Consider the following 56,761-nt stretch of genomic DNA (forward strand, 5'->3'; position numbering starts at 1 on the left):
ATTGGAACGTTAAAAGACTTACTTACTGACTAATCACGTGGCAAATCCTTATCACTCCTGTACATCCCTCCATTCGGTTTTTGAAGATCAATTTTTACAGGTTTGCGGCCCGATGCCCGGTCAGCCTGGCCCGCCATCCTGTAGCTCACAATTGCTCGACACTTGAATTCCTTTTCGTCCTCCAGCCCTGCGCTTTCCAAAGGCGTTGCCAACCAAGGCTCGAACAGGTTTGCCGGCAGTTCCGTCTCGAAACCATCGAGGTCTTCGTTGCGCAACAAGAACGTTGCAAGGAGACGCTTGTCGACCAGAACCGGATCCTTTGCAGGATCACCGTTTGATTGGTCGGTAGGATTTCGACGGACTTCGAAGAACACTTCCACTGATTCACCCGCGAACCACAGCCCACGGTTTCCAGGCACCTTGATCTTGATCCCGTTCCACGGGCGTTGGAGACTGCCGATCCAGCCCCACAGGTTTTCTGCTGGAAATGTCACCGGTCGCAGCGCAGCTTGTGCCTGGCGCAAGTCGACAGTGAAGTCTGTTGGGCCAGAACGCTGTGGCCGTCCGCCTTGCACGACGAGATAATCCACGGTGCAAGGGAAAACGCGGCCATCGCCGTCCTTGAAGATCTCCGCTTGGGATACCGGGATACTGACGGGCCACGTCGTAGTTTGTTCAATGGTGACAACGGGCAGTGGCCGACCGTTCCAGAAGGCATGCAACTGATCGAAGGGCTGCAGTTCCGGAATGCGCCGTATCTCCACCGTGACATGATTGCTCGTGGCTTCAGTCCGATTGATCACCCCATCCGAAGCCAATGGCACCACAGGAAGCGGAAGATTGAAGAACGCGCCCAGTTGCAAGTTGATTTCCAGTGCATACGAAAACCACCCACGGTTGCCTGCGCGGTCGATTAGCGAGTAGTAAAGGAATTCCCGGCCATTGGCTCGGCGGCGCAAGGCCGCAGCCGGGATCGAAATTTCCAGGAAATCGTCAAAAGTTTCGCGCACCGTCACAACCGGTACGATCGGCTCCACCGGTTGCGCAGCGGTCGGCTCCATGCACAACTCCGCCTGGTCCTCAAGGTGAAAACCGTCCCACCGCGGAACTTTAACGACCAGCTCATTGTTATTGTTCGCCAGGTACTGATCATCAATTATAGGAGCGGGATTTTTCAGTACCGGCCTTTGCCCGGATTGACCTTCATGTGGCGCAGTCTTGTCCAGAAAGACTTCAACCGACTCAGACTTCGAAACGTTTCCGTCCTGAGTGACCCATACCTTGTAAAAAAGTCTGAACACCCCTTCGCTTCGCAAGAAGCGCTCAGGGATCGCAAACTCACGCTCAAATAAAAGTGGGAAAAGCTGCGTGGGGTCTTCCGGCATTTCCACTGTGCGATCTGGGACAACCTGATTCTGTACCCCGATCCCCAACCCTGAAATCATCCAGATCTGGAACGTCAAGGTTGCCCCAGGAAAGTAATTGTCCCTGTAGTGATCCCACGCATGCGGAATTACGACGTTCAAGGCTTGGGATTGAAACTTACGAGGTATCGTGAAGATACCTTCTTCGTCCGCCATCAACGGAAGCGCGTCCACAACCGTGAGCGCTGGGGATATGGGGGGGAGTTCACTCTCGACCAACGGCGCTTTCGAGGGTACGGACACTGTCATTTGAGAGGCCTCTGCGTAGATTCAACCAAACGATAATTTGGCTTGAATCTACGCCAGCGGCACTCAGGACATAACTAGCAGAATTAACAGGTCCGGTTTCTTACAGCACGGGCAACGACCAATCGATCGGCGCCATCCCATGCTGCTGGAGGAAGCCATTGGCACGGCTGAAATGCCCGCAGCCGAAGAACCCGCGATAGGCCGACAACGGAGACGGATGGACCGACTTGAGCACCAAGTGGCGGGTGCCGTCGATCAATTTCTGCTTGCTCTGGGCATGGGCGCCCCACAGCAGGAACACCACGTTCGGGCACTGCTCGCTGACCACCTGGATGACGCGGTCGGTGAAGAACTCCCAACCTTTCTTCGCGTGGGAGGCGGCGTTGGCACGCTGCACGGTCATGGTGGTGTTGAGCAGCAGCACGCCCTGCTCGGCCCAGCTCTGCAGGTAGCCGTGGTTGGGGATGGGCAGGTTCAGGTCGCGCTGCAGCTCCTTGTAGATGTTCACCAACGACGGTGGCGCGGGCACCCCGGGCTGCACCGAGAAGCACAGGCCATGGGCCTGGCCGGGGCCGTGGTACGGGTCCTGGCCGAGGATCACCACCTTGACCTGGTCCAACGGCGTGGAGTTCAGCGCATTGAAGATCAGCGGCCCAGGCGGGTAGATCTCCTTGCCGGCGGCGTACTCCTGGCGCAGGAACTCACGCAGCTGGTGCATGTAGGGCTGGTCGAACTCGGCGCGCAACGCGGCTTTCCAACTGGGTTCGAGCTTGATGCGATCATCGTCGGTCATGGGGGTATCCAATAGCAAAGTGGCGCGACACTAGGAAAGCCGCGCCGGCTTGTCAATCGATCCGACCGGCGACCGGCAGCTTCGTGCCAGGCAGCCATACTGGTGGGATGACCTGCGCGAGGTAGCCCATGTCCATTCACTGCGAGGTACTCACGGGGGCCGACGGCGCCCGTCTTGGCATCGCCACCCTGGATGCACCCAAGACGCTCAACGCCCTGACCCTGCCGATGATCGAGATGCTCGACGAGCAATTGCATGCCTGGGCCGACGACCCCGGCATCGTCTGCGTGCTGCTGCGCGGCAACGGGCCCAAGGCCTTTTGCGCCGGGGGCGATGTGCGGGCGCTGGTGCAGGCCTGCCGTGAACACCCCGGCAGCGTGCCGCCACTGGCGGCCGCGTTTTTCGCCAGCGAGTACCGCCTGGACCATCGCCTGCACACCTATCCCAAGCCGCTGCTGTGCTGGGGCCATGGCCATGTGCTGGGCGGCGGCATGGGGCTGTTGCAAGGCGCTTCGGTGCGTATCGTCACCCCCAGCAGCCGCCTGGCCATGCCCGAGATCAGCATCGGCCTGTACCCGGATGTCGGTGCCGGTTGGTTCCTCGCCCGCCTGCCCGGCAAGCTTGGCCTGTTCCTGGGGCTGACCGGCGCCCCGCTCAATGCCCGCGACGCCCTGGACCTGGGCCTGGCCGGCCGTTTTCTTGGCGAACACCAGCAGGACGCCTTGATCGAGGAGCTGCTGCAGTTGAACTGGCAGGAGCAGACCGCCCTGCAGCTCAACAGCCTGCTCAAGGCCGAGCAGCACCGCGCCTGGGCCGAGCTGCCCGAAGGCCAGTGGCTGGCGCGCCGGGCAGTGATCGATGAGGCCCTCGACGTAGCCGACCCGGTGGCAGCCTGGCGTGCCCTGGCAGGGTTGGCCAGGCACCCCGACCCGCTGTTGGCGGCGGCGGGCCAGCGCCTGCATGACGGTTGCCCGCTGACCGCGCACCTGGTGTGGGAGCAGATTCGCCGGGCCCGGCAGCTATCGCTGGCGCAGGTGCTGCAGATGGAATACGGCATGAGCCTGAACTGCTGCCGTTATCCGGAGTTCAGCGAGGGCGTGCGGGCGCGCTTGCTGGACAAGGACGACACCCCGCACTGGCATTGGCCGGATGTGGCACAAGTGCCAGCGGCGGCGGTGGAGGCGCATTTTGCCAATGTGTGGGAAGGTCGGCATCCACTGGCGGACCTGGGCTGAGCGCAAGCAAGGCTGGCTCCTGCGGGACCAGGCCAGTCGCACGCCCCGTAGGAGCCGGCTTGCCGGCGAACATCGGCGCAGCCGGTGCCATCCACCGCGGCGCTTGCTTCGCCAGCAAGGCTGGCTCCTACGGGCCAGGCCGGTCGCACGCCTCGTAGGAGCCGGCTTGCCGGCGAACACCGGCGTAGCCGCTGCCATCCTGCTCGGCACCGTTTTCGCCAGCGGCCCTCAACGCTGCCAGTTGTGGTTGCCTCGCGGATTACCCTGGCGGTTCGAATGCCAACGATCCCCGCGACCATCACGCCGCTCATGGCGGTAATCGTTGCGGTTGCGGTCCCCCCCGTAGTCATAGCGTTGACGGTTGCCGTAGTCGTACCGTGGGTTGCCGTGCCAGCGCGGCTGCAGGCCGGGCGCCGGGTACGGTCGGTGGTAACGCGGTGCGGGCTGGTAGTAGTAACGCGGCTGCGGCGCCACGTAGTAGCGGTCCTGGCGATAATAACCGGGGTACACGTAGCGATCGCTGGTGTAGTAGTCGCTGCGGTAATAGCCACCGCTCTGGTAATAAGGGACGCAAGCGGATGTCAGCAGCCCCAACAGGACAATGAGCAGGATTCGTCGGTACATGGCGGCCTCCTGGACCGCGAGGGTGCCCAGCACAGCGGCGCTGGCGGGCGTCGACGGCAATGCGTTCATCGACACAGGATCAGACAACACCACCGGGGTTCGGTGCGTTTTCTGCAACAAATTGAAACAGCTCGCCCTGCCCAGGCGCGCCCCTGTATCCCGCTCCGATATACTGGCCAGCCTGACACCCGGAATCGATCATGCCCGACCCTCGCCATTGCCCTGCCTGCGGCGCCCCCAACCGGTGCGGCCTGGCCGACCCTCGCAGCGCCGCCCAAGGTTGCTGGTGCTTCGGCGTGAGCATCGACCCGGCAATCATCCAGGCCCTGCCTGCCCATTTGCGCGACCAAGCCTGCCTGTGCCCGCGCTGCGCGCAGGTGGAGGCGCAACTCAAGGCGGACTCGCCACCGCCGATCCGCTAGAGCCAAGACCCGCCACCATGCGCCTCGACCGATTCCTCGGCAACCTGCCCTGCTACAACCGCCAGCAAGTACGCCTGCTGCTGATCCAGCGCCGTGCGCGCGTGGACGGCGAGGTGGTGACCGACCCGCTGCACCCGGTGCGTGAATTCAGCCGCGTCGAGGTGGACGAACAGGTGCACCAGGCAGGCCGCCCGGCGCGCTACCTGATGCTGCACAAGCCCGCCGGGTGTGTCAGCGCCACCCAGGATCCGCAACACCGCACGGTGCTCGATCTGCTGCCCGAAGAGCTGCGCGCAGACCTGCACATCGCCGGGCGCCTGGACTACAACACCACCGGGCTGATGATCCTGACCAACGACGGCCAGTGGTCACGACGCCTGACCCAGCCCCGCACGAAGTTGCCGAAGGTCTATCGAGTGCGCACCGAGGACGAGATCGGCGCGCATTACATCGACAAGTTCCGCGAGGGGTTCTACTTCGCCTTCGAGGACCTCACCACCCAGCCTGCCCAGCTGGACATCCTCGCCCCGCGCGAGGGCAGGCTGGCGATCGTCGAAGGGCGTTATCACCAGGTGAAGCGGATGTTCGGGTATTTCCAGAACAAGGTGGTGGGCTTGCACCGCGAGCGCATGGGGCCGATCGAGCTCGACCCAACCTTGGCCCCAGGTGAGTTCAGGGCCTTGAATCCAGCAGAAATCGCCGCTGTTTGATCCACATCGCCCTGTAGGAGCCAGCCTTGCTGGCGAACCAGGCACCGCTGTGGATGGCACCGGCCTTGCCGGTGTTCGCCGGCACGCCGGCGCCTGGGTGGGCAAGACCACTCAGGCGCTCCCTGGCAAAAGATCCTCTGAACGGCACTTGCGCGATCGCGCCGCCGCTGCTTGACTGCTAACTCGTCGGTCTGCATGTGACCATAAAGTCACACCCGTAGTCCAAGACGCCCTTGCCGGCCACCCGGGGTCTCGATGCCCTGGGGCACGGCAATCGCCCGCCACAACAATCACCGTCGACAAACGCGTCAAGGATCGACACCAGGGCCCACCGGTTTCTCTTCCAGGCAAATGCCTACCTGTCATAAAGAACGTGCACCCTAGGTGACGCGAATACCCTTTTTGCGCCAGGAGTCGATGACATGAGGCCAGAAATCGCTGTACTTGATATCCAAGGGCAGTACCGGGTTTACACGGAGTTGCATCGCGCCCATGGCGCCGAGAAGACCATCATCCTGATCAATGGCTCGCTGGCCACCACGGCGTCGTTCGCACAGACCGTGCGCAACCTGCACCCGCAGTTCAACGTGGTGCTGTACGACCAGCCGTACGCCGGCAAGTCCAAGCCGCACAACCGCCAGGAGCGCCTGCTCAGCAAGGAGACCGAGGCGCACATCCTGCTCGAGTTGATCGAGCACTTCCGTGCCGACCACGTGATGTCGTTCTCCTGGGGCGGCGCCTGCACCCTGCTGGCGCTGGCGCACCAGCCACGCCTGGTGCAGAAGGCCATCGTCAGCTCGTTCTCGCCGGTGATCAACGAACCGATGCGCGACTACCTGGAGCGTGGCTGCCAGTACCTGGCCGCCTGCGATCGCTACCAGGTCGGCAACCTGGTCAACGACACCATCGGCAAGCACCTGCCATCGCTGTTCAAGCGCTTCAACTACCGGCATGTCAGCAGCCTGGACAGCCATGAGTACGCGCAGATGCACTTCCACATCAACCAGGTGCTCGACCACGACCTGGCGCGGGCATTGAAGGCGGCGCGCAACATCGACATCCCGGTGCTGTTCATCAACGGCGAGCGTGACGAGTACACCACGGTCGAGGATGCCCGCCAGTTCAGCCAGCATGTCGAGCGCAGCCAGTTCAGCGTCATCCGCGATGCCGGGCACTTCCTCGACATGGAGCACAAGGCCGCCTGCGAGGCCACCCGCAGCGCCATGCTCGGCTTCCTCAAGCCGGTCGTGCGCGAACCCCGCCAACGCTACACACCGGTACAGGGGCAGCATGCACTGGCAATCTGAGCGCATCGGCGACCTGTAGCCCTCCCTCACCCGCAGGCTACGGGCCGCCGACAGGCTTTTTTATAACCTTGGGCTTCTAATTGGAGGGGGGTTATGGTAAAAAGTCGAGCGCCGAAGCGGGTATAGTTTAGTGGCAAAACGAAAGCTTCCCAAGCTTTAGTTGAGGGTTCGATTCCCTCTACCCGCTCCACTTTCGCCCTGGATACCCGCTGTATCCATCGCGCCTCTGGCAACACCCCGAATCCACGCACAAGGCCCGACTGGCGACACGCCAGCCGGGCCTTGTGCATTGTGCGATCAGAACGGCTTGGTCGGCAGGTACTTGCCATCCAGGGTGATCACCGCCCGCGAACCGCCTTCCGGGTCCTCGACCTTCTTCACCTCCAGCTTGAAGTTGATGGCGCTGATGATGCCGTCGCCGAACTTCTCATGCACCAGCACCTTCAGGGTGGTGCCGTACACCTGCAGCATCTCGTAGAAGCGGTAGATGGTCGGATCGGTGGGCACGCGGTTGTCGATGCTGCCGCGCAGCGGAATGGCCTGCAGCAAGGCCACCGCGTCGGCATCGAGGCCCAGCGTATCGGCGACTGCCTGGGCCGCGTCTCGCGGCAAGGCGTGCTGGCCAAGCAGCGCGGCGGTGACGAAGGCTTCGGACAGGCCGGTCCCCTCGCTGATCTGGGCGAACGACAGGTCCTTGCGGGCCTTGGCCAAGAGGATGACGTCGGTCAGGGCAAGACGGGCGTTCTGGCTGACTTGGGACTGGATCATGGCATTGCTCCTAGGGTGGGATGAATCGGTTTCAAACCGCACGTGGCAGTTGCGGGGCAAGGGCGCGCACCTCGGGGTGATGCGCCAGGGACACAAAGCGCCCGCTGGCGCCATCGAAAGTGTCGATGCGGCCACTGGCGATGTCGTAGACCCAGCCATGCAGCGCCAGCCGCCCCTGCTCCAGGGCCAGGCGTACCGAGGGGTGGGTCTGCAGGTTGGTCAATTGGGCGATCACGTTCTCGCGCACCATCGACTCGACCTTGGCCGCCGCGCTGGCATGGCGCCGGGCATCGTTGACCACCCGGGCCGACTCGGCGTAACGCAGCCAGCCGGCCACGGCGGGCATGTGCTCGAGGCAAGCGCAGTTGGCGATAGCGCTCATGGCGCCGCAGTCCGAATGGCCGCAAATGACGATGTCGCTGACCTGCAGCGCGGCGACTGCGTATTCCACCGAGGCCGACACGCCGCCCGGCTCCGGCCCGTACGAGGGCACGATGTTGCCGGCGTTGCGGATGACGAACAGCTCGCCCGGTTCGCGCTGGGTGACCAGCTCCGGCACCAGCCGGCTGTCCGAGCAGGAGATGAACAGGGCCCGCGGCTGTTGCCCGCTGGCCAGGTCGCGGAACAGCCCGGCGCGTTCGGGGAACGCGTCGCGCTGGAACTTCAGGAAGCCGTCGATGATGTCCTGCATGGTGCAAACCTCTAGCTCGCGTGGCGATGGAGCAGAGGTTAGACAGCGGTTACCATAAGGTAAAAGTCTCATTTATGATGAAGCGCATCGGATTATCTTATGCAGGCAAACCATGCTCGCCCGTCATGTCCATTACTTCCTGGCCGTTGCCGAACACCACAGCTTCACCCGCGCCGCTGCCGCGCTGCATGTCTCGCAACCGGCGTTGTCGCAGCAGGTTCGGCAACTGGAAGACAGCCTCGGCGCGCAGCTGTTCGACCGCTCCGGGCGCAGCACCCGCCTGACCGATGCCGGCGAGGTCTACCTGCGCCACGCCCGCGCCGCGCTGCAGGCGCTGCAACAGGGACAGCGCGCCCTGCACGATGTGGCCGACCTGAGCGAAGGCCTGTTGCGCCTGGCAGTGACGCCGACCTTCACCGCCTACCTGGTCGGGCCGCTGGTCGAAGCCTTCCACTGCCGCTACCCGAATATCCGCCTGCGCGTGCGCGAACTGCCTCAGGAACAGATGGAAGCCCTGCTGCTGGCCGATGAACTGGATGTCGGCATCGCCTTCGAACCCGTACATGCCCAGGACATCGAGGCCCGCCCGCTGCTGGTGGAGACCTTGGCGTTGGTGGTCGGTGACGGGCACCCCTTGGCCGGGCAGGCGGCGATCGATGCGCCGGCACTCGGGGAGCAATCGCTGATTCTGCTCGGCAGCGAATTCGCCACCCGCGAGCAGATCGACCGCTACTGCCGCCAGCACGCCATCGCCCCGCGCATCCTGATGGAGGCCAACGCCATCAGTGCCGTGCTCGAGGTGGTGCGTCGCACATCGCTGTCGACCCTGCTACCGGCCGCCATCGCCGCCGACACCGATGGCCTCAGCGCCCTGGCCCTGCTGCCCTGGCCTCTTGAACGCACCGCCGCGCTGCTGCAACGCCGGGGTGGCTACCAGAGCGCCGCCGCGCGTGCGTTCATCGAGGTGGCGCACGAGCTGGCCGGCAAACCGTAGGCGCCCGCCTTGCTGGAAAAGCAGGGCGCCTACACCGCAGCATCGCCGGACGCCGTTCATTGACCTGGCCCATGGCCATGTTCCATGGCCTGCGCCAGAATCGACTGGCACGCGCAGCGGCTGGCGGCGCATATACATTTCGTACAGACACTAAGCTTCCCGAAACATTTCCAAAGGACGGCGCATGTTTCTTTCCCGCTGGCTACCGGGCCTTGCCAACCTGTTGCACTACCGTCGCGAGTGGTTGCATGCCGACCTGCAGGCCGGGCTGTCGGTGGCCGCGATCCAGATCCCCATCGCCATCGCCTATGCGCAGATCGTCGGCCTGCCGCCACAATACGGCCTGTACGCCTGCGTGCTGCCGATGATGGTCTACGCCCTGATCGGCAGTTCGCGCCAGTTGATGGTCGGCCCCGATGCCGCCACCTGCGCCATGATCGGCGGCGCCGTGGCGCCCCTGGCCCTGGGCGACCCGCAGCGCATCGCCGAGCTGTCGGTGATCGTCACCGTGCTGGTAGGGGCGATGCTGATCGGCGCCGGGGTGGCGCGGGCCGGGTTCATCGCCAGCTTCTTCTCACGCCCGATCCTGATCGGCTACCTCAATGGCATCGGCCTGAGCCTGATCGCCGGGCAGTTGTCGAAGGTGGTGGGGTTCAAGATCGAAGGCGATGGTTTCATCCTCAGCCTGATCAACTTCTTCCAGCGCCTGGGCGAGATCCACTGGCTGAGCCTGGCCATCGGCCTGGCCGGGCTGGGCCTGCTGATCTGGCTGCCACGGCGCTACCCGCGCTTGCCGGCGGCACTGGTGACCGTGGTGGTGTTCACTGCCCTGGCCGGGCTGTTCGGCCTGGATCGCTTCGGTGTGGCGATCCTCGGCCCGGTGCCGGCCGGCATCCCCGAGCTGGCCTGGCCGCAAAGCAACCTGGCGGAAACCAAGAGCCTGCTGCGCGACGCCCTGGGTATCGCCACCATCAGTTTCTGCAGCGCCATGCTCACCGCCCGCAGCTTCGCCGCCCGCCATGGCTATGCGATCAACGCCAACCATGAGTTCGTCGCCCTGGGCGTGAGCAACCTGGCCGCCGGTATCTCCCAGGGCTTCGCCATCAGCGGCGCCGACTCGCGCACCGCGGTCAACGACATGGTCGGTGGCAAGAGCCAACTGGTGGGCATCATCGCCGCGCTGGTGATCGCCTTGATCCTGCTGTTCTTCACCGCGCCCATGGCCTGGATCCCCCAGGCGGCGCTGGGCGCCGTGCTGCTGATGGCTGGCTGGGGGCTGATCGACGTCAAGTCGCTAAGAAGCATCCGCAGCCTCAGCCGCTTCGAGTTCTGGCTGTGCCTGCTGACTACCGTCGGCGTGCTCGGCCTGGGCGTGCTGCCGGGCATCGTGTTCGCCGTGACCCTGGCCATCCTGCGCCTGCTGTACAGCATCTACCAGCCCACCGACGCGGTGCTCGGCTGGATGCCGGGCGTCGAGGGCCAGGTCGACGTGCGCCAGCACAAGGACGCGCGCACCGTGCCGGGGCTGCTGGTGTACCGCTTCGACGACGCGATCCTGTTCTTCAACGCCGACTACTTCAAGATGCGCCTGCTCGACGCCGTGCAGGGCAGCGAGCAGACCCAGGTGGTGCTGTTCGACGCCGAGGCGGTGACCAGCATCGATGTCAGTGGCATCGCCGCCCTGCGCGAGGTACGCGACACCCTCGCCGCCCAGGGCATCCATTTCGCCATCGCCCGTGCCCGCGGCACCTTCCTGCGCATGCTGGTGCGCTCGGGCATGGCCCGGGAGATGGAGGACAAGCTGCTGTTCGGCTCGGTGCGCGCGGGGATCCGGGCGTATCGGGTATGGCGCAACAGGAGTCGCCAGGCGCTGAAACAACAGTAAGGGAAAGGGGCTACGCCGTCTGTCGATGTTCAGGTAGCGACCCTAGGTGATTGGGACCAGGGGCGTGCCAGCCAGGGCGTTGCTGCGGCCCCCCACAACACCCCCCGCCTCATCAAGGCACCTGCCTCCTATGGAACGCACGCCTGCGCCACGGTCTGGGTACCCGGGCCGAGCAAGCTGATCAACCCGCAAGGCAGGCTGCCGCGCCATTGCAGATAGTCATGCCCCGCCGGGAACTCCACCTGCTCGACAGGGTAACCCTTGGCCAACAGCACATCGCGCAGGTGGCGGTTGGTATCGACGATCTTCGGCCCTTCGAACAACCCGGATTGCAGATAGAACCGCAGCGGCTGGCGTGGGGCCTTGACGTACTCGCGGGTCAACCAGCCGGGTTCCCCACCAGTCAGCGGCCACCAGTACGAGCCGGACATGCTCAGCACATTGCCGAACAGTTCCGGGTGCCTGAGCCCCAGGTAGGCCGATGCCAGGCCGCCGTAGCTGGAGCCGGCCACCACCGTGCGCGCAGCCGGCGCCGACAGGCCCTGGCCAGCGGCCCAGGGTATCAGTTCCTCGGCCATGAAGCGGGCGAACAGCGGGTTGGGCGGCAGCTCCCGCTCACGGCTGGCACCGCTGGGGTTGGCAATGATGATCGCCGCCGTGGGCGGTACCAGGCCATCGGCGATCAGGTTGTCGAGCATCGTCGGCGTCGGCACCTGGCGGGTGTAGGCATGGGCATCGAACAGCACCAGCAGTGCCTGGTCGGCCTTGCCCGCGCGCCAGCCGGCCGGGCGGTAGAGGTAGATATCCCGCTCATTGCCCAATAGCGTGCTGGCCAGGCGCATGCGCTCGACGCTGCCGCGCGGCACGTCGGCGCGGCGCTGTACCCACGGCTGCGGCGCGGCATCCGGCAGCTCCAGGCGCGAGCGCGACAACCATGGATCGCCGCTGGCGTCGGCGAAGCGGTGCGGGTTGAGCGGGTCGCGGCGGGTAGTGGCGAGAATCATCCGGCGGTCGTCGGAGGCCGGTACATCGGGCGCCATCTGGTAGCTCAGGCGGCTGGCCGCCGGTACCTCGAAGCTGCGATACCAGACATCGCTGCGGCCCAGGCGCAGCAGCGCTTCATGGCTGCCGGTGGGGGCGCCGAACACCCGCACGTTGTCCCGCGCACCACGCCAGAGGAAGGTCACCAGGCGCTGCCCAGGTTGCCCAGGCAGCGCCTCGACCATGGGCGTGCCGGCCTCGGCCCGTGCCTTCCAGAATGCCTCGGTGCTTGCGCCTGCCGCCAGTTGTTGCACCAGTGCCCGCATGGCCGGGCTGCGCAACGGCTCGTCTGGCCGGCGCTGTTCGGCCTGCGCCAGCACTTGCTCCAGGCGCAAGGCGAAGCGCGCATTCGGGCGGCTTGGCAGCGGCTCGGCACGCACGGCGAAATCGCCTGCCTGCTCGGCGACGAACAGGAAATCCCGAGGCTGGTCCAGGCCATCGATCAACAGGCGCACAGGACGCCCCTGGGCATCGAGCAAGCGCAGGCTGATATCGCCGTCCACCTTGCCGCGCACCAGATCACCGGCCTGCAGAGGCAATTGCCAGACCGGCCGACTGGCACCACCGACCTGGCCGTGGACCGCTTGCCCGACCACCAGGGCCGGCCCTTCGACGGCCAGGGCCGACGCCGACACCCAGGTCGCCAGGGCCAGCAGGCCGGTCCATTGCTTGATGCGTCGCATGTTCACCTCAGAAGTCGATGCTGGCGGAAAGTTTCAGGGTGCGTGGCTCGCTGACGGTGGCATAACCGTCGTTGAACACCCCAGCCCAATAGGCGCGGTTCTCGACGTTCTCCAGGCTGGCGCGCAGGGTCACGTCCTTGCTCAGCACGCGGGTGGCATAGCGCGCGCCAAGGTCGTAACGGGTCCACTGCGGGATCTTCAGCTCGTTGGCGGAGTCGAGGTACTGGGAACTGCTGTGAATGCCCAGCGCGGTCAGGGTCAGGCCCTGGACCCAGGGCAGGTCCCACTCGGCCCCCAGGTTGGCCGACCAGGCCGGCACGCCACGGGCAGTGTTGCCGTCCATCGCGCCACCGGCGGTCTTGCTCAATTGCGCCCGGGTGTAGGTCACGCCGCCGAGCAGGCGCACGCTGGGGACCAGTTCGCCGAACATCGTCCACTCCACGCCCCGGTTACGCTGCTCGCCGTCGTCGGTGTAACGGTTGCTGGGCTTGTCGTAGATCATGCTCGGCTTGTCGATCTGGAACAGCGCCAGGGTGTGGGTGAAATCGCCCAGGTCCCACTTCACCCCGGCCTCCATCTGCTTGGCGACATAGGGCGCGAACTGCTCGTTGTAGTTGGCCGCCTTCACGTCGGTGACCATGCCGCCCTGGGTCAAGCCCTCGATGTAGTTGGCATACAGCGACACGGGCGCGTCCCAGGGCTTGAGCACGATGCCCAGGGCCGGGGTCAGCTTGCGCTCGTCATAGGATGGGTTGCTCATCTTCTGCCGCACCCGCTGCGCGCGCACGCCCAAGGTCAGCAGCACGCGCTCGTCGAGAAAGCCCAGGGTGTCGGCCACGGCAACGCTCGACAGGGTGTTGTCGCCGGTCTTTTGGCTGCTGCCAGGGTCGGCGGCGATGATCGCCTTGCCGGGGTGATAGATGTTGGTGGTGTAGCCCTTGCCGGTGACAGTGGGCGCGCGGCCGATGTCCTGGTGCAGCAAGGTGGTGCTGAGCACCAGCTGGTGGCTGACCGGGCCGGTCATGAAGTTGCCGCGCAGGCCGGCCTCGGTGGACAGGCTGTGGGTGTAGCCGGCCTGGTTGTAGGTTTCGCCGCTGGCGCTGCCATCGGCCTTGGTCACCACCACCCGGGTCCCGTTGAGGAAACCGGCATAGCGGGTACGCGCGCCACCGACGCTGGCATAGGCGCTCCAGCTGTCGTCCAGCTGATACTCGCCACGCACCACCACGGCCTTGCTGATCTGCTTGGCATGGATGCCTTCGAGGATGTTGGTGTCCGGCTTCGGAGCCCGGGTGACCTGCTTGAGCTTGGAAAACCCAGCCATCATCGGGCTGCCGTTGTCGAGTTTCTCGTGGCTTTCGTAGGCGTCCAGCTCGAGCTTGAAGTCATCGCCGCGGTAGTCCAGCCCCAAGGAGGCCAGGGTACGGTCCTTGGACTGTTCGTTCACGCCGGTGTCACCACTGCCGTACACGCCGTTGAAGCGCACGCCGAAACGGCCATCGGCGAAACGCCGGCCAATATCGACATGCTCGGCCACATAGCCGTCCGACACATAGCTGCTGGTCAGCCGGGTCAGCGGCGCTTCGCCGGCGCGCTTGGGCACCAGGTTGACCACCCCACCCACGCCACCGTTGGGCGCCATGCCGTTGAGCAGGGCGCCAGGGCCCTTGAGTACCTCGACCCGCTCGAGGAACTCGGTCGGTACGTGGCCATCGGGGGCCAGGCCGTACAGGCCACCCAGCGCCAGTTCGGTGGAATCGAGGGCATAGCCGCGGATCATGAAGTTCTCGTAGGCATGCCCTTCGCCAGTGCTGAAGCGGATCGACGGATCGTTGCGCAATACCGCGCCGACCGTGCCGCTTTGCTGGTTCTCGATGGTCTTGGCGGTGTAGGCGGTGACGCTGAAGGGGGTGTCCATCAGGTCGCGGTTGCCCAGCATGCCGATCCGCGCGCCGCGGGCCACCTGGCCGCCGCTGTAGCTCTCGGGCAGGTCGCTGTTGAAGCCCGAGGCATTGACCGTGGTCGCGCCCAGGGTCAGCGCGCCGTCATCGCCGGGGCCGCGCAGGATGATCACGCCGCTCTCTTCCACCGCCACCAGTTCGGTGCCGGCCAACAGTTGGCGCAGGGCCTGCAACACCGTGTAGCGGCCGTGCAGGGCCGGCGCGCTGCGTCCGGCCAGCAAGCGGCTGTCGGCAGCGATCGCCACCCCCGATTCATGGGCCAGGGCATGCACCGTGGCTTCCAGCGACTGGCCCGGCAGGTCGAGGCTCAGCGCCTGGCTGTCGGCCAGCGCCAGGCTGCTGCCACCCAGGGCGCAGGCCAGGGCCAGGCGCCGCAGGGGGCCGGGGAAACGGGGGGTGAACGACGACATGATCAGTCCTTGCCAGAGGTGGGTTCACAGCTGAAGACGCGGCAGCGGCGGTTTACCCCTCAAAAGAAACTTAACGCTACCGCTTCGATTCGAGATTGCCGGGGGGCCGGCATGTCCAAGCCGAGCGGCCGACTCACTGGCGCACCAGCCGCTGCTGCCCTTGCCGCGCCACCAGCCGCACCGGCAGGATGGCCGGCAACGCCGCGAGCAGCACCTGCGGCTGGTCACTGGGGAAACTCCCCGTCAGGCGCAGACCGGCCACGTCGGGGTCGACCTGAACCCTGGGCGTGACATAGGCGTTGAGCTCGCCGATCACCTCGATCAGCGGCTGGTCGGTGAACGACCACCAGCCACGTTGCCAGTGCGCCAGGTCCGGGCCGTACGCCCCGCCGACGCGCAGGCTGCCCAGGCGCCCATCGCCGTCCAGGCAGATCCGCTCGCCGGCCTGCAGCTGCTGTTCGCCGCCTTGCAGGTCACGCACCCGTACCCGCCCCCGGGCCACAGCCACCTGCACCCGGCCGCCGCGGTCGCTGACCGTGAAGGCGGTGCCGAGCACTTCCACCCAACCAAGGCGCGTGCTGACCAGGAACGAGCGCCAACGCTCGTGGGCAACATCGAAGTAGACATTGCCGTGCAGCAACAGCACCTGGCGCTGGCCAGTGTCGAAACGCACCCGCAGGTTGCTTTCGGCCGCCACCCGCAACTGGCTGCCATCGGGCAATGCCAAGGTTTGCGGCGCTTGCCCGTGGGCGGTCTGCAGGTCTTGCTGGTAGGCAGCACCGCGCTGGACCATCCAACCCAGCCAACCACCGGCGGCCAGCAGCAAAGCCAGGGCGCCGCCCTGGCGCAGCACGCGCCGACGCGCCGGATCGAACCCCTGCGGCTGCAGCGCACCGCGCAATTGCGGGGCCAGACGGTGAACCAGCTGCCAGCGCTGCTCGGCTTCCTGCCAGGCCCGTTCATGCTCGGGGCTTTTACCGCGCCAGCGCTGGGCCAGCCCCTGGGTCTTGCGCACACGCTCGGGATCATCGCCATGCAGCGCCGCCAGGTAGGCCAGCGCCTGCTGCACCCTGCGCGGCGCCACCGGTTCAGTCATGACGCGCCGCCAAACGCAGTTCGGACAAGTCGAACACCGCCCGGGCGATATGCAGCTCCACCGATTTGGCCGACAACCCCAGCGCCGCGCACACCTCACGATGGCTATGGCCATGCAGGCGCACACGCACGAACACCTCGCGGCGCAGGCGCGGCATGCGCTCGATGCGCGCAATCAGGTGCTGCAACTGCTCGCGGGCGATCATGATCGCTTCCACGCTCGGGCTGAACGGCTCGGCGCGCAGCAACCAGTCCTCCAGTGCCGCCAGCTCGCTGCTGCGCCGCCGATACTGGTCGATGCACAGGTTGCGCGCCGCCTGGAACAGCAAGGCACGGGCGTTGATCACCGGGGCGTTGAGCGCATGGGCATAAGCCTGGGCGAAGCTCGACTGGGCGATGTCGGCGGCGTCGTCAGGGTTGCGCAGACGGCCGCCGAGGTAGCGCCGCAGGTCGCTGTAGTGAGCCAGGAGATCATCGACGATGGCCTGGAACGCCGGCTGGGCGTTCCAGGGGGTGGAAAGGCTGGTCATTGCGGTGACTGTGCGAGGCCTTTAATAGGAATTCCTATCATTCTCACACATGTCGTCGAGCCATCGCCAGCGGCTCAGTAGCCCAGCTTGCGCAGCAACTGCCCTTCGTTCTGTGGTACGGGCCGGCCATAGAAGCGCATCAGTTCGCCGGCGCGGTTGGTGAAGATGCCGTCCACACCGGCCTTCATCGCCTTGTCGTAATCCACTGCAGCGTCGAGGGTGTACACATGCACCAGCAGCCCTTTGGCGTGGCTGGCCTGGTTCATCCAGGGCTGGATCAGGTCGGAATAACTCTGCTCGCCCAGGTGGGTACGTACCGCCGAAGGGCCGGTGCCGATGGCGCCGTCGGCCTTGGCGTAGTCCAGCCAGCGCTCGAACTCGGCACGGTCCTTGGGTTGCTGACGGGCGTAGAAGGCCGCCTTGTCCTGCTCGCCAGACTCGCTGAAGTCCTGCCCGGAAGCCGGTTCGATACTGCCCTTGGCCACCCACAGCAGGAGAATCTTCGGTACCTGCGGCATAGCTTCGTGCAGCAACTTGAGGCTGTTGCGGTCGAAGGTCTGCAGTATCACCCGGCCCGGCTTGTCCAGCCAGCCACGGGCTTCGAGGCGTTTTTTCAGGTCTTGTTCGATGCCGGGGAACTGCGCCGGCTCCTTGGTTTCGATGTACAACCCAGGGTGTCGCGCGGGGTTGCCTTCGGCGATATCGATCACCTCGTCCAGGGTGAGGATGCGCTGCTGCTTGAAGGTTGCCCGGGCCCGCTCGGGATAGGCCTTGTTGAACCAGCTGCCGGCGTCCAGCGCCTTGAGCTCGGCCAGGGTGAAGGCGCTGACCGGGCTGGCCTTGCGCTCGGGGTAACGTTCGGCGACGTCGCTGGTACGCGCCAGCACGTCGTCGTGGACCACCACCAGCACGCCGTCGCGGGTGCGCTGCAAGTCCATTTCCAGGTAGTCGGCGCCCAGTTCGCGGGCCAGCAGGTAGGCCGGGGTGGTGGATTCTGGCGCATCGAAGGAAGCGCCCCGGTGGGCGATCACCGCCGGGCGGGCAATACCCTGGGCGGTGGCGAGTGCCTGGCCGTCGGCGGCCTGGGCAGTGGAGGTCGCCAACAAGGTGGCCAGCAGGAGGGTTTTGTACATTCAGGTAGTCCTTTGCAAATCGGGACCGCCCCTTGCGAGGGGGCGGCAGGGTCAACGGTGCAGTCCTTGAGCGCGCAAGCCTCGCACACTCTGCATGACATGCTAAAGTCCCCGGCGTTTTCCGCCTCACCCAACGGACCACCCATGCCCGCACTCGACGCCCACCTGCCCACCTGGACCGACCTCAACCAGCGCCACCCCAGCACTGCCCTGCTCCTGGGCAACGGTGCCAGCCGCGCGCTGTGGAAGCCATTCGGCTACTTCTCGCTGTACGAGCAAGCCCAGCAGGTCCGGCACAAGGGCCTGGGGGTGAGTGACCAGGCGCTGTTCAAAGCCGTGGGCAGCGAGTTGTTCGAACCGTTGCTCAGCCACCTGAACATCACGGCACGGACCAACGCGGCGCTGGCGATCAACGCCACCGCACCGCTCAACCGCTACTACTCGATCAAGGAAGCGCTGATCCACGCGGTGCGCGCCGTGCACCTGCCCTGGCCGCTGTTCGATGCCACGGCCCGCGCGACGATCAACCAGGCCCTGCGTCAGTTTCGCAACGTCTACACCAGCAACTACGACCTGATCCTGCCCTGGGCCGTGGCAGAGCATCCGCACGGTTTCGCCAACCTGTTCGATGAACAGGGCTTCTTCGACGTGCGCCGTACCGCGAGCGAAGGCACGCGCATCCTCCACCTGCATGGCGGCATGCACCTGTTGAAATTGCCCGATGGCAGTACCCGCCAGCGCAGCGCCGAACAAGCCGAGCTGCTCGAAGGCTTCGCCGTGAACATTCCCGGCGAAGTCCCGTTGTTCATCAACGAAGGCCCCAGCGACGACAAGCTGCGTGCGATCCGCGGCTCCGACTACCTGGCCTGGAGCCTGGGCGAACTGGCCCGCGAGGCTGGCGGGCTGTGCCTGTTCGGCCAGCACCTGGACGCCAGCGACCAGCACCTGCTCGACGCCATCCGCCAGGCACGGCCGCGGCACCTGGCGATCGCCATACGGCCGCTGAGCGAGGCGTCGGTGGTCAACCAGAAGCAGCACTTCATCGAGCGTTTCGGCGATCTTCAGTCTCTGCCGCTGCATTTCTTCGACGCCTCCAGCCATCCCCTGGGCCTGCCGCAACTGGCGATCCCGGTGCCAGCCGATTTCAACCGGCGGCGTTGAGCCAGGCACTTTGCTAATGTAAATAATTATCGATAAGATCCGCACCCTTTCCCCACGGTCTGCCCCGGAAAGCGTGCATGCAGCGCCCAAAACCCGACCCTGTCGCCCACGGTTTCTACGCCGACATCCTGCATTTCCTGCGCAAGCGCATGGACAATGCCAGCGATGCCGCGGACATGACCCAGGATGTGTTCGCCCAATGGCTGGGCTACCGTGACCGCGCCAAGGTCGAGCAACCCCGGGCCTTCCTGTTCCAGGTGGCGCGCAACCTGCTCAGCGACCACTGGCGCCGGCAAAAGGTGCGCCATGCGGCGCTGGCCGACGAGCCCCTGGCCGATGCACAGGCACCAGCCGCCAACGACCCGCTGGACCATGCCCAGCAACAGCAGCGGCTGAATCAATTGCGCCAAGTGCTCGACGAGCTCTCGCCGCGGCGGCGCGAAGCCCTTATGCTGCACCGTTTCGAGGGCCTGACCCAGGCCCAGATCGCCGCGCGCATGAACATATCCGTCAGCATGGTCGAAAAGCACATCGCCGCCGCCCTGCTGCAATGCAAGCAACGCCTGGACAGTGACACCGGCACGGAGCAGTCCCCATGACCCCCACCGACGCGCTCGACCCGCAGCCGATCGACGCCCAGGCGGCGAGCTGGTTCAGCCGCAACCGCAACAACCCGACGCGGGACGAGCGCAAGGCGTTCAGCCAGTGGATGCAGACGACAGAACACGCCCATGCCTACCGCCAGTTCGAGCAACTGTGGGACGACCTGGCCGCGCTCAAGCAGGCCAGTCGGCCGGTCGCCCTGCCCGTGCGCCGGGCGCCTCGCTGGCGGCCGGCCCTGGCAACCGCGGCGGCGCTGCTGTGCGCCCTGCTGGTTGGCAACCTGGGGGCCGGCAGCGCCACCTTCGAGCAGCGCATCGCCGCAAGCCCGAGCCTGCGCACCTTGCAACTGCCAGATGGCAGCGTGCTGTACGTCAACGCCCAGACTCGCCTACGCCTGGCGTTCGATGCCGAGCGCCGGTTGATCCACCTCGACCATGGCCAGCTGTACATCGAAGTCGCCGCCGACAAGGAACGCCCGTTGTTCGTCGATGCCGGCAGTGGCCGCGTGCGCGTGGTCGGCACCGGCTTCGACCTGCGCCGTGGCGAGCGCGAGCTGGTGGTCGGCGTCGCCCATGGCCAGGTGGCCTTCGAAACCCCCGGTGAGCGCCACCCACCGGTGCTGCTCGGCGCCCAGCAGGGCGCCACCTACGACCTCGCCCGCGGCACCCTGACCCGCCACGACCTGGGCGAGCAGGCGGTGGCCGACTGGCGCGAAGGGCACGTGAGCTTTCGCAATCGCGAACTGGCCAGCCTGATCGACGAGGTCGGCCTGTACCGCCAGCACCCCGTACTGCTGGCCGACCCGGCGCTGGGTCGCTACAAGGTGTCCGGCAACCTCGACGTGCAGGACCCCGATGCCCTGCTCAATGCCCTGCCGGCCCTGCTGCCAGTCAAGACCACGCTGCTGGCCGACGGACGCTTGCGCATCGAACGGCGCTGAGGCGCTAGCGCGATAATTTTGAGAATTTTTATCATTCGCAGGTGAGGTTTTTTCGCAAGCACGCGTCTTCCTCCCCGCCTGCCCTGTGATGGCGGGCATGTTCCGGCCTTTTGCCGTTTGGGGGAAACCATGTTGTCGCTGCACTGCCTGCCTCTCCGACCCACCCTGCTCGCCCTGTGCCTGTCCGTGAGCCTGGCCGCCGAAGCCGCGCCGGTACCACTCGACCTGCCGGCCCAATCGCTGGCCCGCTCGCTAAGCCAGCTGGCCCAGCAGGCCAAGGTGCAACTGCTGTTCGACGAGGCCCTGCTCGGCAGCGCCCAGGCACCAGCGCTCAAGGGCGACTACGAGGCCGAGGCGGCCATCGGCCGCCTGCTGGTGGGCAGCCGCTTCAACGTGGTGCGCATGGGCAATACCTATGTGGTACGCCTGCGCGACGACGACCCGGTCGCCGACAACAGCCTGCAACTTGGCGCCGTGAGCATCGTCGGTGACGGCCAGCAGGTCGACCCCAGCAACGTCGGCCGCTCGACCCTCAACCAGGAGCAGATCGACCGTTACCAGCCAAGCAACATCCCCAGCGTACTGGCCACCCTGCCCGGGGTGAACATGGGCGGCTCGGCCAAGCCTGGCGGGCAGACCATCAACATCTGGGGCATGGGCGATGCCGAAGACGTGCCGATGACCGTCGACGGCGCTCCCAAGAGCGGCTTCGAGCGCTACCAGCAAGGCACCATCTTCATCGAGCCGGAGCTGATCAAGTACATCGAGGTCGAGAAAGGCCCGCACTCGGTCAAGACCGGCAATGGCGGCCTCGGCGGCAGCGTGCACATGGAAACCAAGGACGCCACCGACCTGCTGCAAGAGGGCCGCAACAGTGGCGCCATGCTCAAGTACGGCTACGCCAGCAACGATCACCAGCAGGTCTACAGCTCGGCGGTGTTTGGCCGTAGCGACGACGGGCGCATCGATGGCCTGGCCTATTTCACCAAACGTGACGGTGGCGACCTGAAGATGGCCGACAAGCTGCCTGACCCCACCAACAGCTGGCCGATCAACCCGCAGCGCCTGCCCAACAGCGCCCTGGACCTGGAAGGCGCGCTGCTCAAGGCCAACATCCACTTCACCGACGAGCACAGCCTGGGCTTTTCCTGGTCGCGCTCGCAAAGCGAACGCTGGGCCACGTTCGCCTCCACCGCCTACTCGGTACCGCCGTCGGCGGCGAACATCCAGAAGTACGGCTACGCCGACGCCCTCAAGCGCTTCCTGGCCAACCGCACGACCGTCGATACCACCTGGTCGACCACCTACAAGTACCAGCCGATCGAAAACCCCTGGCTCGACCTGCAAGTGAAGTACTCCGAGTCCGATACCCGGCAAACCGACCAACGCAACGCCAACGCGGTGCTGCAGCCGTCCACCGGCGGGCGGCGCATGGATACCGAGTACCAGGACCGCATGCTCGAGGTGACCAACACCAGCACCTTCCTCACCGGGCCACTGGAGCATGCCCTGACCGCCGGCGTGCAAGTGCGTCGGCATGATCGCGACACGCAGATGTGGATGCCCGGCAAGTCCTACGAAATACCCCGCTACAACTACGGTCACTACCAGCCCTACTTCATGCCCGCCGGCAAGGTCGACAGCCAGGGCTACTACCTGCAGGACGCCATCACCCTGGGCGACCTGACCATCACCCCATCGTTGCGCTACGACCACGTCACCAACGAAGGCAAGCCCAACCAGGCGCCGTACTACAACAACCCGGCCGCCGGCCACGACTACAGCGCCAAGACCTACACCGGCTGGTCGCCGCGCCTGTCGCTGTTCTGGAAGATGACCGAACAGACCGTGCTGTTCGCCGACTACAGCAAGACCTGGCGCGCCCCGGTGCTGGACGAGCAGTTCGAAGTGCAAGGCATCGGCAGCCGCACCGCCACCAGCCGCAACCTCGACCCGGAACGCATCACTGGCCTGCGCGCCGGCAGCATCAGCACCTTTGCCGATGTGTTCACCCAGGGCGACAGCGCGCAGATTCGCACCACGCTGTTTCGCAACAAGGTCAGCGACGAGATCTTCAAGGCCACCGGTATCGGCTGCCAACAACAGATGGTTACCGGTGGCAGCATCGACAAGACCTGTGGCAAGGGCCTGATGGGCAACTACCGCAACATCGGCGACGTGGTGTACAAGGGCTTCGAGATCGAGACCTTCTACGACTCCACCTACCTGTTCGGCGCCGTCTCCTACGCCTGGATGGAAGGCCGTCACCAAGGCGCGTACACCAACCCCTGGGGGCCGGACGTCTGGGCCAAGGATGTGCCGGCACCGAAATGGATCACCACGCTGGGCGTCAAGATCCCGGCCTGGGATGCCCGCGTGGGTTGGACCGCGCAGTTCGTCGGGGCCACCAAGCACCTGCCCAGCGACAAGTATTTCGAAGGGCCGGCCAGCGCCCTGGGTGATCGCTACTACGACAACTTCGGTAACGAGCGCTACGACATCCATGGCCTGTTCGCCAACTGGAAGCCACAGCAGCCCTACCTGAAGGGGACCGAAGTCAACCTGACGGTGGACAACCTGTTCAACAAGGCCGTGCGGCCGGAACTGTCGGGGGAGAACGCCTTTACCGTCGGGCGTAACGCCAAGATCAGCGTTACCCGGTTCTTCTGAACCCGCGACGATGCAAGGGAGTGCATGGCGCAGCGGGTCAATCGCGTTCGGCGCCAGCCCGCTCCTGTGCCCTGGCGAGATTCACTTGCCGGGCGACCACCGCCAGCTCCAACACGGCCTGGGCCACCGCATGGCTACCGCGCGCCTGCATCCAGGCCAGGATATCGGCCAGGTGCCAGAGCGACAGGCTGCCGTCATGCACCGGTGCCGGGAAGCTACCCGGGTGGCTGAGCATGAGCTTGCGCATGTTCTGCCGCGACACACCGACCATTTGCGCCACATCGGTAAGGCCGACCAGGTCGGGGCTGGCCTCGATCAGCCGGGCCTGGGGCATGGCCTGGCGGGCATCCGCCAGGGCACTGTGCAGCGCCTCCCGGGCCGTCGCGCCCTCACGGGCGAAGGCCAGGGCCACACGACCCGGCTGGCCGATGCCGACCACGGCGTCGTCACAACCGGCGTCGGCCAGGCGCTCGATCAGCGCGTCGAGGTCTTGCGGGCCGGCCAATTGATACTTGAGGGTGAATTCGTATTCCATCAGGTGCGCTCCGCTGGTTGGTTGACGATCCCGCGCGTCGACGTGCAATTGTCGATGATCCGGCGCAGCTGCCGGGCGAAGATGCCCGGGTTTCGCGGCGTACTCCACACACTGGTGATGCAGAACTCGCCACAGCGGCATTCGCGGTCGTTATTGGGGCAGTAGATGCGCCCCCAACACTGGCCCCCTCGTACCACGACCCTCCAACCCTGCGCTTCAGCGTGGCTCAGGGTGTGCTCGACTTCCTTGTTGGGATGGGTAGGACGGGCCATCGACTGCGCTCCAGTATGGGTGTCAGGATAGGGTTGTCAAGTGACAATCAGCATGACGCCGACCGGCGTCACCCCCGAACCAGCCTAGGCCCTGCTGCGCCGCCACCCAGCCCATAGAGGCTTCTTGGGAAAGGTCCTATAAAGAGAAAGGCAAAGCCGCGCAGCCAGATGCGTTACCCGGCAATCAACCCATCCGCCCGCAGCAGGCTTTCCAGGCAATGCTCCTGCACCCCATAGAACGCCTTGAGCTGCGTGATCTTCTCCAGCAACGCGGCATTGTCCTGGGGCTGGCGACGCTTCACCGCAAGAATCATCTTGTTCTTGTTGGTGTGCTCCAGGGAAATGAACTCGAACACCTTGGTTTCGTAACCACAGGCCTCCAGATACAGCGCACGCAGGCTGTCGGTGAGCATCTCGGCCTGTTGCCCCAGGTGCAGGCCGTATTGCAGCATCGGCTGCAGCAACCCCGGGCTGTGCAGCTGCGGGCGGATCTGCTTGTGGCAACACGGCGAGCACATGATGATCGCGGCGTTGCAGCGAATACCGGTATGGATGGCGTAATCGGTGGCGATGTCGCAGGCATGCAGGGCGATCATCACCTCGATGGCCTCCGGCACCACGCTGCGCACGTCGCCGCATTCGAACACCAGGCCAGGGTGTTCCAGGCGCGCGGCGGCAGCGTTGCACAACTGGACCATGTCCGGGCGCAGTTCGACGCCGGTCACCTGTGCCGCACGCCCCAGGCTGTTGCGCAGGTAATCGTGCATGGCGAAGGTCAGGTAGCCCTTGCCCGACCCGAAATCGGCCACCCGCAGCACCTGTTCGGGCGCCAGCGGCGCACCGGCCAGGGCATGGTCGAATACCTCGATGAACTTGTTGATCTGCTTCCACTTGCGCGACATCGACGGGATCAACGCACCCTGCGCATCGGTCACCCCAAGGTCGCGCAGGAACGGCCGCGACAGTTCCAGGTAGCGCTTCTTCTCGCGGTCGTGCGCGACGGGCGCCGCTTCACGCGGGGCCTGTTGGCCAAGGTGGCGGCGCAGCATCGGCTTGCCCTTCTTGCTGAACTCCAGCTGCACTTCCCCCGCGCCAATGAACAGATGGGCGTTGCGAAAGCTCGCAGGCAGCAACTCGGCGACCAAGGCCTGGGCCTGTTGCAGCGGCAGGTTGCGGGTGATGTCGCGGGTCTGGTGGCGATAGACCAGTTGCAGGCACGGCTCGCCCTTGATCTGCACCGGTTTGCCGATGATGCGCTGCAGGCTCTGGTCGGTGCCGACATGGCGGGCCAATACCAGCTTGGCCAGGCTGCCCTCGGCCAGGGCGTCGGCCAGCAGGCCCAGGAACTGGGCACGCGCGTCCGGCGCGGCGGGGGCGGTCGATGAGGAAGACATGTAAACGGGTGCCTCGGAAAGCGGGGGCGCGTTGCGCAGTGCCGGGCATTCTACGTCGATGACGGCCCATCGCGAAGGGTTTCGCGATGGGCGCCGGTCAATCGAGGATGACCAGTCGATTGGGCAACTCGTTGCGCGCGTGGGTCGGCGGTACATGCCCGCTGAGCAGTTCGCCGCAGGCTTCGATGCATTCGACGAAGCCCTCGAGGGTGTGCCCCTGGCGCACCTGCTCGGCAAACCGGGCGACGATCAACGCCCGCGCCTGCTCGGGCAGGTGCCGGGCAATGCCCTCGTCGACCAGGATCTCGACGTGCCGCTCGGCTTCACTGACGAAGATCAGCACCCCGGTGGCGCCGGCGGTACGCTGCAGGTTGAGTTCGAGAAACTGCTGGCGGGCCAGCCCGGAGGCGCGCCGTCGGCGCAATACCGGCGGCACCACCCAGGGTGCCAGGCGCGGCTGACGCAACAGCAGGCACAGGCCGATGAACGTGAGCAGCTGCGCCAGCAACAGGCCGTTGACGCCCACCCCGCCCAGCCACAGGTGCAGCAGGCCCGGCACCAGCAAGGCCAGCAACGCGGCCCACAGCAAAGGCAGGTAGGGGAAGTCGTCGGCGCGGCGCGCCAGCACCGTGACCAGCTCGGCGTCGGTGCGCCGCTCGGCGCGGGCGATCGCCTCGGCGATCTGGCGCTGTTCGTATTCGGTCATGCCATCGTCTCTCGAGCGTTCTTATCGTTGTTATCCCGGCATTCGGGTGGGCGAGAGTGTATCTCAACAAGCGGCCTATATAAGGCATAATCCGCCACTGCTCCGGATCATGGACGAATGATCCGGCATACACCCGGCGGACTCTACAACAACGAACGTAGGAAACGTCTCGCAAACCGCTTTCACACGACAACGGAATTGATGATGAAACTGTCTTTGCTGGGCCTGGCCATGGGCCTTGCCAGTCAGGCGGCCCTGGCCGCCCCCACCGCCCCGCCCCTGCAAGACAAGCAGGCGTTCATCGATCACCTGGTCGGCCAGATGACCGAGGCCGAGAAGATCGGCCAGTTGCGCCTGATCAGCATCGGCCCCGAGATGCCCCGCGAGAAGATCCGCGAGGAGATCGCCGCCGGCCGCATCGGCGGCACCTTCAACTCGCGCACCGCCCCCGAGAACCGGCCGATGCAGGACGCTGCCATGCGCAGCCGCCTGAAGATCCCGATGTTCTTCGCCTACGACACCCTCCACGGCGAACGCACCATCTTCCCGATCGGCCTGGGCCTGGCCTCGTCCTGGGACATGGACGCCATCGCCAAGGTGGGCCGCACCTCGGCCATCGAAGCCGCAGCCGATTCCCTGGACATGACCTTCGCGCCGATGGTCGACATCGCCCGTGACCCGCGCTGGGGCCGCACCAGCGAGGGCTTCGGCGAAGATACCTACCTGACCTCGAGAATCGGCCAGGTAATGGTCAAGTCGTTCCAGGGCACAAGCCCAGCCAACGCCGACAGCATCATGGCCATCGTCAAGCACTTCGCCCTGTACGGCGCGGTGGAGGGCGGGCGCGACTACAACACGGTCGATATGAGCCTGCCAAAGATGTACAACGACTACCTGCCCCCTTATCGCGCCGCGCTCGACGCCGGTGCCGGCGGGGTGATGGTGGCGCTGAACTCGATCAACGGCGTCCCTGCCACCGCCAACACCTGGCTGATGAACGACTTGCTGCGCAAGGAGTGGGGCTTCAAGGGCGTGACCATCAGCGACCACGGCGCCATCCAGGAACTGATCCGCCATGGCGTCGCCCGCGACGGCCGCGAAGCCGCCAAGCTGGCGATCAAGGCCGGTATCGACATGAGCATGAACGACACCCTCTACGGCGAGGAGCTGCCAGGCTTGCTCAAGTCCGGCGAAGTCAGCCAGGGCGAGCTGGACCAGGCGGTGCGCGAAGTGCTGGGCGCCAAGTACGACATGGGCCTGTTCAAGGACCCGTATGTGCGTATTCCCAAGGCCGAGACCGACCTCGACGACTACTACGCCGAGGACCGCCTGCACCGCGCCGTCGCGCGCGACGTGGCGCGCCGTGGCCTGGTACTGCTGGAGAACCGCGAGCAGACCCTGCCGCTGAAGAAAACCGGCACCATCGCCCTGGTCGGCCCGCTGGCCGACGCCCCGATCGACATGATGGGCAGCTGGGCCGCCGACGGCAAACCGCAGCACTCGGTCACCGTGCGCGAGGGCCTGCGCCGTGCCGTCGAAGGCAAGGCCAAACTGCTGTACGCCAAGGGCTCGAACGTCACCGGCGACAAGGCGATGTTCGACTACCTGAACTTCCTCAACTTCGACGCCCCGGAAATCGTCAACGACCTGCGCCCGGCCGCGGTGCTGATCGACGAGGCGGTCAAGGCCGCGCAGCAGGCCGACGTGGTGGTGGCCGTGGTCGGCGAGTCCCGCGGCATGTCCCACGAGTCCTCCAGCCGTACCACCCTGGAAATCCCGGCGGTGCAGCGCGAGCTGATCAAGGCGCTGAAGGCCACCGGCAAGCCACTGGTACTGGTACTGATGAACGGTCGCCCGCTGTCGATCGCCTGGGAGCGCGAGCAGGCCGACGCCCTCCTGGAAACCTGGTTCAGCGGCACCGAAGGCGGCAACGCCATCGCCGACGTGCTGTTCGGCGACTACAACCCGTCCGGGCGCCTGGCCATCACCTTCCCGCGTTCGGTCGGGCAGATCCCGATGTACTACAACCACCTGCGCATCGGCCGGCCGTTCACCCCAGGCAAACCCGGCAACTACACCTCGCAGTACTTCGAGGAGCCCAACGGCCCGCTGTATCCGTTCGGCTACGGCCTGAGCTACACCCAGTTCGAGCTGTCCGGGCTCAAGCTGTCGGCGACGAAGCTGGCGCGCGGCGCCAAGCTGCAGGCCAAGGTGACGGTGAACAACAGCGGCAAGCGTGACGGCGAAACCGTGGTACAGCTGTACATCCAGGACCAGAGCGCGTCGATGAGCCGCCCGGTGAAGGAGCTGAAGAACTTCCAGAAACTGATGCTCAAGGCCGGCGAGTCGCGAACCTTGACCTTCGACATCAGTGAAGAGGACCTGAAGTTCTACAATGGCCAGCTGCAGCATGTCGCCGAGCCGGGCCAGTTCAATGTCCAGGTCGGCCTCGACTCCGAGGCGGTGCAGCAGCAGAGCTTCGAACTGCTGTAAGCCACACCCGGCCTCCTCGCCGGGCAAGCCCGCTTCCACGAGTCTGTTGTAAAGCTGGTGGAAGCGGGCTTGCCCGGCGTAAGGCCGGCACAGACAATCGACACCCCGGATCCGCTCCATGCCCTCATCCTTCCGCGCCCTGCGCCTGGGCCTGATCATCTTGCTGATTCTGGTCGGCACCACCCTCAGTGCCGGCTGGGCCATGCACCAGGCCAAGCGCCAGGCCATGGAGACCGACGCCCGGCGGGCCAGCCAGCAACTGGGCCTGTACGCCAACGCCCTGCATACCCTGATCGAGCGCTACCGCGCCCTGCCTGCGGTGCTGGCGCTGGACCCCGAACTGATCGACGCCCTGCGCGGCCCCGTCACCGAGCAAGTGCAGGATGCCCTGAACCGCAAGCTCGAACGCATCAACGGCGCCGCCAACTCATCGACCCTCGAGCTGCTCGACCGCACCGGCCTGGCCATCGCCGCCAGCAACTGGCGCCTGCCGACCACCTACGTGGGCTCCAACTACGGCTTCCGCCCTTATTTCAAGCAGACCCGCAGCCAGGGTAGCGGCCGCTTCTATGCGGTCGGCGTGACCAGCGGCGTGCCGGGCTACTTCCTGGCCAGCGCGGTGAACGACGAACACGGCCGCTTCCTCGGCGCCATGGTGGTCAAGCTGGAATTCCCCGAGCTTGAACGCGAATGGCGCCAGGGCAACGATATCCTGCTGGTCAGCGACGCCCGCGGCATCACCTTCATCGCCAACCAGGACGGCTGGCGTTATCGCGAACTGCAGCCGCTCAGCGGCATCGACCGCGCTGAACTGGCCGAAACCCGCCAGTACGACAAGCAGCCGCTGGTGCCGCTGCAGCACCAGGCGTTGACCCGCTTCGCCGACAACAGCCACCTGACCCGCGTGCAAGGCCCCGATGGCAGCGCCGACTACCTCTGGGAAAGCCTGCCACTGGAAGCCGAGGGCTGGACCTTGCACCTGCTGCGCAAGCCCCAGGTGGCCGAGGACGGGCGCAACGCCGCGCTGGCCGCCGCCGCGGTCTGGCTGACCCTGGTGTTCGCCGCGCTGTTCGTCAGCCAGCGCTTGCGCCTGGCCCGCCTGCGCCAGCGCAGCCGCGAGCAGCTCAAGGGCCTGGTCGAGGAGCGCACCCGCGAGCTGCGCACCGCCCAGGAAGGCCTGGTGCAATCGGCCAAGCTGGCGGCGCTCGGGCAGATGTCGGCCGCCCTGGCCCACGAGATCAACCAGCCGCTGACCACCCAGCGCATGCAGCTGGAAACCCTGCGCCTGCTGCTCGACCATGGCCGCTACGAACAGGCCCGCCAGGCCTTGGAACCACTGGAGCAAATGCTCACGCGCATGGCCGCGCTCACCGGCCACCTGAAGACCTTCGCGCGCAACAGCCCTGGCGGCCTGCGCGAACGCATGGACCTGGCCACGGTGGTTGACCAGGCCCTGCACCTGCTCGACGCGCGCATCCGCGCCGAGGGCGTCGAGGTGGCCCTGTACCTGGCGCGCCCGGCCTGGGTGCGCGGCGACGCGATCCGCCTGGAGCAAGTGCTGATCAACCTGCTGCGCAACGCCCTCGACGCCATGGCCGACAAGCGTTACAAACGTCTGGAAATCCGTATCGAGGCCGACGCCGAACTGTGGCGCCTGAGCGTGCTCGACTCTGGCGGCGGCATTGTCGAGGCCGACCTGGCCAAGGTCTTCGACCCGTTCTTCACCACCAAGCCGGTCGGTGAAGGCCTGGGGCTGGGCCTGGCGATCTCCTATGGCATCGTGGTCGATGCCGGCGGCGCCCTGCAGGTCGACAACCTGCCGGGCGGCGCGCGCTTCAGCCTGACCCTGCCCCGCGACCTGGAGCCTGTATGTTGAATTCAGTGATCGTCGTCGACGACGAAGCCAGCATCCGCACCGCGGTGGAGCAGTGGCTGAGCCTGTCGGGCTTCAGCGTGCAGCTGTTCGCCCGTGGCGAAGACTGCCTGGCCCAGCTGCCGCGCGATTTTCCCGGGGTGGTGCTCAGCGATGTGCGCATGCCTGGCCTGTCGGGGATGCAACTGCTCGAACGCCTGCGCCAGCTGGACCCCGACCTGCCGGTGATCCTGCTCACCGGCCATGGCGACGTGCCGATGGCGGTGGAGGCCATGCGCAACGGCGCCTACGATTTCCTGGAAAAGCCCTTCACCCCGCAGCACCTGATGGGCAGTCTGGGCCGCGCCCTGGAAAAACGCCAGCTGGTGCTGGAGAACCGCCGCCTGCACGAACAGGCCGATCTCAAGGCACAGCTGGAGAGCACCTTGCTGGGCATGTCCCAGGGCTTGCAGCAGTTGCGCCGCCAGGTGCTCGAGCTGGCCAGCCTGCCGGTCAACGTATTGATCCGTGGTGAGACCGGCAGCGGCAAGGAGCGGGTGGCCCGCTGCCTGCACGACTTCGGCCCGCGCGCCGACAAGCCGTTCGTCGCTCTCAACTGCGCGGCGATCCCCGAGAGCCTGTTCGAAGCCGAACTGTTCGGCCATGAAAGCGGTGCCTTCACCGGCGCCCAGGGCAAGCGCATTGGCAAACTGGAGTACGCCAACGGCGGCACGCTGTTCCTCGACGAGATCGAAAGCATGCCGCTGGCCCAGCAGGCCAAGTTGCTGCGGGTGATCCAGGAGCACAAGCTCGAGCGCCTGGGGGCCAACCAGAGCATCGAGGTGGACCTGCGAATCATCGCCGCGACCAAGCCCGACCTGCTGCAGGAGGCCCGTGCCGGACGCTTCCGCGAGGACCTGGCCTACCGCCTGAATGTCGCCGAGCTGCGCCTGGCGCCGCTGCGCGAACGGCGTGAGGATATCCCGCTGCTGTTCGAGCACTTCGCCCGTGCCAGCGCCGAACGCCTGGGGCGCAACGCCCCGTCGGTAAGCGGCGCGCAGCTGGCGCAACTGCTGGCCCATGACTGGCCCGGCAATGTGCGTGAACTGGCCAATGCCGCCGAACGCCATGCCCTGGGGCTGGATGCGCCAAGCTTGGCCGCCGCGCCCGAGACACACTCGCTGGCCGGGCAGATGGAGGCCTTCGAGGCCCAGTGCCTGCGTGCCGCGCTGCGCCAGCACCAGGGGGAGATCAAGGCGGTGATGCTAGCGCTGCAACTGCCCCGGCGCACGCTGAACGAGAAAATGCAGCGACATGGGCTGGTGCGCGAGGATTTTCTTGGCGAATGATAAGCGGAATTCCGCCTATTCGAAGGGGTGAGTGAGCGGGATTTTGCCTATTTGGCGGGTAGTGCCGGGGCTGCGCTGTAGCCTTTCGCCGGCAAGGCCGGCGCCTGCAACAATCGCTGTCGTGCCAGGATTCGTGCAGCTTGCGTAGGTGCCGGCGTTGCCAGCAAAGGCCTTGAATGCCCCCGAACGGATCATCACGCACCCATTTGGCACAGCTTCTGCAAACCCCTTCTCAAGCTGCGCTCAGGCGCGCTCCACAAAAACAACGAGAAGGTATCCCCTGATGGATAACGCCAGCACTCTGCCCACCGGGGCGGCCGTTGCGCCCGCCGCGGAAAAATCCACCGCCAGCCGCCTCAAATCGATCTTCAGTGGTTCCATCGGCAACATGGTCGAATGGTACGACTGGTACGTCTACGCCGCATTCTCGCTGTACTTCGCCAAGGCCTTCTTCCCGGCTGGCGACACCACCGCGCAACTGCTCAACACCGCCGCGATCTTCGCCGTGGGCTTCCTCATGCGCCCGATCGGTGGCTGGCTGATGGGCCTGTATGCCGACCGCAAGGGCCGCAAGGCGGCGCTGATGGCCTCGGTACTGCTGATGTGCGCCGGCTCCCTGGTCATCGCCCTGACCCCTGGCTACGAAACCATTGGCGTCGCCGCGCCGGTCCTGCTGGTAGTCGCCCGTCTGCTGCAGGGACTGTCGGTGGGCGGTGAATACGGCACCTCGGCCACCTACCTCAGCGAGATGGCCAGCAAGGAACGCCGTGGTTTCTTCTCCAGCTTCCAATACGTGACGCTGATCTCCGGCCAGCTCATCGCCTTGGCGGTGCTGATCATCCTGCAGAACGTGCTGACCACCGAAGAGCTCTACGCCTGGGGCTGGCGCGTGCCGTTCGTGATCGGTGCGCTGTGCGCGGTGGTTGCCCTGTACCTGCGTCGCGGCATGGAAGAGACCGCCTCCTTCACCAAGAAGGAGAAGTCCAAGGAAAGCCTGATGCGCACCCTGATGCGCCACCCCAAGGAGCTGCTGACCGTGGTCGGCCTGACCATGGGCGGCACCCTGGCCTTCTACACCTACACCACCTACATGCAGAAGTACCTGGTCAACACCGTGGGCATGAGCATCAGCGACTCGACCACCATCTCGGCGACCACGCTGTTCCTGTTCATGTGCCTGCAGCCGGTGATCGGCGGCCTGTCCGACAAGATCGGCCGGCGCCCGATCCTGATCGCCTTCGGCGTGCTGGGCACCCTGTTCACCGTACCGATCCTCAGCACCCTGCACACCATCCAGACCTGGTGGGGCGCGTTCTTCCTGATCATGGCGGCGCTGATCATCGTCAGCGGCTACACCTCGATCAACGCGGTGGTCAAAGCCGAGTTGTTCCCCACCGAGATCCGCGCCCTGGGCGTCGGCCTGCCCTATGCGCTGACCGTGTCGATCTTCGGTGGCACCGCCGAATACGTGGCCCTGTGGTTCAAGAGCAACGGCATGGAGACCGGTTTCTACTGGTACGTTACCGGCTGCATCGCCTGCTCGTTGCTGGTGTACGCGACCATGAAGGACACCAAGCAACACTCGCGGATCACCACTGACTGATCCTGGTTCGCGGCACATGAAAAGGGGCGCCCCGGATGACGAGGCGCCCCTTGTTGCTTCTCCTCAAGACCTCTCAGCCACGCGCTGCGGCTCACGTCGCTGGGTGGCCATCACCACCAGCACCAACAGCACCCCACCGAGCACCGCCGACGAACCGATGGTGCCGAAGTCCAGCCCGCCTTTTTCCTGCGACTTGGTCAGCACGTCACCCAGCGTGGCGCCGAACGGGCGGGTCAGGACGAAGGCGATCCAGAACAGCACCACGCCGGAGATTCTGGTCCAGTAACGGGCGCCGGCCACCACGGCGATGGCCGCGCCGATCAGCAGCGCGCCGCCGGCAAAGCCCAGCCCCGAGTCATCCGCCAGGTAATCACCCAACGCGGTGCCCAGGGTGTTGGAGAACAGGATCGCCACCCAGTAGAACAACTCGCCGCCCCGGTTGCGGATGCGGTTGACGTCCAGCGGGTTGCCGCTCAGGCGCCACAGGACGAAGGTCAGCAGCAGAATGCCGATCAGCAACGCCGAGCCCGTGGCGTAGCCCAGGCCCAAGGTGCGGTCCATGAAGTCGGACATCGTGGTGCCGGCGGTGCTGGTGGACAGGATCACCAGCCAGTACAGCATCGGGTGATAGCGGCGCGAGTAGAGCTGGGTGACCAGCGTCAGCACAAACACGCTGATCAACAGCAGCGAACTCATGGCGTAGCCGATGTTCAAGGTCATCGACAGCAGGTCGCCGGCCGTCTCGCCGAGGGTGGTTGCGCAGATCTTCATGACCCAGAAGGCCAGGGTGATGTGCGGGAGTTTGTTCATCGTTGTGCCGCTCCAGGGTTTGGGTGCGGCGATGGTGAACAGCCAAGGCTGAAAAATCGGTTGGCCGTGCATGAAAAATGCGTTGATCGAGCGCGACGAGTGGTTGCGAGCGTTAATTGCCCATTAATGGCCGGCGCGGATGCTATGAACCTGTAGCCGATCTACTCCGCCAGTTCAGTTGCGCTGCCTGTCAGTCCTCACAAGGGAGGAAATAATCACGGGCGCAACATCTAATAAACTGATTGTTATTCGCAAATTATTGCGCTTTTTAATCAATTTTATAGGAGTAGCATTGATTCCACAGCCACAACAACCCACCGCATCCACTGGAGCAACGACCATGAAAAACAAACTGATCCTCACCCTGGCCCTTTCGATCCTGGCTACCGGCGCCTTCGCCGAAGATGGCTTCGACCGTACCAACGCCCACAGTTTCGCCACCACGCAAAGCCAAGCGGTGAACTACGCCGAAGATGGCTTCGACCGCACCAACGGCCAGCGCTTCGCCGAAGACGGCTTCGACCGCACCCAGGCCCAGCGCTTTGCCGAGAACGGCTTCGAGCGCACCAACGCCCACCGCTTCAGCTGATAGCCCAAGGCGTGTACCCAGCCCGGCACCTGCCGGGCTTGAGCATTTCCAGCCGGGCCAAGGCTTGGCACACTAGGCGCCTTGTCCCCCACCAGGAAGGGCCTCTGGGCCTTGCACAGATGTACTACTACGAACCCGCGAAAGGCCACGGCCTGCCCCATGATCCATTCAACGCCATCGTCGGTCCCCGCCCCATCGGCTGGATCTCCAGCCACGACCGCGAAGGCCGCCTGAACCTGGCGCCCTACAGCTTCTTCAATGCCTTCAACTACATTCCGCCGATCGTCGGTTTCTGTAGCGTCGGGCGCAAAGACAGCCTGAACAACATCGAGCAGACCGGTGAGTTCGTCTGGAACCTGGCCACCCGCCCGCTGGCCGAACAGATGAACCAGAGCTGCGCGGCAGTGGCCGCGGATGTCGACGAGTTCACCCTCAGCGGCCTGACCCCGAGCGCTTCGCGGGTGGTCGGCGTGCCGCGGGTGGGCGAAAGCCCGGTGAGCTTCGAATGCAAGGTGAGCCAGATCGTCCAGCTCAAGCGCGCCGACCAGGCCCTGGTGCCCAGTTGGCTGATCCTCGGCGAAGTGGTGGCCGTGCATATTGCCCAGCACCTGCTCAAGGACGGCATCTACGACACCGCCGCTGCCGAGCCGATCCTGCGTGGTGGTGGCCCGGCGGACTACTTCGCCCTGGGCGAGCTGTTCAAGATGGCCCGCCCGCAAGCCTGATCAGAAGATCAACTCACCGTCCTCGCCGACGCCCTGCAAGCGTTCGAGCTCGGCACAGGCGGCCTCGTCGGCCGCCAGTGCGCTGTTGAACACTTGCCCGTCGAGGACCTTGTGAAAGCGCGGCGCGCCGCCCAGGTGCAGGGCCTTGACGGCGATTGCGGCGTTGTAGCCGCCGCCTTGCACCGGGACCATCGCCGAAACCGCTTCGAAGTGGGGAAATTCCTTACGTGCCATGCTGCACTCCGCCTGATTGATCGAGGGGCGGCATTCTACACATTAAGCGAAGGTGTGAAGGTCGAGGCTGCTGACCACCTGCGCCTGCACCAGCTGGCCAAACACCTCCAGGGTCGGCGAGGCAAAATAACCACTCATCGCCTGCTGGTCACGCCAGCTGCCACTGAGTAGCCACAAGTCGGCGTCGACTTGCGAGCGTTGCACACTGAAACTCAGGCAGCCTGGCGCGCGCAGCGAGGGCTCGAGCAGGTCGCGCAGGCGCATGCCAAGTTCCGCCGAACGACCGTTGCTGGCACGGATCAAAGCCAGGTGTGTGACCGGTTGCTGCTGGGTCATGAACGATCTCCTTGACACTAGGGGGGCGAAAACAGGCTGCCAAGGTTAGGCGCCGCCCCGCGCGCGACGTTAGGCCATTACTGCACGGCGATTGCCTGATTCTGCCGCACGGCAGGATCAGGCAATCGCCGTGCAGCTTTCGACTAGCGCCGGGCATTGCCCAAACCTATGCTGCGCAGGAATAGAGGAAGCCAACATGACCCTGTCCCTGCCCTTCGACCCAACCCTGGAACCCCAGCGCCAGGCGCTGGCCACGCTGATCCAGCGCCACGCTGGCGAACCCCATGGCCCGGCCTCGGCCATCGACGACCTGTACCTCACGTGCTACCAGGAAGACATTCGCGGCATGCCCGCCCTGGCCCAACCGGCGCTGTGCATCCTGGCCCAGGGCAGCAAGACGCTGATCCTGGGCGATGAGCATTACGCCTACGATCCGTTGCACTACATGGTGGTGTCGGTGACCCTGCCGATCAGCGGGGCGCTGCTCAAGGCCAGCCCGGAGCAACCGGCCCTGGCGCTGCGCCTGGATATCGACCCGGCGCAACTGAGCCAGTTGATTGCCGAAAGCAGCCCGATGGTGGTGCCCAATCGCCCCTCCGGGCGCGGCTTGTACGTGGAAAAGACCGACCCACAGTTGCTCGATGCGCTGATCCGCCTGGTCCAGTTGCTGGACTCGCCGCGCGACATTGCGATCCTCGCCCCCTTGATCCGTCGCGAGATCTTCTACCGCCTGCTGCGTGGCCCCCAGGGCCACCGCCTGTACGAGATCGCCCTGGCCAACAGCCAGACCCACCGGGTGTCCCAGGCCATCGCCTGGCTCAACCAGCACTACCAGCAGCCGCTGCGCATCGAGGATCTGGCCCGCGAGGTCAACCTCAGCACCTCGACCTTGCATCATCGCTTCAAGGCGGTGACCTCGATGAGCCCCTTGCAGTACCAGAAGCAGTTGCGCCTGCAGGAGGCGCGGCGGCTGATGCTCAACGATGGCCTGGAGGCGGCGGTGGCGGGGTATCGGGTCGGCTATGAAAGCCCGTCGCAGTTCAGCCGCGAGTACAGCCGCCTCTATGGCGCCCCGCCAATTCGCGACGTGGCCAGGCTGCGCGCGCACGCCGGCTGATAACTACCCCTGCACCGCTGCCTGCCACTGGCGTTGATCCACCTGGATCAACGTCGGCCCCCGGCGCTCCACCGCCCGCCCCAGCGCCGCCTGCAACTGCGCCACATCCGCGACATCCTCGGCCGCGGCTCCCAAGGCCCGAGCCACGCCGATGAAATCCGGGGCATGTATGTCCACTCCGACCGGCTCGATCGCCCGGTTGACCATGTACTTCTTGATTTCCTCATACCCCTGGTTGTTCCACAGCAGCACGATCAGCGGCACCTGTGCCTCCACGGCGCTGGCCAGCTCCGGCAGGGTGAACTGCAAGCCGCCGTCACCAATCAGGCACACCGCAGGCAGCCGCTCGGCCGCTATCTCGGCACTGCCCAGCCAGGCGCCCATGGCCGCCGGCAAGGCGTAGCCGAGGGTGCCGTAGCCGGTCGAGGCGTTGAACCAGCGCCGTGGCCGGGTCATATCCAGGGTCAGGTTGCCGGTGTACACCGGCTGGGTCGAATCCCCCACCAGGATGGCATCCGGCAATGCCGCCAGGATGCTGGTGAGCAGGCGCGTCTGGCTCCGGGTCGGTTGGTCCCAGGTCGCGGCGTTGTCGGCGCGCAGGCGGGCGGCCCGCGCAGCGCCCCAACGGGCATCGCGAGGCGGCTGCCCTTGCAGCGGCAAGGCTACCAGCAACGCCTCGAGCGCCTGCTCGGCATCCGCCACCAGGGCCAGCTCGGGCAGGTAGTTGCGCACGGTCTGGTCGGGGTCGATGTCGATGCGCAGCAAGCTGCCGGGGATCTCGAAGCCCCCTTTGAAGGTCACGTCATAGTCGGTCTCGGCCAGCTCAGTGCCGATCGCCAGCACCACATCGGCCTCGGCCACCAGCGCCCGGGTGGCCGGCAAGGTCTGGGTCGAACCGATCTGCAACGGATGATTCGCCGGCAGCAAGCCCTTGGCATTGATGGTCAGCGCCACGGGTGCCTGCAGGTACTCGGCCAGGCGGGCCAACGCCGGGCCGCCGGCCAAGGCCCCGCCACCGGCCAGCAGCAACGGCCGCTGGGCCTTGGCCAGGCGCGCGGCCATCTGCTGCACCGCCAGGGGCGCAGCTCCGGCGCGGGCTGTGCGCACCGGGCGCGTGGCCAGCAGGTGGTCGGCCGGCTCGACCAGTACGTCCAGCGGGATCTCGATGTGCACCGGCCGTGGCCGGGCCCCTTCGAACACGGCAAAAGCGCGGGCCAGCACCTGAGGCAGATCGTCGGCGCTCATCAAGGTTTGCGAGAAAGCCGCCACACCGGCCACCAGGGCGCACTGGTCAGGCAGCTCATGCAGCTTGCCGCGACCACCGCCAAGCTGGCTGCGGGACTGAACGCTGGAGATCACCAGCATCGGGATCGAGTCGGCATAGGCCTGGCCCATGGCCGTGGTGATATTGGTCATCCCCGGCCCGGTGATGATGAAGCACACCCCGGGCTTGCCACGGGTGCGCGCGTAGCCGTCGGCCATGAACCCGGCGCCCTGTTCGTGGCGCGGCGTGACATGGCGGACCGACGAGGCCGCCAGGCCACGGTACAGCTCGACGGTATGCACGCCAGGAATACCGAAGACATGGTCGACACCATAGCCTTCGAGGAGTTTGACCAGCACTTCGCCACAGGTTGCCATTATCGAATACCCGATTCTTGTTGAAATCGGTGCTTATGGAAGCAACTGCGCGCTACCGCCACAATGCAAAAAAACACATAATAGCCATGTCTTTAAGTCATGGCTTAGTTGAATGAAACGCTTGCCGCCCTTGCCCGCCCTGCATACCTTCCTGATCACCGCCCAGCACTGCAACTTCACCCGTGCCGCGCAGCAGTTGCACATCACCCAGGGCGCGGTCAGCCGGCAGATCGCCGGGCTCGAGGAACACCTGGGCTATGCGCTGTTCCAGCGCCAGGCCCGCGGCCTGGCGCTGACCCGCGAAGGCCAGGACTGGCTGCCGCGGGTGCAGCAGGTGTTTGCCTTGATCGAACAGGGGGTACGCGAGGTGGGTGGGCGCAGCACCACCTTGCAAGTGAAGGCCCCGACCTGCGTGATGCGCTGGCTGCTGCCACGGCTGATGGAGTGGCAGGCGCTGCGCCCGGACGTGCCGGTGGAGCTGACCACCACGGTGCAGCACGGCGTGGACTTTCGCCGTGAAGGCTTCGATGCCGCCGTGGTGTATGGCGCCGCGCCCAATCATGGGCTGCAGGTGCGCAAGCTGTTCGACGAGCAACTGACGCCGGTCTGCGCGCCAACGCTGTGCAACCGCCCGCTGCAATTGCCCGACCTGGCGCGGCAGATGCTGTTGCACCCGTCGCGTGACGAACATGACTGGCGGTTGTGGATGCAGGCGGCCAAAGCCGGGTTCGAACCGCAAGGGCCGAAACAGCATTTCGAGACGCTGGACATGGCGATGGCCATGGCTGCACAAGGGACGGGAATCGCCATTGGCGACTTTGCGCTGATCGGCGACGACCTGCGTGCCGGCCGGCTGATCATGCCGTTCGAGCTGAAAGTGGCGACGGGCAAGAGCTATTACCTGGTGAGCCCTTCGAAAACCCTGCCGAGCGGACTCGCCGAACTGATGGCTTGGCTTGCCCGGCAAGCGCAGCCCTTGTAACGGACATGGCATCGCACCAGCGTCTGTTCGCCAGCTAACGCCTACGGGGGCAAACCTGTATGAGCCGGCTTGCCGGCGAACACCGGCCTGGCCGCTGCCAGGCACCGCATAGCCTGGTTCGCCAGCAAGCTGGCTACGGGGAGCGGTCAGTAGCCGACGGTGAAGCGCGCGCGCGCGTGCGCCGGTTGCTCCAGCTCGTCGAGCATCGCGATGGCGTAGTCGGCAAAGCTGATCCAGCTACGACCATCGGCCCCGATCAGCAGGTGATCCTTGCCCAGGGTGTAGTGCCCCGTGCGCCCCCCTTCGACGAACTCCGCCGACGGTGACAGGAAGGTCCAGTCCAGCTCGGCCTCCTGGCGCAACGCCTCGAGAAAGCCCACACCGGCACTGGCCTCGGCCTTGTAGGCCTCGGGGAAGTCCGGGCTGTCGATCACCCGCTGCCCGGACGGCAGCAACAGGCTGCCGGCGCCACCGACCACCAGCAGGCGCTTGACCCCGGCCGCCTTGACCGGCGCGATGATCGCCTGAGGCTCGATCGTGGCGAAATGCGCCGCGCTGAGCACCGCGTCGCAGCCACTGACCGCCGCCTGCAAGGCGGCGCTGTCCTTGGCATCCAGGGCCTTGGCCGTCACCCCCGCGCGGCCTTGCAACGAGGAAGGGTCGCGGGCGATGGCGACCACACTGTGCCCGCGGCGCAGGGCCTCTTCCAGCAACTGGCTGCCAGCACGCCCGGTGGCGCCGATGATTGCGATCTTGCTCATGGGAAACACTCCAACAGGTTGAAAGGGGGTTACCACTTCATCTCGCCCTTGGCGACCTTGGCGCCCAGCTCCAGTGAGCTTTCGTCGGCCAGGCCCGGGTAGCGCTTTTTCATCGCCGCGATCAGCGCGTCGGCATTGGCAGCCTTGGCAGCCTCGGCATCGAAATCACCAATGTAGCCCGCGGTGAAGCGCACGGCGGCCAGCGAACGGCTGCTGTCGCCCAGGTAATGGCCCGGTACCACGATGCGCGGCTTTAGTTGCTCGATCTTGTCCAGGGTGCCCAGCCAGTCGGCATGGGATTGCACGCTCTGGGTGTCGGCCATCCACACGTGGATGTGCTCGGCAACCACCACGCCACCGACCACAGCCTTGATCGAAGGGATCCAGACGAAGCTGCGGTCCGGCTGCGGGCCATCCAGCCCCACGACCTCCAGGGCCTGGCCTTCAAGCTCCAGGCGATTGCCGACGAGCACCTGCGGAACCACCAGTTTGGCCGGCTTGTCGGCGCCCATCTGCGGGCCCCAGTAGGCCAGCTTGGCGTCCATGGTCTGGCGAATGTGCGCCACGGTGGCGGCCGAGGCGACCACCCGGGCCTTGGGGAAGGCCTGGGTGACGGTGTCCAGGCCAAAGTAGTAGTCCGGGTCGCCATGGCTGACATAGATGGTGGTCAGTTGCTTGCCACTGGCGCGCAGGCGTTCGACCACCTGCTCGGCCTGGGCCTTGCCGAACTGGGCATCGACCAGGATGGCATCATGGGCGCCACTGACGATCACCGAGCTGACCGGGAAGATCGCCTCGTGGCCAGGGTTGTAGACTTCGAGCTTGAGCGGTTCGGCGGCCATGGCCTGGCCCGCCAGGGTAACGCAGGCCAGCAGCAGGCCACGCAGCGGGGTGAAGAGCGACATTGGGGCAATCCTGTGTGCGGGAAAGATGACACACAGCTTAGTTGCCCGAACCAATACAAAAAATGCGATGCTGCAACATAGTTTGTTTCTGAAAGCGGGCAAATCATGGACCGTCTCAACGCCATGCGCGTCTTCGTCACTGTCGTCGAACTCGGCAGCCAGTCGGCCGCGGCCGATCACCTGGCACTTTCCAGGCCCGTGATCTCACGCTACCTGGCCGAACTGGAGGACTGGGTTGGCGCGCGCCTGATGCAGCGCACCACGCGCAAGCTCAGCCTGACCGCCGCCGGCCAGGAAACCCTGCCGCGCTGCCGACAGATGCTGGAGCTGGCCGGCGACCTGCAAAGCGCCGTGCGCCAACCCGATGCCGCGCCCCGCGGCGAGCTGCGCATCAGCGTCAGCACCTCGTTCGGCCAGGCGCAGTTGGTGGACGCCGTGGCCGCCTATGTAAAGCGCTATCCCGGAGTAAAGGTCGAGCTGCAGATGCTCGACCGCACCGTCAACCTGGTGGAAGAGCGCATCGATTTGGCCATCCGCACCAGCAACGACATCGACCCCAACCTGATCGCCCGGCGCCTGAGCGTTTGCCGTTCGGTGATTTGCGCCAGCCCCGCCTACCTGCGCGAGCACGGCACGCCGGAGCGGGTCGAGGCGTTGAGCCAGCACAACTGCCTGACCCATGCCTATTTCGGTCACGGCCTGTGGCATTTCGAGGTGGATGGGCAGCCCATCGCCGTGCCGGTGCAGGGCAATATCAGCGCCAACGAGGCCATGACCCTGCAAAAGGCCGCGCTGGCCAGCGCCGGCATTGCCATGCTGCCGACCTACCAGGCCGCGGCGGCGCTGCGCAGCGGCGAGCTGGTACGCCTGCTGCCCGAGGCCAAGCCGCGGGAGCTGACGCTCAACGCGGTGTACACCTCGCGCAAGCACATGCCGGCGACCTTGCGCAGCATGCTGGACTTTCTCGCGCAGCGGTTCGCTAACGAACCCGCCTGGGACCAGGGACTCGGTCTGTAGGAGCCAGCGTGCTGGCGAAGCAAGCGACGTGTTGGATGGCACCGGCTGCGCCGGTGTTCGCCGGCAAGCCGGCTCCTACGCTGTCTGCGACCTGCAATGCCCGTAGGAGCCAGCTTGCTGGCGAAGCAAGCGACGTGCTGGATGGCACCGGCTGCGCCGGTGTTCGCCGGCAAGCCGGCTCCTACACTGTCTGCGACCTGCAATGCCCGTAGGAGCCAGCTTGCTGGCGAAGCAAGCGACGCGGTGGATGGCACCGGCTGCGCCGGTGTTCGCCGGCAAGCCGGCGCCCAGGCGGGATGGTCAGGCATCGCGGGAGAGGCCGATCACTCCTCGACGCTCATGTACTCCTTGGCCCAGCGGATGTAATCCTCAGGTTGGGTGTAGGTGTGCGACAGCTCGGTGGCGCTGAGGTTTTCAGACTTGTTCTGCTGGCCGCGCTGCAAACGCAGGCAGTCGTAGGTGGCCTTGATCGCGGCGAAGTAGGCGGCATGGCCGTCGACCACGATGCGCACACCCAGGCGCGCCAGGCGCTCGTCGTCGCGCAGGTTGGGGTTGGCGTAGGTGACCAGCATCAGCGGCACGTTCAGGTGCTCGCTGATCTGCTCCAACTGCTCGAAATCCTTCACCCCTACCATGCAAATGCCATCGGCACCGGCCTTCTGGTAGCTCTGGGTACGGACGATGATCTCCTCGGTGGTCAGTACGCCGGCATTGGTTCGGGCGATGATCGCCAGCGCCGAGTCGACCCGCGCCTCCAGCGCCGCGCGAATCTTGCCGACGCCCTCCTCGACCGAGATCAGGTCGGTGGACTTGCGCCCGAATTGCGCTGGCAGCAGGGTGTCCTCGATGGTCAGCGCAGCGACGCCGGCGCGCTCCAGCTCGATCACCGTGCGCATCACGTTGAGCGCATTGCCATAGCCGTGGTCGGCGTCGGCCAGCACCGGCAATTGGGCGACACGGCCGATGCGGGTGGCCTGCTCGACGAACTCGCTCAGGGTGATCAAGGCGAAGTCCGGCGCGGCCAGCACCTGCAACGAAGCGACCGAGCCGCCGAGGATGCCGACTTCAAAGCCCAGGTCGGCAGCGATACGCGCGGACATAGGGTCGAAGACCGACGCGGTGTGATAGCACGAACCGGACGCGAGCAGTTCGCGGAAGGCAAAACGCAGATCGTGGTGGGAAGCCTTGGGCATGATCACTCCGCTGGTAATAAAAAATGTTGAACGGCTGACAACCGACCCCTGGTTCGGGTCTACCTGACTGTTCCAACCGTCGCCATCAGGGCGGTCATGCTCGACATGCAGGCAGAGGAATAGAAGGTGTGGACATACAGCGACGCGAAACCTTGTGGCAAATAGTTGCACCAAGCTGGTGCAGCCCCCGGATTTCAGCCTCTGCGGCCCCGGCACGATAGCACGGGGCCAAGCAGCGCTGGATGAATGCGCCAATGCCGATCTTGCATAGGGGATGCATTTAGTACATAGGAAGCTATCTAACTCAGGGTACAATCCTCAACGCTGAAGCCCGCCTCCACGTCACCTGCGATGACAACAAGGACCCCCAGTGACCGCCGCCCTGCCCCCCACCGTTTTGCGCCGTGTCCTGACCGCCCTGATGTTGGCGATCTTCCTCGGCGCCCTCGACCAGACCATCGTCGCCGTGTCCATGCCGGCAATTTCCGCGCAGTTCGACGATGTCGGCCTGCTGGCCTGGGTGATTTCCGGCTACCTGGTGGCCATGACCATCGCCGTGCCGATCTACGGCAAGCTTGGCGACCTGTATGGCCGGCGGCGCATGATCCTCACCGGTACCGCGCTGTTCACCCTGGCCTCGATCGCCTGCGCCCTGGCCCAGGACATGCCGCAACTGGTGCTGGCCCGGGTGCTCCAGGGCATCGGTGCCGGCGGCATGGTCTCGGTGAGCCAGGCGATCATCGGCGACTACGTTCCCCCCCGCGAGCGCGGCCGTTACCAGGGCTATTTCAGCAGCATGTACGCCCTGGCCAGCGTCGCCGGGCCGGTGCTGGGCGGCTGGCTGACCGAATACCTGTCCTGGCGCTGGGTGTTCTGGGTCAACCTGCCCCTGGGCCTGGTCGCCCTGTGGGTGATCCACCAGGCGCTGGACGGGCTGGTGGTGCAACGGCGCGAGGCGCAGGTGGACTACCTGGGCGCGCTACTGATGATCATCGGCCTGGGCAGCCTGCTGCTGGGCATCACCCTGGTCGGCCAGGGCCATGCCTGGTTGTCGACGCAGGTAGGGGTGTTGCTGGGCTGTGCGCTGCTCGGGTTGCTGGTATTCGTGGCCCACGAGCGACGCTGCGCCGAACCGCTGTTGCCAATGGCGCTGTTCGGCAACCGGGTCGCGGTGCTGTGCTGGTGCGTGATCTTCTCCGCCAGCTTCCAGTCGATTTCGCTGGCCATGCTGATGCCGCTGCGCTATCAGAGCATCACCGGCGCCGGTGCCGACATCGCGGCGTTGCACCTGTTACCCCTGGCCATGGGTTTACCGATTGGCGCCTTCACCGGCGGCCGCATGACCAGCCGTACCGGGCGCTACAAACCGCAGATCCTGGCCGGCGCCCTCCTGATGCAAGTGACCATCGCCGCCATGGCCCTGACCCCACCGCAATCCGGCCTGTTAAGCGCGCTGTTCATGTTGCTGACCGGAATTGCCTGCGGGTTGCAGTTCCCGACTTCCCTGGTGGGCACGCAGAACGCGGTGGACATGAAGGACATCGGCGTGGCCACCAGCACCACCAACCTGTTCCGCTCGCTGGGCGGGGCGATGGGCGTGGCGTGCATGTCCAGCCTGTTATTGGCGCTGCTTCATCAAGGTGGATTCGAGATGCTGGGCAGCCTCAAGGCTGGTAAAGCGGATCCGGCGACCCAGGCCCGGCTGCTGGAAACGTTCAGGTATCTGTTGCTGGCGAGCGCGGGTGCCTCGCTGATTGGCCTGCTCGCGGCCCTGGCATTGCCAGACCGGCAACTGCGTGGCCATTAGGCCCCCATAAACCCTGTAGGAGCCCGCCTTGCTGGCGAAACACCCTTGAGATCGCTTCGCCAGCAAGGCTGGCTCCTACAGGGTCAGGCGTAATGTTCGCTTAATGAATGGGGGAAACACTTCCTCACAATCCTTCACAAACTGTCATTTGCGCAAGCCGGGGCTCAAGCGCAGCATGTCCAGCCCGGTGTCGACCCATTTCTCGACATCGCCCAGCAGGTCGAAGCTTTCCGGCAGCAGCAACCAGCGCCCGATCAGGCCATCGACATAGGCGAAGATCGCCACGGCCGCCCGGTCGGTGTCCAGGTCGGCCGGCAACTGGCCACGGCGCACGGCATTGCCCATGGTCAGGGCGATGCCTTCGTGGCAATCGAGCACCGCGCCCCGGCGCTGCTGGCGAATCTCGCACATGTCGTCGGTAAATTCGCACTTGTGGTGCAGGATTTCATTGATACGCCGGGTCCGGGCATCGAGCACCAGCTCGTTGAACACTTGCAGCAGGAGCTTGCGCATGCACCCAAGCGGGTCGAGTTCATCCTCGCTTTCACTGGCTCGGGCCAGGTGGTCATGGGTCTCGTGCAGGCTGTCGAGCAGCGCCTGCACCAGGTCGGCCTTGTTGCTGAAGTGCCAGTAGATCGCCCCGCGGGTCACCCCCGCGAGCTCGGCGATATCGGCCAGGGTGGTACGCGCGACACCGCGCTTGTAGAAGGCCCTTTCCGCCGCCTCGATGATCTGGGCGCGGGTTTCCTGGGCTTCCTCTTTGGTTCGACGGACCATGGCAGTACAACCTCATCAGGCCCCGCGCGAGCACGTGGCGGGCGGGAATCAGGCCGGGGGTCGCCTCTTTCAGGGCCTCACCCGGGTAAATGTGAGCGATCCGCGGTGGTCACTCACGACACACCTGCGGTATTTACAAACAACCATGAATGTAAGTATATTCCTTAGCAAGCTATTTATCCACCCGATAGCGTTTTTCTGACAAGACTCTTCCTTTATATTCTTGAGCTCCCCTGCTCCTGCGACCCGAGGATCCTCATGCAATTCAAGCCAGCCTTATCCGCCCTGGTTTCCGCCGTGGCTTTGGCAACCCTGCTCAGTGGCTGCAAGAAAGAAGAAGCAGCGCCCGCGCCACAGGCTCCTCAGGTCGGCGTCGTCACCGTGCAGCCGCAAGCCTTCACCCTCACCTCGGAACTGCCGGGGCGCACCAGCGCCTACCGTGTGGCCGAGGTACGGCCACAGGTCAACGGCATCATTCTCAAGCGCCTGTTCAAGGAAGGCAGTGACGTCAAGGAAGGGCAGCAGCTCTACCAGATCGACCCTGCCGTCTACGAGGCCAACCTGGCCAACGCCCAGGCCAACCTGCAGGCCACCCGCTCGCTGGCCGAACGCTACAAGCAGCTGATCGACGAACAAGCGGTGTCCAAGCAGGAATACGACGACGCCAATGCCAAACGATTGCAGGCCGAGGCCGCCCTCAAGAGCGCCCAGATCGACCTGCGCTACACCAAGGTGCTGGCGCCGATCAGTGGCCGCATCGGGCGCTCCGCGTTCACCGAGGGCGCCCTGGTGAGCAACGGCCAGGCCAACGCCATGTCGACCATCCAGCAGCTCGACCCGATCTACGTCGACGTTACCCAGTCCACCGCCGAGCTGCTCAAGCTGCGCCGTGACCTGGAAAGCGGCCAGTTGCAGAAGGCCGGCGACAACGCCGCCCAGGTGCAGCTGGTGCTGGAGGATGGCAGCCTGTTCAAGCAGCAGGGCCGCCTGGAGTTCTCCGAGGTCGCGGTCGACGAGACCACCGGCTCGGTGACCCTGCGCGCAATCTTCCCCAACCCCGACCACACCCTGCTGCCCGGCATGTTCGTGCATGCGCGGCTCAAGGCCGGGGTCAATGCCAACGCCATCCTGGCCCCGCAACAGGGCGTGACCCGCGACCTCAAGGGCGCGCCGACCGCACTGGTGGTCAACCAGGAAAACAAGGTCGAACTGCGCCAGCTCAAGGCCAACCGTACCCTGGGCAGCGACTGGCTGATCGAGGAAGGCCTGAACCCGGGCGACCGCCTGATCACCGAAGGGCTGCAGTTCGTGCGCCCTGGGGTCGAAGTCAAGGTCAGCGAAGCCACCAACGTCAAGAAACCGGGCAGCCCCGATCAGGCCAGCGCGGCGAAAGCAGACGCCAAAGCGGAGTAAACCATGTCGAAGTTCTTTATCGATCGCCCGATCTTCGCCTGGGTGATCGCCCTGGTGATCATGCTGGTCGGCGCCTTGTCGATCCTGAAGCTGCCGATCAACCAGTACCCGAGCATCGCCCCGCCGGCCATCGCCATCGCCGTGACCTACCCGGGCGCCTCGGCGCAGACGGTGCAGGACACCGTGGTGCAGGTGATCGAGCAGCAGCTCAACGGTATCGACAACCTGCGCTATGTTTCCTCGGAAAGTAACTCCGACGGCAGCATGACCATCACCGCCACCTTCGAGCAGGGCACCAACGCCGACACGGCGCAGGTCCAGGTCCAGAACAAGCTGAACCTGGCCACCCCGCTGCTGCCGCAGGAAGTGCAACAGCAAGGTATCCGCGTCACCAAGGCAGTGAAGAACTTCCTGCTGGTGATCGGCCTGGTGTCCGAAGACGGCACCATGACCAAGGACGACCTGGCCAACTACATCGTCTCCAACATGCAGGACCCGATCTCGCGGACCGCCGGCGTGGGTGACTTCCAGGTGTTCGGTGCGCAGTACGCCATGCGTATCTGGCTCGATCCGGCCAAGCTGAACAAGTTCCAGCTGACCCCGGTCGACGTGCGCACCGCGGTGGCCGCGCAGAACGTGCAGGTGTCCTCCGGCCAGCTCGGCGGCCTGCCTGCCCTGCCGGGCACCCAGCTCAACGCCACGATCATCGGCAAGACCCGCCTGCAGACCGCCGAGCAGTTCGAGAAGATCCTGCTCAAGGTCAATGCCGACGGCTCCCAGGTGCGCCTGGGCGATGTCGCGCAGGTCGGCCTGGGCGGCGAGAACTACGCCATCAGCGCGCAGTACAACGGCTTCCCGGCCTCGGGCCTGGCGGTCAAGCTGGCCACCGGTGCCAACGCCCTGGATACCGCCAAGGCCCTGCGCCAGACCATCGCCGACCTCGAGCCGTTCTTCCCGCCAGGGGTCAAGGCGGTGTTCCCGTACGACACCACCCCGGTGGTCACCGAATCGATCAGTGGCGTGATCCACACCCTGATCGAGGCCGTGGTCCTGGTGTTCCTGGTGATGTACCTGTTCCTGCAGAACTTCCGCGCTACCATCATCACCACCATGACCGTCCCGGTGGTGTTGCTGGGGACCTTCGGCATCCTCGCCGCCGCCGGCTTCAGCATCAACACCCTGACCATGTTCGCCATGGTCCTGGCCATCGGCTTGCTGGTGGACGACGCCATCGTCGTGGTGGAGAACGTCGAGCGGGTGATGTCCGAGGAAGGGCTACCGCCCAAGGAGGCGACCAAGCGCTCCATGGAGCAGATCCAGGGCGCCCTGGTGGGTATCGCCCTGGTGCTCTCGGCGGTACTGCTGCCGATGGCCTTCTTCGGCGGCTCGACCGGCGTGATCTACCGGCAGTTCTCGATCACCATCGTCTCGGCCATGGGCCTGTCGGTGCTGGTCGCGCTGATCTTCACCCCGGCCCTGTGCGCCACCATGCTCAAGCCGCTGAAGAAGGGCGAGCACCATGTGGCCAAGCGCGGCTTCTTCGGCTGGTTCAACCGCAACTTCGACCGCACCGTGGTGGGTTACGAGCGTAGCGTGGGCACCATCCTGCGCAACAAGATCCCGTTCCTGCTGGCCTATGCGCTGATCGTGGTCGGCATGATCTGGTTGTTCGCCCGCATTCCCACCGCGTTCCTTCCGGAAGAAGACCAGGGCGTGCTGTTCGCCCAGGTGCAGACCCCGGCCGGCTCCAGTGCCGAGCGCACCCAGGTGGTGGTCGACCAGATGCGCGAGTACCTGCTCAAGGACGAGGCCGACACCGTGTCCTCGGTGTTCACCGTCAACGGCTTCAACTTCGCCGGTCGCGGCCAGAGCTCGGGCATGGCGTTCATCATGCTCAAACCCTGGGGTGAGCGCTCGAAGGAGAACAGCGTGTTCGCCCTCGCCCAGCGTGCGCAGATGCACTTCTTCGGCTTCCGCGACGCGATGGTGTTCGCCTTCGCTCCGCCGGCGGTACTCGAGCTGGGTAATGCCACCGGCTTCGACGTGTTCCTCCAGGACCGCGCCGGTGTCGGCCACGAGAAGCTGATGGAAGCGCGCAACCAGTTCCTGGCCAAGGCCGCGCAGAGCAAGATCCTCAGCGCCGTGCGCCCGAACGGCCTGAACGACGAGCCGCAGTACCAGCTGACCATCGATGACGAACGTGCCAGCGCCCTGGGCGTGACCATCGCCGACATCAACAACACCTTGTCGATCGCCCTGGGCGGTAGCTACGTCAACGACTTCATCGACCGTGGCCGGGTCAAGAAGGTGTACATCCAGGGTGCGCCCAACGCCCGGATGAGCCCGGAAGACCTGCAGAAGTGGTACGTGCGCAACGGCGCTGGCGAAATGGTGCCGTTCTCCTCGTTCGCCAAGGGCCAATGGAGCTACGGTTCGCCGAAACTGTCGCGCTACAACGGTGTGGAAGCGGTCGAGATCCTCGGCACCCCGGCGCCTGGCTACAGTACCGGTGAGGCCATGGCCGAGGTCGAGCGCATCGCCGGCGAACTGCCAAGCGGCATCGGCTTCTCCTGGACCGGCATGTCCTACGAGGAAAAACTCTCCGGCTCGCAGATGCCGGCGCTGTTCGCCCTCTCGGTACTGTTCGTGTTCCTCTGCCTGGCAGCGCTGTACGAAAGCTGGTCGATTCCGATCGCGGTGGTGCTGGTCGTGCCGCTGGGTATCATCGGTGCCTTGCTCGCCACCAGCCTGCGCGGGCTGTCCAACGACGTCTACTTCCTGGTTGGCCTGCTGACCACCATTGGCCTGGCGGCGAAGAACGCGATCCTGATCGTCGAATTCGCCAAGGAACTGCACGAGCAGGGCCGCAGCCTGTACGACGCGGCCATCGAGGCCTGCCGCATGCGTCTGCGCCCGATCATCATGACCTCGCTGGCGTTCATCCTCGGCGTGGTACCGTTGACCATCGCCAGCGGCGCCGGCGCCGGCAGCCAGCACGCCATCGGCACCGGGGTCATCGGCGGCATGATCAGTGCAACCGTGCTGGCCATCTTCTGGGTACCGCTATTCTTCGTCGCAGTGTCGTCGCTGTTCGGCAGCAAAGAGCCGAAACAACACGCCACCCCTGAAACTCCACGTTATGAGGCTGGGCAATGACCAAGTCTTTGTTGTCCCTTGCGGTAACCGCGTTCATTCTCGGCGGCTGCTCGCTGATCCCCGACTACCAGGCGCCGGAGGCGCCGGTAGCCGCGCAGTGGCCGCAAGGCCCTGCCTACTCGCCGACCGAGTCGGCCAACGTTGCCGCCGCCGAACAGGGCTGGCGCCAGTTCTTCCACGACCCGGCGCTGCAGCAACTGATCCAGACGTCGCTGGAAAACAACCGCGACCTGCGGGTGGCAGCGTTGAACATCGACGCCTACCGCGCCCAGTACCGCATCCAGCGCGCCGACCTGTTCCCGGCCGTGTCGGCCAATGGTAGCGGCAGCCGTCAACGGATGCCGGCGAACATGTCGCAGACCGGCCAGTCGAGCATTGCCAGCCAGTACTCGGCCACCTTGGGTGTCAGCGCCTATGAGCTGGACCTGTTCGGCCGCGTGCGCAGCCTGACCGAGCAGGCCCTGGAAACCTACCTGTCCAGCGAACAGGCGCGCCGCTCCACGCAGATCAGCCTGGTGGCCAGCGTGGCCAATGCCTACTACACTTGGCAGGCCGACCAGGCGCTGCTCAAGCTGACCGAAGAGACGCTCAAGACCTACGAGGAAAGCTACAACCTGACCCGTCGCAGCAACGAGGTCGGCGTGGCCTCGGCCCTTGACGTCAGCCAGGCGCGCACCGCCGTGGAAGGTGCCCGGGTCAAGTACTCGCAGTACCAGCGCCTGGTGGCCCAGGACCTCAACAGCCTGACCGTACTGGTCGGCACCGGCGTGCCGAGCAGCCTGCCCAAGCCGCTGGAGCTCGACGCCGACCAGTTGGCCGAAGTGCCGGCGGGCCTGCCGTCCGACATCCTGCAGCGCCGTCCCGACATCCAGGAGGCCGAGCACCTGCTCAAGGCCGCCAACGCCAACATTGGCGCGGCCCGCGCCGCGTTCTTCCCGAGCATCAGCCTGACCGCCAATGCCGGTACCCTGAGCCCGGACATGGGCGGCCTGTTCAAGGGTGGTTCGGGCACCTGGCTGTTCCAGCCGCAGATCAACCTGCCGATCTTCAACGCCGGCAGCCTGAGGGCGAGCCTGGACTACTCGAAGATCCAGAAGGACATCAACGTCGCCAAGTACGAGAAGACCATCCAGACCGCCTTCCAGGAAGTCGCCGATGGCCTGGCCGCACGCAAGACGTTCGAAGAGCAGTTGCAGGCGCAGCGTGACCTGGTGGCTGCCAACCAGGACTACTACCGCCTGGCCGAGCGCCGCTACCGCATTGGTATCGACAGCAACCTGACCTTCCTCGATGCCCAGCGCAACCTGTTCAGCGCCCAGCAGTCGCTGATCGGCGACCGCCTGTCGCAGCTGGTCAGCGAGGTGAACCTGTACAAGGCCCTCGGCGGCGGCTGGTACGAGCAGACCCAGCAGCAGGCCGCGATCCAGACGCCGAAAGGCTGATTGGTCTGGTAGCAGTATCAAGCCCACCCTTGCGGTGGGCTTTTTGTTTGCTGCCCTGTAGGGGCGGCCTTGTGTCGCGAACGGGGCGCGAAGCGGCCCCAGGATCAGCCTTCCTGCAGCATTGCCGGGGCCGCTTTGCAGCCCATTCGCGACACAAGGCCGCTCCTACACCCTCAGCACGACCCTATATAGCGTTCGATAATCGCCCCGTTCCGCGTTCCACGAATTGCCTCGCCCCCACCCCGCCGCGCACCATCGCCCACGCAACGTTGCACAAGTTCTCTCTAAAGATGCCGACCCTGCGGCCCGTACCCGCAGCGCACAGGCTCGCCCAATAAAAACAAGAGATGCAACCGATGAGCACTTTGCACCCCGCACGCCAGCTGCTGCCTGGCCTGTTGACCCTGTCCTGCGCCCTGCCCGCCCTCGCCGAAGGCGGTTTCGTGGAAGACGCCAAGGCCAGCCTCAACCTGCGCAACTTCTACATCAACCGCAACTTCGTCGACCCGGCGAACCCCCAGGGCAAAGCCGAGGAATGGACCCAGAGCTTCATCCTCGACGCCCGCTCCGGTTTCACCCAGGGCACGGTCGGCTTCGCCGTGGACATTCTGGGGCTGTATTCGCTCAAGCTCGACGGCGGCAAGGGGACCGCCGGTACCCACCTGCTGCCGGTGCACGACGATGGCCGCCCCGCCGATGACTTCGGACGCCTGGGCGTGGCGTTGAAGGCACGCCTGTCGCAGACCGAGCTGAAAATCGGCGAATGGATGCCGGTGCTGCCGATCCTGCGCTCGGACGATGGCCGCTCGTTGCCGCAGACTTTCCGCGGTGGCCAGCTCACTTCGAAGGAGATCGATGGCCTGACCATCTATGCCGGCCAGTTCCGCGGCAACAGCCCGCGCAATGACGCGAGCATGGAGGACCTGTTCATGCAGGGCCGCGCCGGTATCAGCGCCGACCGCTTCAACTTTGCCGGCGGCGAATACAACTTCAACGACAAGCGCACGATGGTCGGCCTGTGGGATGCCCGGCTCAAGGACATCTACCGCCAGCAATACCTCAACCTGGTGCACAGCCAGCCGCTGGGCGACTGGACCCTGGGCGCCAACCTCGGGTACTTCATTGGCAAGGAAGACGGCAGCGAACGTGCCGGCAAGCTGGACAACCGCACCGCCTCGGCGATGCTCTCGGCGCGCTACCAGGGCCACACGTTCTATATCGGCCTGCAGAAGGTCAGTGGCGACGATGCCTGGATGCGGGTCAATGGCACCAGCGGCGGTACCCTGGCCAACGACAGCTACAACGCCAGTTTCGACAATGCCCAGGAGCGCTCCTGGCAACTGCGGCATGACTTCAACTTCGTCACCCTGGGCATTCCCGGGCTGACCTTGATGAACCGCTATATCAAGGGCGACAACGTGCACACCAGCGTCGTTGACGATGGCAAGGAATGGGCACGGGAAAGCGAGCTGGCCTATGTGATCCAGGCCGGGACGTTCAAGGACCTGTCGGTGAAATGGCGCAACTCGACCATGCGCCGGGATTTCAGCAGCAATGCGTTCGACGAGAACCGCTTGATCGTGAGCTACCCTTTGAACCTGCTGTAAACCGCTGGAAATACCCACGCCATCGTCGAAGGAGCCGGCCTTGCCGGCGAACACCGGCACAGCCGGTGCCAGCCACCGCAGCGTCTGGTTCGCCAGCAAGGCTGGCTCCTACAGGGCAAGGGCAGTTGCTCTGCGTAGGAGCCGGCGAACACCGGCACAGCCAGTGCCATCCACCGCAGCGCCTGGTTCGCCAGCAGGCTGGCTCCTACAGGGCAAGGGCAGTTGCTCTGCGTAGGAGCCGGCTTGCCGGCGAACACCGGCACAGCCGGTGCCATCCACCGTGTTGCCTGGTTCGCCAGCAAGCGCCTACGAGCCCCATTAAATAACTAAAAGTATTAAAAACATGCAAAAACAAACATTGACGCTATAAAAGGTAAACGCTAAAACCGAGCCTTGATCCCGCCCCAGAGCCCGAACATGGACCTGCGCCAACTGCGCTACTTCATCGCCCTCACCGAATACCGCAGTTTCGTCCGCGCCGCCGAGGCCATGGGCATCACCCAGCCCGCCTTCAGCCGGGCCATCCAGAACCTCGAGCAGACCTTCGGCTGCGCCCTGGTCGACCGCGCCAACAAGGCCCTGCCCCCCACCCCCGAAGGCCAAGTGGTGGTGCAACACGCCCGGCGCCTGGTCCAGGGCGCTGCCCAGTTGAACAACGAAGTGCTGCAAATGACCAAGCTCGATGCTGGCGAGCTGCATTTCGGCAGCGGCCCGGCCCTGGCGGTGCGCCTGGTGCCTGCAGCCCTGCGGCAGTTCATCGAGCAGCGCCCGGGCATCCGCACCGCGCTGCTGGTGGACAATGCCGAACGCCTGGGCCAGGCCCTGCGTCGCGAGCAGATCGAATTCTTCGTCGACGACATCCGCCCGTTCGAGGCCGATCCCAACTTCCATACCGAAGCGCTCACCCCCCGCCCGGGCCTGTTCTTCTGCCGCCCCGGCCACCCACTGCTGGCCAAGGACAGCCTGTCGACCAACGACCTGTTCGCCTACCCACTGGCCAGCGCCCTGCTTGCCCCCGGGGTGCGCAAGCGCCTGGCCAACCTCAGCGGGCGCAGCGACTTCACCCCGCACCTGCAGACCGAGCACCTGGCGGTGCTGCGCAGCGTGGTCCTGGCCAGCGACGCCATCGGTGCCGCCAGCGAAGAGGCGGTGGCCGACGACCTGGCCAACGGCACCCTGGTGCGCCTGCACTGGCGCAACCTGCCGCCGGGGCTGGAGGTACTGAGCGTGCGCTGCGGGGTGATCAGCCGCAGCGGCTACCGCCTGAGCCCCGCGGCGCGGGCGATGATCGATACCCTGGTCAGCCTGGATGCCGCGCCAGCGCCCGCAAGCGAGGCGCATCGACGATCTCCACCTCGCCATAGCCCAGGCGCACCACGCCGGACTGCTCGAGGCTCCTGAGGATCTGGTTGATGGTCTGGCGCGACAGCGACAGCATCAGCGCCAGTTGCTCCTGGGATACCTGCAAGCGCCATTGCGCGACATCGCGTTCGCCGTAGCCCTCGGCCATCTGCAGCAAGCGGTGGGCCAAGCGCGGCCCGGCGGCCAGCAGGCTCTGCTGCTCCAGGGCGACGAAAACCCAGCGCAGCTTGTGGCTCATCAGCAAGGCCAGCTCGCGCCAGTGCTGCGGCTCACGTGCCAGCCAGTCGAGCAGCGCGGCCTGGGGCAGCCACAACAGCCGGGTCGGGCCTTCGGCAAAGGCGTCATGGGTCCGCGGCTGGCCATCGAACAGACTGATCTCGCCAAACCATTGCGCGGCTTCCACCAGGGTCAGCAGCGCCTCCTTGCCAGCGCTGCTGACCGCGCCGACACGCATCGCGCCTTCCAGCACCGCATACAGCCCACAGGGCGCATCGCCGCGCTGGAACAGGCACTGCCCCGCCACCAGCGCGCGGGGCCGGCCCAGGGCCAGCAGGCTATCCTGAACAGTAACCGGCAACTGGCGAAACCACTGGCCATGCAGCAATTGGGTACGCGGATCGTGCATGGCGCCTCGCAATGCGAACTCTGTCGGCCAGCCGACAGACGACGATGGATGAACCGGGGCAAGCTGCGCTCCCCCCTGATGGAGGAACAACAATGAAAAACCTCGTCGAGCATTTGAGTCAATACGCGGCCTATCACCGCGACCCACGCAATATCGCCACGCATTTCATCGGCATTCCGTTGATCGTGCTGGCGGTGACCATCCTGCTGTCGCGCCCCGGCTGGGACCTGGCCGGGCTCTGGTTGTCACCGGCGTTGCTGCTGGCGGGCTGGTCGGTGTGGTTCTACCTGCGCCTGGACCTGCGCTTGGGCCTGGTGATGGGGCTGTTGCTGGGCCTGTGCCTGTGGGCCGGGCAAGCGCTGGCGCTGCAAGGCACCGGGCTGTGGCTGGCGGCCGGGCTGGGCGCATTCGTGGTGGGCTGGATCATCCAGTTCGTCGGCCACTGGTACGAAGGGCGCAAGCCAGCGTTCGTCGATGACCTCAGTGGCTTGATCATCGGGCCACTGTTCGTGGTGGCGGAGCTGGCGTTCATGCTCGGGCTGTGCCCTGAATTGAAAAAAGCCGTTGAGGCCAATGCCGGGCCGGTGGCCATCCGCCAGAAGAAAGCGGCGATCTGACCAGGGAAATGCTGGGGCCCCATCGCGACACAAGGCCGCTCCCACCGGTTTGCACAGGCCTGTGGGAGCCGCCTTGTGTCGCGATGGGCTGCGCAGCAGCCCCGGCAATCTC

Annotated in this window: 49 protein-coding genes and 1 tRNA gene; 27 read left to right on the top strand and 23 right to left on the bottom strand. The window is 65.5% G+C overall.

The window, feature by feature from the left end; all coding sequences use genetic code 11:
• Window positions 1–29: 29 nt before the first annotated feature.
• Both NJG22_RS13360 and ung read right to left on the bottom strand, forming a co-directional pair.
• Entirely contained in the window at window positions 30–1,580 is a 1,551-nt protein-coding gene (locus NJG22_RS13360; protein WP_253095110.1) for a hypothetical protein, read from the bottom strand.
• A 193-nt stretch (window positions 1,581–1,773) separates the two neighbouring features.
• Window positions 1,774–2,466, bottom strand: a complete 693-nt coding sequence (gene ung, locus NJG22_RS13365; protein WP_253095111.1) for a uracil-DNA glycosylase — start codon at window positions 2,464–2,466, stop codon at window positions 1,774–1,776.
• A 128-nt stretch (window positions 2,467–2,594) separates the two neighbouring features.
• Here ung and NJG22_RS13370 point away from each other — a divergent pair, with 128 nt between their 5' ends.
• Window positions 2,595–3,701, top strand: a complete 1,107-nt coding sequence (locus NJG22_RS13370) for an enoyl-CoA hydratase/isomerase family protein (protein ID WP_253095112.1) — start codon at window positions 2,595–2,597, stop codon at window positions 3,699–3,701.
• 228 nt (window positions 3,702–3,929) lie between these two features.
• On the opposite strand, the gene NJG22_RS13375 is transcribed toward NJG22_RS13370, so the two are convergent.
• The gene (locus tag NJG22_RS13375; RefSeq protein WP_253095113.1) at window positions 3,930–4,325 is read right to left on the bottom strand and encodes a hypothetical protein; all 396 of its coding nucleotides are present in this window, start codon (window positions 4,323–4,325) and stop codon (window positions 3,930–3,932) included.
• A gap of 200 nt (window positions 4,326–4,525) precedes the next feature.
• Between NJG22_RS13375 and NJG22_RS13380 the strand changes: the two genes are divergently transcribed.
• From NJG22_RS13380 to NJG22_RS13395, 4 genes are all read left to right on the top strand, one after another.
• Complete coding sequence (locus NJG22_RS13380) at window positions 4,526–4,747, top strand: cysteine-rich CWC family protein (protein ID WP_253095114.1); 222 nt, start codon at window positions 4,526–4,528, stop codon at window positions 4,745–4,747.
• Between the two features lie 17 nt (window positions 4,748–4,764).
• The gene (locus NJG22_RS13385; RefSeq protein ID WP_253095115.1) at window positions 4,765–5,457 is read left to right on the top strand and encodes a pseudouridine synthase; all 693 of its coding nucleotides are present in this window, start codon (window positions 4,765–4,767) and stop codon (window positions 5,455–5,457) included.
• A gap of 422 nt (window positions 5,458–5,879) precedes the next feature.
• Entirely contained in the window at window positions 5,880–6,764 is an 885-nt protein-coding gene (locus NJG22_RS13390) for an alpha/beta fold hydrolase (RefSeq protein WP_253095116.1), read from the top strand.
• A gap of 116 nt (window positions 6,765–6,880) precedes the next feature.
• Window positions 6,881–6,954 (top strand) — tRNA-Gly (locus NJG22_RS13395).
• A gap of 107 nt (window positions 6,955–7,061) precedes the next feature.
• Here the strand turns inward: NJG22_RS13395 and cynS are convergent.
• Together cynS and NJG22_RS13405 are read right to left on the bottom strand one after the other, a co-directional pair.
• On the bottom strand, window positions 7,062–7,532 hold the full coding sequence (cynS, locus tag NJG22_RS13400; RefSeq protein ID WP_253095117.1) for a cyanase: 471 nt from the start codon (window positions 7,530–7,532) through the stop codon (window positions 7,062–7,064).
• 31 nt (window positions 7,533–7,563) lie between these two features.
• Window positions 7,564–8,223 carry a carbonic anhydrase gene (locus NJG22_RS13405; protein WP_217853230.1) on the bottom strand — a complete coding sequence of 220 codons (660 nt, stop codon included), beginning with the start codon at window positions 8,221–8,223 and terminating at the stop codon, window positions 7,564–7,566.
• Window positions 8,224–8,335: 112 nt separating this feature from the next.
• Here NJG22_RS13405 and cynR point away from each other — a divergent pair, with 112 nt between their 5' ends.
• Window positions 8,336–9,217, top strand: a complete 882-nt coding sequence (gene cynR / locus NJG22_RS13410; protein ID WP_253095119.1) for a transcriptional regulator CynR — start codon at window positions 8,336–8,338, stop codon at window positions 9,215–9,217.
• Between the two features lie 184 nt (window positions 9,218–9,401).
• Entirely contained in the window at window positions 9,402–11,102 is a 1,701-nt protein-coding gene (locus NJG22_RS13415) for a SulP family inorganic anion transporter (protein ID WP_253095121.1), read from the top strand.
• Window positions 11,103–11,230: 128 nt separating this feature from the next.
• On the opposite strand, the gene NJG22_RS13420 is transcribed toward NJG22_RS13415, so the two are convergent.
• The 5 genes from NJG22_RS13420 to NJG22_RS13440 all read right to left on the bottom strand — a co-directional run bounded on the left by NJG22_RS13420 (window position 11,231) and on the right by NJG22_RS13440 (window position 17,955).
• Window positions 11,231–12,826, bottom strand: a complete 1,596-nt coding sequence (locus tag NJG22_RS13420; RefSeq protein WP_253095123.1) for an alpha/beta hydrolase-fold protein — start codon at window positions 12,824–12,826, stop codon at window positions 11,231–11,233.
• Window positions 12,827–12,833: 7 nt separating this feature from the next.
• Window positions 12,834–15,197, bottom strand: coding sequence for a TonB-dependent receptor (locus tag NJG22_RS13425; RefSeq protein ID WP_253095124.1), 2,364 nt, complete (start codon window positions 15,195–15,197; stop codon window positions 12,834–12,836).
• Window positions 15,198–15,330: 133 nt separating this feature from the next.
• Window positions 15,331–16,293 (bottom strand): FecR domain-containing protein, encoded by a 963-nt coding sequence (locus NJG22_RS13430; RefSeq protein WP_253095125.1) that lies wholly within the window; start codon window positions 16,291–16,293, stop codon window positions 15,331–15,333.
• Entirely contained in the window at window positions 16,286–16,822 is a 537-nt protein-coding gene (locus NJG22_RS13435) for an RNA polymerase sigma factor (protein ID WP_253095126.1), read from the bottom strand. The genes NJG22_RS13430 and NJG22_RS13435 overlap by 8 nt, the downstream gene beginning before the upstream one ends.
• A gap of 74 nt (window positions 16,823–16,896) precedes the next feature.
• Entirely contained in the window at window positions 16,897–17,955 is a 1,059-nt protein-coding gene (locus NJG22_RS13440) for a glycerophosphodiester phosphodiesterase family protein (protein WP_253095127.1), read from the bottom strand.
• A gap of 144 nt (window positions 17,956–18,099) precedes the next feature.
• On the opposite strand from NJG22_RS13440, the gene NJG22_RS13445 reads away from it, so the two are divergent.
• The 4 genes from NJG22_RS13445 to NJG22_RS13460 all read left to right on the top strand — a co-directional run bounded on the left by NJG22_RS13445 (window position 18,100) and on the right by NJG22_RS13460 (window position 23,329).
• The gene (locus NJG22_RS13445; RefSeq protein WP_253095128.1) at window positions 18,100–19,116 is read left to right on the top strand and encodes a DUF4917 family protein; all 1,017 of its coding nucleotides are present in this window, start codon (window positions 18,100–18,102) and stop codon (window positions 19,114–19,116) included.
• Window positions 19,117–19,193: 77 nt separating this feature from the next.
• Window positions 19,194–19,715 carry an RNA polymerase sigma factor gene (locus NJG22_RS13450; protein WP_217853211.1) on the top strand — a complete coding sequence of 174 codons (522 nt, stop codon included), beginning with the start codon at window positions 19,194–19,196 and terminating at the stop codon, window positions 19,713–19,715.
• A complete protein-coding gene (locus NJG22_RS13455) occupies window positions 19,712–20,659 on the top strand; it encodes a FecR domain-containing protein (RefSeq protein WP_253095129.1) in 948 nt (315 codons plus the stop codon). The genes NJG22_RS13450 and NJG22_RS13455 overlap by 4 nt, the downstream gene beginning before the upstream one ends.
• Window positions 20,660–20,788: 129 nt before the next feature.
• Window positions 20,789–23,329: a TonB-dependent receptor gene (locus tag NJG22_RS13460; protein WP_253095130.1), complete on the top strand. Its 2,541-nt coding sequence runs from the start codon at window positions 20,789–20,791 to the stop codon at window positions 23,327–23,329.
• A gap of 37 nt (window positions 23,330–23,366) precedes the next feature.
• On the opposite strand, the gene NJG22_RS13465 is transcribed toward NJG22_RS13460, so the two are convergent.
• The 4 genes from NJG22_RS13465 to NJG22_RS13480 form a co-directional block, all read right to left on the bottom strand.
• Window positions 23,367–23,864 carry a DNA-binding protein gene (locus NJG22_RS13465; RefSeq protein ID WP_253095132.1) on the bottom strand — a complete coding sequence of 166 codons (498 nt, stop codon included), beginning with the start codon at window positions 23,862–23,864 and terminating at the stop codon, window positions 23,367–23,369.
• The gene (locus tag NJG22_RS13470; RefSeq protein ID WP_253095133.1) at window positions 23,864–24,136 is read right to left on the bottom strand and encodes a hypothetical protein; all 273 of its coding nucleotides are present in this window, start codon (window positions 24,134–24,136) and stop codon (window positions 23,864–23,866) included. Before NJG22_RS13470 ends, NJG22_RS13465 begins: the two co-directional genes overlap by 1 nt.
• A gap of 173 nt (window positions 24,137–24,309) precedes the next feature.
• Window positions 24,310–25,530, bottom strand: coding sequence for an SAM-dependent methyltransferase (locus NJG22_RS13475; RefSeq protein WP_253095135.1), 1,221 nt, complete (start codon window positions 25,528–25,530; stop codon window positions 24,310–24,312).
• A gap of 97 nt (window positions 25,531–25,627) precedes the next feature.
• Complete coding sequence (locus tag NJG22_RS13480) at window positions 25,628–26,236, bottom strand: hypothetical protein (protein ID WP_253095136.1); 609 nt, start codon at window positions 26,234–26,236, stop codon at window positions 25,628–25,630.
• A 201-nt stretch (window positions 26,237–26,437) separates the two neighbouring features.
• Here NJG22_RS13480 and bglX point away from each other — a divergent pair, with 201 nt between their 5' ends.
• The 4 genes from bglX to NJG22_RS13500 all read left to right on the top strand — a co-directional run bounded on the left by bglX (window position 26,438) and on the right by NJG22_RS13500 (window position 33,533).
• Window positions 26,438–28,729: a beta-glucosidase BglX gene (gene bglX / locus NJG22_RS13485; RefSeq protein ID WP_253095138.1), complete on the top strand. Its 2,292-nt coding sequence runs from the start codon at window positions 26,438–26,440 to the stop codon at window positions 28,727–28,729.
• Window positions 28,730–28,847: 118 nt separating this feature from the next.
• Window positions 28,848–30,605: an ATP-binding protein gene (locus NJG22_RS13490; RefSeq protein ID WP_253095141.1), complete on the top strand. Its 1,758-nt coding sequence runs from the start codon at window positions 28,848–28,850 to the stop codon at window positions 30,603–30,605.
• Window positions 30,599–31,930, top strand: a complete 1,332-nt coding sequence (locus tag NJG22_RS13495; protein ID WP_253095142.1) for a sigma-54 dependent transcriptional regulator — start codon at window positions 30,599–30,601, stop codon at window positions 31,928–31,930. Before NJG22_RS13490 ends, NJG22_RS13495 begins: the two co-directional genes overlap by 7 nt.
• A 283-nt stretch (window positions 31,931–32,213) precedes the next feature.
• Window positions 32,214–33,533: an MFS transporter gene (locus NJG22_RS13500; protein WP_253095143.1), complete on the top strand. Its 1,320-nt coding sequence runs from the start codon at window positions 32,214–32,216 to the stop codon at window positions 33,531–33,533.
• 63 nt (window positions 33,534–33,596) lie between these two features.
• Here the strand turns inward: NJG22_RS13500 and NJG22_RS13505 are convergent, their stop codons facing one another.
• A complete protein-coding gene (locus NJG22_RS13505; RefSeq protein WP_253095144.1) occupies window positions 33,597–34,343 on the bottom strand; it encodes a hypothetical protein in 747 nt (248 codons plus the stop codon).
• A gap of 340 nt (window positions 34,344–34,683) precedes the next feature.
• Here NJG22_RS13505 and NJG22_RS13510 point away from each other — a divergent pair, with 340 nt between their 5' ends.
• Complete coding sequence (locus NJG22_RS13510) at window positions 34,684–34,932, top strand: heme utilization protein (RefSeq protein WP_253095145.1); 249 nt, start codon at window positions 34,684–34,686, stop codon at window positions 34,930–34,932.
• A 119-nt stretch (window positions 34,933–35,051) separates the two neighbouring features.
• Window positions 35,052–35,657 carry a flavin reductase family protein gene (locus NJG22_RS13515; protein ID WP_253095146.1) on the top strand — a complete coding sequence of 202 codons (606 nt, stop codon included), beginning with the start codon at window positions 35,052–35,054 and terminating at the stop codon, window positions 35,655–35,657.
• Here the strand turns inward: NJG22_RS13515 and NJG22_RS13520 are convergent, their stop codons facing one another.
• Together NJG22_RS13520 and NJG22_RS13525 are read right to left on the bottom strand one after the other, a co-directional pair.
• Window positions 35,658–35,891, bottom strand: coding sequence for a hypothetical protein (locus tag NJG22_RS13520; protein ID WP_253095147.1), 234 nt, complete (start codon window positions 35,889–35,891; stop codon window positions 35,658–35,660). It lies immediately after the preceding gene.
• 42 nt (window positions 35,892–35,933) lie between these two features.
• A complete protein-coding gene (locus tag NJG22_RS13525) occupies window positions 35,934–36,227 on the bottom strand; it encodes an antibiotic biosynthesis monooxygenase family protein (protein ID WP_253095148.1) in 294 nt (97 codons plus the stop codon).
• A gap of 196 nt (window positions 36,228–36,423) precedes the next feature.
• On the opposite strand from NJG22_RS13525, the gene NJG22_RS13530 reads away from it, so the two are divergent.
• Entirely contained in the window at window positions 36,424–37,344 is a 921-nt protein-coding gene (locus tag NJG22_RS13530; protein WP_253095150.1) for an AraC family transcriptional regulator, read from the top strand.
• 3 nt (window positions 37,345–37,347) lie between these two features.
• Here NJG22_RS13530 and NJG22_RS13535 read toward each other — a convergent pair whose 3' ends face one another.
• Window positions 37,348–38,985 carry a 5-guanidino-2-oxopentanoate decarboxylase gene (locus NJG22_RS13535; protein ID WP_253095151.1) on the bottom strand — a complete coding sequence of 546 codons (1,638 nt, stop codon included), beginning with the start codon at window positions 38,983–38,985 and terminating at the stop codon, window positions 37,348–37,350.
• A 112-nt stretch (window positions 38,986–39,097) separates the two neighbouring features.
• On the opposite strand from NJG22_RS13535, the gene NJG22_RS13540 reads away from it, so the two are divergent.
• Window positions 39,098–39,967, top strand: a complete 870-nt coding sequence (locus NJG22_RS13540; RefSeq protein ID WP_253095153.1) for a LysR substrate-binding domain-containing protein — start codon at window positions 39,098–39,100, stop codon at window positions 39,965–39,967.
• Window positions 39,968–40,113: 146 nt separating this feature from the next.
• On the opposite strand, the gene NJG22_RS13545 is transcribed toward NJG22_RS13540, so the two are convergent.
• Both NJG22_RS13545 and NJG22_RS13550 read right to left on the bottom strand, forming a co-directional pair.
• A complete protein-coding gene (locus NJG22_RS13545; RefSeq protein WP_253095155.1) occupies window positions 40,114–40,728 on the bottom strand; it encodes an NAD(P)-dependent oxidoreductase in 615 nt (204 codons plus the stop codon).
• 29 nt (window positions 40,729–40,757) lie between these two features.
• Window positions 40,758–41,633 carry an MBL fold metallo-hydrolase gene (locus NJG22_RS13550; RefSeq protein ID WP_253095156.1) on the bottom strand — a complete coding sequence of 292 codons (876 nt, stop codon included), beginning with the start codon at window positions 41,631–41,633 and terminating at the stop codon, window positions 40,758–40,760.
• A 105-nt stretch (window positions 41,634–41,738) separates the two neighbouring features.
• On the opposite strand from NJG22_RS13550, the gene NJG22_RS13555 reads away from it, so the two are divergent.
• Window positions 41,739–42,650, top strand: a complete 912-nt coding sequence (locus NJG22_RS13555) for a LysR family transcriptional regulator (RefSeq protein WP_253095158.1) — start codon at window positions 41,739–41,741, stop codon at window positions 42,648–42,650.
• A gap of 323 nt (window positions 42,651–42,973) precedes the next feature.
• On the opposite strand, the gene NJG22_RS13560 is transcribed toward NJG22_RS13555, so the two are convergent.
• Window positions 42,974–43,843: an oxaloacetate decarboxylase gene (locus NJG22_RS13560; RefSeq protein ID WP_253095160.1), complete on the bottom strand. Its 870-nt coding sequence runs from the start codon at window positions 43,841–43,843 to the stop codon at window positions 42,974–42,976.
• Window positions 43,844–44,213: 370 nt separating this feature from the next.
• On the opposite strand from NJG22_RS13560, the gene NJG22_RS13565 reads away from it, so the two are divergent.
• Complete coding sequence (locus NJG22_RS13565; protein WP_253095162.1) at window positions 44,214–45,650, top strand: MDR family MFS transporter; 1,437 nt, start codon at window positions 44,214–44,216, stop codon at window positions 45,648–45,650.
• Between the two features lie 144 nt (window positions 45,651–45,794).
• Here NJG22_RS13565 and NJG22_RS13570 read toward each other — a convergent pair whose 3' ends face one another.
• A complete protein-coding gene (locus tag NJG22_RS13570) occupies window positions 45,795–46,427 on the bottom strand; it encodes a TetR family transcriptional regulator (RefSeq protein WP_253095164.1) in 633 nt (210 codons plus the stop codon).
• Between the two features lie 258 nt (window positions 46,428–46,685).
• On the opposite strand from NJG22_RS13570, the gene ttgA reads away from it, so the two are divergent.
• From ttgA to NJG22_RS13595, 5 genes are all read left to right on the top strand, one after another.
• Window positions 46,686–47,840 carry a toluene efflux RND transporter periplasmic adaptor subunit TtgA gene (gene ttgA, locus NJG22_RS13575; protein ID WP_217853166.1) on the top strand — a complete coding sequence of 385 codons (1,155 nt, stop codon included), beginning with the start codon at window positions 46,686–46,688 and terminating at the stop codon, window positions 47,838–47,840.
• 3 nt (window positions 47,841–47,843) lie between these two features.
• Window positions 47,844–50,996, top strand: coding sequence for a multidrug efflux RND transporter permease subunit TtgB (gene ttgB, locus NJG22_RS13580; RefSeq protein WP_253095166.1), 3,153 nt, complete (start codon window positions 47,844–47,846; stop codon window positions 50,994–50,996).
• Window positions 50,993–52,438: an AdeC/AdeK/OprM family multidrug efflux complex outer membrane factor gene (locus NJG22_RS13585; RefSeq protein WP_253095167.1), complete on the top strand. Its 1,446-nt coding sequence runs from the start codon at window positions 50,993–50,995 to the stop codon at window positions 52,436–52,438. Before ttgB ends, NJG22_RS13585 begins: the two co-directional genes overlap by 4 nt.
• Window positions 52,439–52,794: 356 nt before the next feature.
• A complete protein-coding gene (locus NJG22_RS13590) occupies window positions 52,795–54,045 on the top strand; it encodes an OprD family porin (protein ID WP_253095169.1) in 1,251 nt (416 codons plus the stop codon).
• Between the two features lie 417 nt (window positions 54,046–54,462).
• Entirely contained in the window at window positions 54,463–55,446 is a 984-nt protein-coding gene (locus NJG22_RS13595; RefSeq protein WP_253095171.1) for a LysR family transcriptional regulator, read from the top strand.
• On the opposite strand, the gene NJG22_RS13600 is transcribed toward NJG22_RS13595, so the two are convergent.
• Window positions 55,346–56,032, bottom strand: coding sequence for a Crp/Fnr family transcriptional regulator (locus NJG22_RS13600; RefSeq protein ID WP_253095172.1), 687 nt, complete (start codon window positions 56,030–56,032; stop codon window positions 55,346–55,348). The two genes, NJG22_RS13595 and NJG22_RS13600, sit on opposite strands and share 101 nt — an antisense overlap.
• 92 nt (window positions 56,033–56,124) lie before the next feature.
• On the opposite strand from NJG22_RS13600, the gene NJG22_RS13605 reads away from it, so the two are divergent.
• Entirely contained in the window at window positions 56,125–56,649 is a 525-nt protein-coding gene (locus NJG22_RS13605) for an Mpo1-like protein (protein WP_253095174.1), read from the top strand.
• The last annotated feature ends 112 nt before the right edge of the window (window positions 56,650–56,761 follow it).

It is taken from the genome of Pseudomonas sp. VA159-2 (assembly GCF_024126635.1).
Taxonomy (GTDB): domain Bacteria; phylum Pseudomonadota; class Gammaproteobacteria; order Pseudomonadales; family Pseudomonadaceae; genus Aquipseudomonas; species Aquipseudomonas muyukensis.

Bases quoted from the DNA above. Each gene is read 5' to 3' on its own strand.
- NJG22_RS13440 (WP_253095127.1), bottom strand. From the start codon at position 17,955: ATGTACAAAACCCTCCTGCTGGCCACCTTGTTGGCGACCTCCACTGCC.
- ttgA (WP_217853166.1), top strand. From the start codon at position 46,686: ATGCAATTCAAGCCAGCCTTATCCGCCCTGGTTTCCGCCGTGGCTTTG.
- NJG22_RS13605 (WP_253095174.1), top strand. From the start codon at position 56,125: ATGAAAAACCTCGTCGAGCATTTGAGTCAATACGCGGCCTATCACCGC.
- NJG22_RS13405 (WP_217853230.1), bottom strand. From the start codon at position 8,223: ATGCAGGACATCATCGACGGCTTCCTGAAGTTCCAGCGCGACGCGTTC.
- NJG22_RS13455 (WP_253095129.1), top strand. From the start codon at position 19,712: ATGACCCCCACCGACGCGCTCGACCCGCAGCCGATCGACGCCCAGGCG.
- NJG22_RS13590 (WP_253095169.1), top strand. From the start codon at position 52,795: ATGAGCACTTTGCACCCCGCACGCCAGCTGCTGCCTGGCCTGTTGACC.
- NJG22_RS13475 (WP_253095135.1), bottom strand. From the start codon at position 25,530: ATGTCTTCCTCATCGACCGCCCCCGCCGCGCCGGACGCGCGTGCCCAG.
- NJG22_RS13505 (WP_253095144.1), bottom strand. From the start codon at position 34,343: ATGAACAAACTCCCGCACATCACCCTGGCCTTCTGGGTCATGAAGATC.
- NJG22_RS13495 (WP_253095142.1), top strand. From the start codon at position 30,599: ATGTTGAATTCAGTGATCGTCGTCGACGACGAAGCCAGCATCCGCACC.
- NJG22_RS13435 (WP_253095126.1), bottom strand. From the start codon at position 16,822: ATGACCAGCCTTTCCACCCCCTGGAACGCCCAGCCGGCGTTCCAGGCC.
- NJG22_RS13555 (WP_253095158.1), top strand. From the start codon at position 41,739: ATGGACCGTCTCAACGCCATGCGCGTCTTCGTCACTGTCGTCGAACTC.
- ung (WP_253095111.1), bottom strand. From the start codon at position 2,466: ATGACCGACGATGATCGCATCAAGCTCGAACCCAGTTGGAAAGCCGCG.
- NJG22_RS13595 (WP_253095171.1), top strand. From the start codon at position 54,463: ATGGACCTGCGCCAACTGCGCTACTTCATCGCCCTCACCGAATACCGC.
- NJG22_RS13520 (WP_253095147.1), bottom strand. From the start codon at position 35,891: ATGGCACGTAAGGAATTTCCCCACTTCGAAGCGGTTTCGGCGATGGTC.
- ttgB (WP_253095166.1), top strand. From the start codon at position 47,844: ATGTCGAAGTTCTTTATCGATCGCCCGATCTTCGCCTGGGTGATCGCC.
- NJG22_RS13425 (WP_253095124.1), bottom strand. From the start codon at position 15,197: ATGTCGTCGTTCACCCCCCGTTTCCCCGGCCCCCTGCGGCGCCTGGCC.
- NJG22_RS13415 (WP_253095121.1), top strand. From the start codon at position 9,402: ATGTTTCTTTCCCGCTGGCTACCGGGCCTTGCCAACCTGTTGCACTAC.
- NJG22_RS13360 (WP_253095110.1), bottom strand. From the start codon at position 1,580: ATGGCGGACGAAGAAGGTATCTTCACGATACCTCGTAAGTTTCAATCC.
- cynS (WP_253095117.1), bottom strand. From the start codon at position 7,532: ATGATCCAGTCCCAAGTCAGCCAGAACGCCCGTCTTGCCCTGACCGAC.
- NJG22_RS13600 (WP_253095172.1), bottom strand. From the start codon at position 56,032: ATGCACGATCCGCGTACCCAATTGCTGCATGGCCAGTGGTTTCGCCAG.
- NJG22_RS13545 (WP_253095155.1), bottom strand. From the start codon at position 40,728: ATGAGCAAGATCGCAATCATCGGCGCCACCGGGCGTGCTGGCAGCCAG.
- NJG22_RS13550 (WP_253095156.1), bottom strand. From the start codon at position 41,633: ATGTCGCTCTTCACCCCGCTGCGTGGCCTGCTGCTGGCCTGCGTTACC.
- NJG22_RS13480 (WP_253095136.1), bottom strand. From the start codon at position 26,236: ATGACCGAATACGAACAGCGCCAGATCGCCGAGGCGATCGCCCGCGCC.
- NJG22_RS13510 (WP_253095145.1), top strand. From the start codon at position 34,684: ATGAAAAACAAACTGATCCTCACCCTGGCCCTTTCGATCCTGGCTACC.
- NJG22_RS13380 (WP_253095114.1), top strand. From the start codon at position 4,526: ATGCCCGACCCTCGCCATTGCCCTGCCTGCGGCGCCCCCAACCGGTGC.
- NJG22_RS13525 (WP_253095148.1), bottom strand. From the start codon at position 36,227: ATGACCCAGCAGCAACCGGTCACACACCTGGCTTTGATCCGTGCCAGC.
- NJG22_RS13420 (WP_253095123.1), bottom strand. From the start codon at position 12,826: ATGCGACGCATCAAGCAATGGACCGGCCTGCTGGCCCTGGCGACCTGG.
- NJG22_RS13535 (WP_253095151.1), bottom strand. From the start codon at position 38,985: ATGGCAACCTGTGGCGAAGTGCTGGTCAAACTCCTCGAAGGCTATGGT.
- NJG22_RS13530 (WP_253095150.1), top strand. From the start codon at position 36,424: ATGACCCTGTCCCTGCCCTTCGACCCAACCCTGGAACCCCAGCGCCAG.
- NJG22_RS13465 (WP_253095132.1), bottom strand. From the start codon at position 23,864: ATGGAATACGAATTCACCCTCAAGTATCAATTGGCCGGCCCGCAAGAC.
- NJG22_RS13385 (WP_253095115.1), top strand. From the start codon at position 4,765: ATGCGCCTCGACCGATTCCTCGGCAACCTGCCCTGCTACAACCGCCAG.
- NJG22_RS13470 (WP_253095133.1), bottom strand. From the start codon at position 24,136: ATGGCCCGTCCTACCCATCCCAACAAGGAAGTCGAGCACACCCTGAGC.
- NJG22_RS13500 (WP_253095143.1), top strand. From the start codon at position 32,214: ATGGATAACGCCAGCACTCTGCCCACCGGGGCGGCCGTTGCGCCCGCC.
- NJG22_RS13540 (WP_253095153.1), top strand. From the start codon at position 39,098: ATGAAACGCTTGCCGCCCTTGCCCGCCCTGCATACCTTCCTGATCACC.
- NJG22_RS13390 (WP_253095116.1), top strand. From the start codon at position 5,880: ATGAGGCCAGAAATCGCTGTACTTGATATCCAAGGGCAGTACCGGGTT.
- NJG22_RS13490 (WP_253095141.1), top strand. From the start codon at position 28,848: ATGCCCTCATCCTTCCGCGCCCTGCGCCTGGGCCTGATCATCTTGCTG.
- NJG22_RS13445 (WP_253095128.1), top strand. From the start codon at position 18,100: ATGCCCGCACTCGACGCCCACCTGCCCACCTGGACCGACCTCAACCAG.
- NJG22_RS13450 (WP_217853211.1), top strand. From the start codon at position 19,194: ATGCAGCGCCCAAAACCCGACCCTGTCGCCCACGGTTTCTACGCCGAC.
- NJG22_RS13375 (WP_253095113.1), bottom strand. From the start codon at position 4,325: ATGTACCGACGAATCCTGCTCATTGTCCTGTTGGGGCTGCTGACATCC.
- NJG22_RS13585 (WP_253095167.1), top strand. From the start codon at position 50,993: ATGACCAAGTCTTTGTTGTCCCTTGCGGTAACCGCGTTCATTCTCGGC.
- NJG22_RS13560 (WP_253095160.1), bottom strand. From the start codon at position 43,843: ATGCCCAAGGCTTCCCACCACGATCTGCGTTTTGCCTTCCGCGAACTG.
- NJG22_RS13370 (WP_253095112.1), top strand. From the start codon at position 2,595: ATGTCCATTCACTGCGAGGTACTCACGGGGGCCGACGGCGCCCGTCTT.
- cynR (WP_253095119.1), top strand. From the start codon at position 8,336: ATGCTCGCCCGTCATGTCCATTACTTCCTGGCCGTTGCCGAACACCAC.
- NJG22_RS13460 (WP_253095130.1), top strand. From the start codon at position 20,789: ATGTTGTCGCTGCACTGCCTGCCTCTCCGACCCACCCTGCTCGCCCTG.
- bglX (WP_253095138.1), top strand. From the start codon at position 26,438: ATGATGAAACTGTCTTTGCTGGGCCTGGCCATGGGCCTTGCCAGTCAG.
- NJG22_RS13430 (WP_253095125.1), bottom strand. From the start codon at position 16,293: ATGACTGAACCGGTGGCGCCGCGCAGGGTGCAGCAGGCGCTGGCCTAC.
- NJG22_RS13515 (WP_253095146.1), top strand. From the start codon at position 35,052: ATGTACTACTACGAACCCGCGAAAGGCCACGGCCTGCCCCATGATCCA.
- NJG22_RS13570 (WP_253095164.1), bottom strand. From the start codon at position 46,427: ATGGTCCGTCGAACCAAAGAGGAAGCCCAGGAAACCCGCGCCCAGATC.